General features: G+C 61.7%; 50 protein-coding genes and 3 pseudogenes (2 of these 53 running past the window's edge). 26 read left to right on the forward strand and 27 right to left on the reverse strand.

Annotation, left to right across the window (positions count from 1 at the left end):
* Positions 1–1,024 carry the 3' portion of a nitrilase-related carbon-nitrogen hydrolase gene (locus tag A3AC_RS0102345; RefSeq protein ID WP_025596922.1) on the forward strand. The gene continues 2 nt to the left of window position 1, outside the view, so only the last 1,024 of its 1,026 coding nucleotides appear in the window; its start codon straddles the left edge of the window (only 1 of its three bases is visible, at position 1); it ends in the stop codon at positions 1,022–1,024.
* A 38-nt stretch (positions 1,025–1,062) separates the two neighbouring features.
* On the opposite strand, the gene A3AC_RS30595 is transcribed toward A3AC_RS0102345, so the two are convergent.
* Complete coding sequence (locus A3AC_RS30595; RefSeq protein WP_198017959.1) at positions 1,063–1,206, reverse strand: hypothetical protein; 144 nt, start codon at positions 1,204–1,206, stop codon at positions 1,063–1,065.
* Positions 1,207–1,265: 59 nt separating this feature from the next.
* The gene (locus A3AC_RS0102355) at positions 1,266–1,556 is read right to left on the reverse strand and encodes a hypothetical protein (RefSeq protein WP_025596924.1); all 291 of its coding nucleotides are present in this window, start codon (positions 1,554–1,556) and stop codon (positions 1,266–1,268) included.
* 355 nt (positions 1,557–1,911) lie between these two features.
* Here A3AC_RS0102355 and A3AC_RS0102360 point away from each other — a divergent pair, with 355 nt between their 5' ends.
* Positions 1,912–3,024 (forward strand): 4-oxalomesaconate tautomerase, encoded by a 1,113-nt coding sequence (locus tag A3AC_RS0102360; protein ID WP_025596926.1) that lies wholly within the window; start codon positions 1,912–1,914, stop codon positions 3,022–3,024.
* Positions 3,025–3,031: 7 nt separating this feature from the next.
* On the opposite strand, the gene A3AC_RS0102365 is transcribed toward A3AC_RS0102360, so the two are convergent.
* Both A3AC_RS0102365 and A3AC_RS0102370 read right to left on the reverse strand, forming a co-directional pair.
* Positions 3,032–4,402 carry a LysR family transcriptional regulator gene (locus A3AC_RS0102365; protein ID WP_025596928.1) on the reverse strand — a complete coding sequence of 457 codons (1,371 nt, stop codon included), beginning with the start codon at positions 4,400–4,402 and terminating at the stop codon, positions 3,032–3,034.
* Positions 4,399–5,100: a GntR family transcriptional regulator gene (locus A3AC_RS0102370; RefSeq protein ID WP_025596930.1), complete on the reverse strand. Its 702-nt coding sequence runs from the start codon at positions 5,098–5,100 to the stop codon at positions 4,399–4,401. Before A3AC_RS0102370 ends, A3AC_RS0102365 begins: the two co-directional genes overlap by 4 nt.
* A gap of 399 nt (positions 5,101–5,499) precedes the next feature.
* Here A3AC_RS0102370 and A3AC_RS0102375 point away from each other — a divergent pair, with 399 nt between their 5' ends.
* From A3AC_RS0102375 to A3AC_RS0102400, 6 genes are all read left to right on the forward strand, one after another.
* Positions 5,500–6,345, forward strand: coding sequence for a gallate dioxygenase (locus tag A3AC_RS0102375; RefSeq protein ID WP_025596932.1), 846 nt, complete (start codon positions 5,500–5,502; stop codon positions 6,343–6,345).
* On the forward strand, positions 6,342–6,701 hold the full coding sequence (locus A3AC_RS0102380; protein WP_025596934.1) for a protocatechuate 3,4-dioxygenase: 360 nt from the start codon (positions 6,342–6,344) through the stop codon (positions 6,699–6,701). The genes A3AC_RS0102375 and A3AC_RS0102380 overlap by 4 nt, the downstream gene beginning before the upstream one ends.
* A gap of 106 nt (positions 6,702–6,807) precedes the next feature.
* Entirely contained in the window at positions 6,808–8,151 is a 1,344-nt protein-coding gene (locus tag A3AC_RS0102385) for an MFS transporter (RefSeq protein ID WP_025596936.1), read from the forward strand.
* Positions 8,152–8,263: 112 nt separating this feature from the next.
* Positions 8,264–8,806 carry a hypothetical protein gene (locus A3AC_RS0102390; protein ID WP_025596938.1) on the forward strand — a complete coding sequence of 181 codons (543 nt, stop codon included), beginning with the start codon at positions 8,264–8,266 and terminating at the stop codon, positions 8,804–8,806.
* An 82-nt stretch (positions 8,807–8,888) separates the two neighbouring features.
* Positions 8,889–10,112, forward strand: coding sequence for a porin (locus tag A3AC_RS0102395; protein ID WP_025596940.1), 1,224 nt, complete (start codon positions 8,889–8,891; stop codon positions 10,110–10,112).
* Positions 10,113–10,284: 172 nt separating this feature from the next.
* Entirely contained in the window at positions 10,285–11,772 is a 1,488-nt protein-coding gene (locus tag A3AC_RS0102400) for an alkaline phosphatase family protein (protein WP_025596942.1), read from the forward strand.
* Positions 11,773–11,815: 43 nt separating this feature from the next.
* Here the strand turns inward: A3AC_RS0102400 and A3AC_RS0102405 are convergent, their stop codons facing one another.
* Positions 11,816–14,182 (reverse strand): DNA polymerase II, encoded by a 2,367-nt coding sequence (locus A3AC_RS0102405; protein ID WP_025596944.1) that lies wholly within the window; start codon positions 14,180–14,182, stop codon positions 11,816–11,818.
* 193 nt (positions 14,183–14,375) lie between these two features.
* On the opposite strand from A3AC_RS0102405, the gene A3AC_RS0102415 reads away from it, so the two are divergent.
* A complete protein-coding gene (locus A3AC_RS0102415) occupies positions 14,376–14,801 on the forward strand; it encodes a PRC-barrel domain-containing protein (protein WP_025596946.1) in 426 nt (141 codons plus the stop codon).
* A gap of 50 nt (positions 14,802–14,851) precedes the next feature.
* Here A3AC_RS0102415 and A3AC_RS0102420 read toward each other — a convergent pair whose 3' ends face one another.
* Positions 14,852–15,862, reverse strand: a complete 1,011-nt coding sequence (locus tag A3AC_RS0102420; protein ID WP_025596949.1) for a DUF2891 domain-containing protein — start codon at positions 15,860–15,862, stop codon at positions 14,852–14,854.
* A 345-nt stretch (positions 15,863–16,207) separates the two neighbouring features.
* Here A3AC_RS0102420 and A3AC_RS0102425 point away from each other — a divergent pair, with 345 nt between their 5' ends.
* On the forward strand, positions 16,208–16,411 hold the full coding sequence (locus A3AC_RS0102425; RefSeq protein WP_025596951.1) for a hypothetical protein: 204 nt from the start codon (positions 16,208–16,210) through the stop codon (positions 16,409–16,411).
* Positions 16,412–16,432: 21 nt separating this feature from the next.
* Here the strand turns inward: A3AC_RS0102425 and A3AC_RS0102430 are convergent, their stop codons facing one another.
* Positions 16,433–17,161 (reverse strand): OmpW/AlkL family protein, encoded by a 729-nt coding sequence (locus tag A3AC_RS0102430; RefSeq protein ID WP_025596952.1) that lies wholly within the window; start codon positions 17,159–17,161, stop codon positions 16,433–16,435.
* Between the two features lie 307 nt (positions 17,162–17,468).
* The gene (locus A3AC_RS0102435; RefSeq protein WP_025596954.1) at positions 17,469–18,398 is read right to left on the reverse strand and encodes a LysR family transcriptional regulator; all 930 of its coding nucleotides are present in this window, start codon (positions 18,396–18,398) and stop codon (positions 17,469–17,471) included.
* A gap of 140 nt (positions 18,399–18,538) precedes the next feature.
* Here A3AC_RS0102435 and A3AC_RS0102440 point away from each other — a divergent pair, with 140 nt between their 5' ends.
* The 3 genes from A3AC_RS0102440 (at position 18,539) to A3AC_RS0102450 (ending at position 22,106) form a co-directional block, all read left to right on the forward strand.
* Positions 18,539–19,408: an amidohydrolase family protein gene (locus A3AC_RS0102440; protein ID WP_025596956.1), complete on the forward strand. Its 870-nt coding sequence runs from the start codon at positions 18,539–18,541 to the stop codon at positions 19,406–19,408.
* A 146-nt stretch (positions 19,409–19,554) separates the two neighbouring features.
* A complete protein-coding gene (locus A3AC_RS0102445) occupies positions 19,555–20,868 on the forward strand; it encodes a dicarboxylate/amino acid:cation symporter (protein WP_025596958.1) in 1,314 nt (437 codons plus the stop codon).
* 152 nt (positions 20,869–21,020) lie between these two features.
* Positions 21,021–22,106 (forward strand): porin, encoded by a 1,086-nt coding sequence (locus tag A3AC_RS0102450; protein ID WP_025596960.1) that lies wholly within the window; start codon positions 21,021–21,023, stop codon positions 22,104–22,106.
* A gap of 19 nt (positions 22,107–22,125) precedes the next feature.
* On the opposite strand, the gene A3AC_RS0102455 is transcribed toward A3AC_RS0102450, so the two are convergent.
* Entirely contained in the window at positions 22,126–23,277 is a 1,152-nt protein-coding gene (locus tag A3AC_RS0102455; RefSeq protein ID WP_025596962.1) for an MBL fold metallo-hydrolase, read from the reverse strand.
* A gap of 83 nt (positions 23,278–23,360) precedes the next feature.
* Here A3AC_RS0102455 and A3AC_RS0102460 point away from each other — a divergent pair, with 83 nt between their 5' ends.
* Positions 23,361–23,984 (forward strand): TetR/AcrR family transcriptional regulator, encoded by a 624-nt coding sequence (locus tag A3AC_RS0102460; RefSeq protein WP_025596964.1) that lies wholly within the window; start codon positions 23,361–23,363, stop codon positions 23,982–23,984.
* A gap of 12 nt (positions 23,985–23,996) precedes the next feature.
* Here the strand turns inward: A3AC_RS0102460 and A3AC_RS0102465 are convergent, their stop codons facing one another.
* A complete protein-coding gene (locus A3AC_RS0102465; protein ID WP_025596966.1) occupies positions 23,997–25,766 on the reverse strand; it encodes a SulP family inorganic anion transporter in 1,770 nt (589 codons plus the stop codon).
* A 729-nt stretch (positions 25,767–26,495) separates the two neighbouring features.
* On the opposite strand from A3AC_RS0102465, the gene A3AC_RS0102475 reads away from it, so the two are divergent.
* Together A3AC_RS0102475 and A3AC_RS28955 are read left to right on the forward strand one after the other, a co-directional pair.
* On the forward strand, positions 26,496–27,482 hold the full coding sequence (locus A3AC_RS0102475; RefSeq protein WP_025596970.1) for a zinc-dependent alcohol dehydrogenase family protein: 987 nt from the start codon (positions 26,496–26,498) through the stop codon (positions 27,480–27,482).
* 224 nt (positions 27,483–27,706) lie between these two features.
* Positions 27,707–28,306: a peroxidase-related enzyme gene (locus A3AC_RS28955; RefSeq protein WP_035474484.1), complete on the forward strand. Its 600-nt coding sequence runs from the start codon at positions 27,707–27,709 to the stop codon at positions 28,304–28,306.
* A gap of 26 nt (positions 28,307–28,332) precedes the next feature.
* Here the strand turns inward: A3AC_RS28955 and A3AC_RS0102485 are convergent, their stop codons facing one another.
* Complete coding sequence (locus tag A3AC_RS0102485) at positions 28,333–29,583, reverse strand: MFS transporter (RefSeq protein WP_025596972.1); 1,251 nt, start codon at positions 29,581–29,583, stop codon at positions 28,333–28,335.
* A gap of 116 nt (positions 29,584–29,699) precedes the next feature.
* Positions 29,700–30,626, reverse strand: coding sequence for a LysR substrate-binding domain-containing protein (locus A3AC_RS0102490; RefSeq protein ID WP_025596973.1), 927 nt, complete (start codon positions 30,624–30,626; stop codon positions 29,700–29,702).
* 248 nt (positions 30,627–30,874) lie between these two features.
* Between A3AC_RS0102490 and A3AC_RS0102495 the strand changes: the two genes are divergently transcribed.
* The gene (locus tag A3AC_RS0102495; RefSeq protein WP_025596975.1) at positions 30,875–31,603 is read left to right on the forward strand and encodes a DUF899 family protein; all 729 of its coding nucleotides are present in this window, start codon (positions 30,875–30,877) and stop codon (positions 31,601–31,603) included.
* A gap of 19 nt (positions 31,604–31,622) precedes the next feature.
* Here the strand turns inward: A3AC_RS0102495 and A3AC_RS0102500 are convergent, their stop codons facing one another.
* Both A3AC_RS0102500 and A3AC_RS0102505 read right to left on the reverse strand, forming a co-directional pair.
* A complete protein-coding gene (locus A3AC_RS0102500; protein WP_025596977.1) occupies positions 31,623–33,596 on the reverse strand; it encodes a putative bifunctional diguanylate cyclase/phosphodiesterase in 1,974 nt (657 codons plus the stop codon).
* A 173-nt stretch (positions 33,597–33,769) separates the two neighbouring features.
* Positions 33,770–34,153, reverse strand: a complete 384-nt coding sequence (locus tag A3AC_RS0102505) for a hypothetical protein (RefSeq protein ID WP_025596979.1) — start codon at positions 34,151–34,153, stop codon at positions 33,770–33,772.
* Between the two features lie 350 nt (positions 34,154–34,503).
* On the opposite strand from A3AC_RS0102505, the gene A3AC_RS0102510 reads away from it, so the two are divergent.
* On the forward strand, positions 34,504–34,782 hold the full coding sequence (locus tag A3AC_RS0102510) for an HU family DNA-binding protein (protein ID WP_006049832.1): 279 nt from the start codon (positions 34,504–34,506) through the stop codon (positions 34,780–34,782).
* 179 nt (positions 34,783–34,961) lie between these two features.
* Here A3AC_RS0102510 and A3AC_RS0102515 read toward each other — a convergent pair whose 3' ends face one another.
* From A3AC_RS0102515 to A3AC_RS0102555, 9 genes and pseudogenes are all read right to left on the reverse strand, one after another.
* The gene (locus A3AC_RS0102515) at positions 34,962–36,080 is read right to left on the reverse strand and encodes a 3-deoxy-7-phosphoheptulonate synthase (protein ID WP_025596990.1); all 1,119 of its coding nucleotides are present in this window, start codon (positions 36,078–36,080) and stop codon (positions 34,962–34,964) included.
* Positions 36,081–36,545: 465 nt separating this feature from the next.
* A complete protein-coding gene (locus A3AC_RS0102520; protein WP_025596991.1) occupies positions 36,546–37,136 on the reverse strand; it encodes a c-type cytochrome in 591 nt (196 codons plus the stop codon).
* A 134-nt stretch (positions 37,137–37,270) separates the two neighbouring features.
* A pseudogene (locus tag A3AC_RS29765) lies at positions 37,271–37,402 on the reverse strand (DUF2000 family protein); the annotation flags it as partial.
* A 74-nt stretch (positions 37,403–37,476) separates the two neighbouring features.
* A pseudogene (locus A3AC_RS29770) lies at positions 37,477–37,786 on the reverse strand (helix-turn-helix domain-containing protein); the annotation flags it as partial.
* Positions 37,787–37,822: 36 nt separating this feature from the next.
* Positions 37,823–38,779, reverse strand: coding sequence for an ABC transporter permease (locus tag A3AC_RS0102535; RefSeq protein WP_025596994.1), 957 nt, complete (start codon positions 38,777–38,779; stop codon positions 37,823–37,825).
* Positions 38,780–38,784: 5 nt separating this feature from the next.
* Positions 38,785–39,765 (reverse strand): ABC transporter permease, encoded by a 981-nt coding sequence (locus A3AC_RS0102540; RefSeq protein ID WP_025596996.1) that lies wholly within the window; start codon positions 39,763–39,765, stop codon positions 38,785–38,787.
* A complete protein-coding gene (locus tag A3AC_RS0102545; protein ID WP_025596998.1) occupies positions 39,755–41,317 on the reverse strand; it encodes a sugar ABC transporter ATP-binding protein in 1,563 nt (520 codons plus the stop codon). The genes A3AC_RS0102540 and A3AC_RS0102545 overlap by 11 nt, the downstream gene beginning before the upstream one ends.
* An 81-nt stretch (positions 41,318–41,398) precedes the next feature.
* Positions 41,399–42,409 carry an ABC transporter substrate-binding protein gene (locus A3AC_RS0102550; RefSeq protein WP_025597000.1) on the reverse strand — a complete coding sequence of 337 codons (1,011 nt, stop codon included), beginning with the start codon at positions 42,407–42,409 and terminating at the stop codon, positions 41,399–41,401.
* A 94-nt stretch (positions 42,410–42,503) separates the two neighbouring features.
* Entirely contained in the window at positions 42,504–43,601 is a 1,098-nt protein-coding gene (locus A3AC_RS0102555) for a LacI family DNA-binding transcriptional regulator (protein WP_232231880.1), read from the reverse strand.
* Positions 43,602–43,765: 164 nt separating this feature from the next.
* On the opposite strand from A3AC_RS0102555, the gene A3AC_RS0102560 reads away from it, so the two are divergent.
* Positions 43,766–44,554, forward strand: a complete 789-nt coding sequence (locus tag A3AC_RS0102560; protein WP_025597003.1) for a phytanoyl-CoA dioxygenase family protein — start codon at positions 43,766–43,768, stop codon at positions 44,552–44,554.
* A 406-nt stretch (positions 44,555–44,960) separates the two neighbouring features.
* The gene (locus A3AC_RS0102565) at positions 44,961–45,893 is read left to right on the forward strand and encodes an MBL fold metallo-hydrolase (RefSeq protein WP_025597005.1); all 933 of its coding nucleotides are present in this window, start codon (positions 44,961–44,963) and stop codon (positions 45,891–45,893) included.
* A 118-nt stretch (positions 45,894–46,011) separates the two neighbouring features.
* Here the strand turns inward: A3AC_RS0102565 and A3AC_RS29775 are convergent.
* Positions 46,012–46,158, reverse strand: a pseudogene (locus A3AC_RS29775) (LysR family transcriptional regulator); the annotation flags it as partial.
* Positions 46,159–46,281: 123 nt separating this feature from the next.
* On the opposite strand from A3AC_RS29775, the gene A3AC_RS0102570 reads away from it, so the two are divergent.
* Positions 46,282–47,175, forward strand: a complete 894-nt coding sequence (locus A3AC_RS0102570; RefSeq protein WP_025597007.1) for an alpha/beta fold hydrolase — start codon at positions 46,282–46,284, stop codon at positions 47,173–47,175.
* Between the two features lie 58 nt (positions 47,176–47,233).
* Positions 47,234–47,995 (forward strand): glucose 1-dehydrogenase, encoded by a 762-nt coding sequence (locus tag A3AC_RS0102575; RefSeq protein ID WP_025597009.1) that lies wholly within the window; start codon positions 47,234–47,236, stop codon positions 47,993–47,995.
* 330 nt (positions 47,996–48,325) lie between these two features.
* Here the strand turns inward: A3AC_RS0102575 and A3AC_RS0102580 are convergent, their stop codons facing one another.
* On the reverse strand, positions 48,326–49,183 hold the full coding sequence (locus tag A3AC_RS0102580; protein WP_025597011.1) for a DUF72 domain-containing protein: 858 nt from the start codon (positions 49,181–49,183) through the stop codon (positions 48,326–48,328).
* A 101-nt stretch (positions 49,184–49,284) separates the two neighbouring features.
* On the reverse strand, positions 49,285–50,040 hold the full coding sequence (locus A3AC_RS0102585) for a TetR/AcrR family transcriptional regulator (RefSeq protein ID WP_025597013.1): 756 nt from the start codon (positions 50,038–50,040) through the stop codon (positions 49,285–49,287).
* 296 nt (positions 50,041–50,336) lie between these two features.
* Here A3AC_RS0102585 and A3AC_RS0102590 point away from each other — a divergent pair, with 296 nt between their 5' ends.
* The 4 genes from A3AC_RS0102590 to A3AC_RS0102605 all read left to right on the forward strand — a co-directional run bounded on the left by A3AC_RS0102590 (position 50,337) and on the right by A3AC_RS0102605 (position 56,068).
* Positions 50,337–51,518: an isovaleryl-CoA dehydrogenase gene (locus tag A3AC_RS0102590; RefSeq protein WP_025597015.1), complete on the forward strand. Its 1,182-nt coding sequence runs from the start codon at positions 50,337–50,339 to the stop codon at positions 51,516–51,518.
* 28 nt (positions 51,519–51,546) lie between these two features.
* Entirely contained in the window at positions 51,547–53,154 is a 1,608-nt protein-coding gene (locus A3AC_RS0102595) for a carboxyl transferase domain-containing protein (RefSeq protein WP_025597017.1), read from the forward strand.
* Positions 53,155–53,182: 28 nt separating this feature from the next.
* Entirely contained in the window at positions 53,183–53,968 is a 786-nt protein-coding gene (locus A3AC_RS0102600) for an enoyl-CoA hydratase/isomerase family protein (RefSeq protein WP_025597019.1), read from the forward strand.
* A gap of 72 nt (positions 53,969–54,040) precedes the next feature.
* Positions 54,041–56,068, forward strand: a complete 2,028-nt coding sequence (locus A3AC_RS0102605) for an acetyl/propionyl/methylcrotonyl-CoA carboxylase subunit alpha (protein ID WP_025597021.1) — start codon at positions 54,041–54,043, stop codon at positions 56,066–56,068.
* A 53-nt stretch (positions 56,069–56,121) separates the two neighbouring features.
* On the opposite strand, the gene A3AC_RS0102610 is transcribed toward A3AC_RS0102605, so the two are convergent.
* Positions 56,122–56,538, reverse strand: the 3' portion of a protein-coding gene (locus A3AC_RS0102610) for a phosphate/phosphite/phosphonate ABC transporter substrate-binding protein (RefSeq protein ID WP_025597023.1). It continues 375 nt past the right edge of the window; 417 of the gene's 792 nt are visible here — the last part of the coding sequence; its start codon lies beyond the right edge, outside the window; its stop codon occupies positions 56,122–56,124.

Genomic DNA, 56,538 nt, shown 5'->3' on the forward strand with positions numbered 1-56,538 from the left:
GCGGTCTTCGACTGCTTCATCGTTTTGCGTTGCGTCTGTTCCGCTCGTGTCGCGCCGCGATGAAGCCGCACGCAATGTCGCGCGTGTTGCCGACTGGCTCGCGCTGGCGGCCTCGCGGAACATCGATCTCGTGGTCTTTCCGGAGGCTTGTATCAGCGGCTACGGGAGCATGGCGAAATTGGGCCGTGCCGAACTGAATGCGCTTGCTGAAGCACTCGACGGTCCTTCTGTGCGAGCCGTTGCAGATGCTGTCGAGCGTACTGGCGTCGCGGCTGGTGTGGGGTTCGTCGAGCGCGCAACGGACGGGCAGTTCTTCAACAGCTATGTGGTATGTCTACCGGGCGGCGTGCGCTATTGCCACAGAAAGCTGCATGCGTTCGAGCATCCGCGCATAGTCAGCGGCGATCGCTTCACTGTGTTTGATGCGTCGAGGGGCATTCGCATCGGTGTCCTGATTGGTGCGGATAACTATGTAGTCGAGAATGTGCGCATGACTGCGCTGATGGGCGCGACGGTGCTGCTTGCGCCGCATCGCAGCTATGGTTCAAGCGATGAAAGCAGTGAGTGGACGCAGCCTGTGTCGATGCAGCAGGCGCTTCGCCTTGCATCGAGCGCAAATGCGGCGCGTCGCGAAGAGGCGGACAACGGCGGAAAGTGGCTGCGCCGCTGGCTGCCTGCGCGTGCTGTCGACAATGGAATGTTCGTTGTTTTCAGCGACGGCGCGGAGATTACAGGGAAGAACCAGGCGGCCGGCGCAGCGATGATCGTCGACCCATTCGGCCGCACCTTGGTGGACACGTCAGGCGACGAGGCGCCTGGTGGTCTGATCTGCGCCGGACTCGAGGCCGGACTAATAGGGGTTAGCCCTGGCCGTGAATGGCTCGGCGCGCGCAGACCCGATCTTTATGGAGTGCTGAGCCGCGTCGGCTCCAATCGGACCGGATTCGAAGCGCAAGGCGTGTCGGCAAGAGGCGCGGTTGCACTATCGTTCGCGCAGGTCAGGCGCAACCGCGTCGTGGATTGATGCAACCCGCGCTTGCGTCCTTTTGCCTCCTTGAACCCTTATTCCGCGATTGAAAAGCGCGCCGGACGGCTCGCGGTCGATTTCGTGGGGCGCTCGACGCGCGCGGTGGCGCCGCGAATAAACAGTACCGCGCAGAACGCGACCATCGCCCAGATGCAGAGAATTACCGTCAAAGCGCTCATTTCGTGTCTCGAAGATTGAAAAACCGCTGTTGTTATAGTTGGCCGTACTCAGTGGCCGGTCAGTGCATCGTGGCTTGGTGCGTGCCGCCGGACAGAAGCTCGTCGATCAGACGCGTGGCCAGTCCAAGCTGCTGTTCCAGCGACGTGCGCGCTGCATGCGCCGCTCTGTCGTCGCCGCGCGCCGCTGCATTGTACGTCTGTGTCGCGAGGCGCAACACATTCTGCGAAGCGACATGCAGGCTCTGCATCGTCTGAGAGTCGCCGAAAGGCGCGGCGGCATCCAATTCGGCCGGTGCCGGCTCGGGCAGGTGTTCGTCGAACTGGCGATTCTGGCGATGACGGGAAGACATGTGAACTCCTGGCGCGATTTGCGGGCGATCCTGTGCGTGGGATGCGATCAACAGGAGTCAGTGTGCTCCGCGTAGGTGAACTTCAATTCGTCGAATAGAGGGCGTTTCTGGAGGCAATCGCGGGTATCGGCGACAAGGCGTTTCGTCTGGAGAAAGCGTTGCCTCTCGCGCTTTCGCGCCAGCGCATTGTGTCAACCACCAGCGAAGCCATTTGCGGGCCGGTTGCAAGGTCCAAAACTCGTGATCCAAACCTTACCGATAAATAGATTAGATAGACACGCAGGCTGCTTTAGGTGATTGATCCACGTGTGCCAAACCTACAATGAGAGCCGCACATTAGCGTTGGAGACCCGCGATGTCCGGTCGCACACAAACCCGCATTCCCTGCATGATGATTCGTGGCGGCACTTCGAAAGGCGCGTTTTTCATGGCGTCCGACTTGCCCGCCGACCCAGCCGAGCGCGACCGTGTTTTGCTTGCCGTGATGGGTTCCCCCGACCCGCGGCAGATCGACGGTATCGGCGGCGCCGATCCGCTCACCAGCAAAGTGGCGATAATTTCCCGCTCGTCGCGCGATGATGCGGACGTCGATTATCTGTTTGCTCAGGTCGTCGTTAACGAGGCGCGTGTCGATTTCGGCCAGAACTGCGGCAACATTCTGGCGGGCGTCGGTCCTTATGCGATCGAGCGCGGACTGGTCAAAGCGCAAGACGGCAGCACGCGCGTGGCCATCCACATGGTGAACACCGGTCAGATCGCGGTGGCGACGGTTAGGACCCCAGACTTTCAGGTGACGTATGAAGGCGACGCGCGCATCGACGGCGTGCCAGGCCGCGCTGCACCGATTCCGCTCGAGTTCAGGGACACGGCCGGCTCGACATGCGGCGCGCTTCTGCCGACGGGTCAACTGAAGAACACGGTTGAAGGCGTGGAAGTGACGTGCATCGACAACGGCATGCCGCTCGTGCTGATGCGGGCGCGCGACCTGCAGCGCACCGGTTACGAAACGCGCGAGGAACTCGATGCTGACGAGGAACTGAAGGCGCGCATCGAGAAAATCCGCCTGGCCGTGGGCCCGATGATGAATCTGGGCGACGTCAGCGCACGCACCGTGCCGAAGATGTGCCTCGTCGCCGAACCACGCGACGGCGGAACCATTTCGACGCGCAGCTTCATTCCGCACCGCTGCCACGCATCCATTGGCGTGCTTGGCGCGGTCAGCGTGGCGACTGCTGCGGTCTTGCCCGGCACCGTATGCGACGGGCTCGCGAAGGTCGATTCAGAAGGCGCGCGCAAACGCGTGTCCGTCGAACATCCTACCGGCGAGTTCACTGTCGAACTCACGCTCGGCGGCGAGCGCAATCATCCTGAAGTGTTGAGTGCGGCGCTGCTGCGCACTGCGCGCTGGCTGTTCGACGGCGTGGTCGCCATTCCTGCTTCGGTATGGGAAGCACGCGCCTCTGCGTGAGCGGCGGCTAGTTCGCGGCCGCGCTGACCGTTCGCGTGACGTCCACCACGGACAGACGAATCGCGTCGATCAGCGCGCGCGCGGCCGGCGAAGGCGTGCCCGCCGCGCGCAATGTCAGGCCGATGTCGCGGCGCGTGTTGTGCAGCGGTACGTTCAGCACCGCGAGTTGGCCCGCTTGCACCTCGTAGTGCAACTGCTGCGCCGACAGCGCGGCGACCATGTTGGTGCCCAGCAGCAGGCCGCGAATCACAGCGAGGTCGGCGGTTTCGACCGTCGGCAGGGGCGGCTTGACCTTCATCCGTTTGAACTGCGCTTCGAACAGCGCGCGAGCCGGCGCGTGGCTGCGCGGCAGAATCCATTGCACGTCGCGCAGGTCCATGATGCCCGGCTCACGCACACGCGTAAGCGGATGATCGCGACGCACCAGAAGCACCAGGTCTTCGGACATCAGGCGCTCGTTTTTCAGCCCGCTGGTTGCGTCGTTCTCACGCAGTGCGCCGAGAATGAAATCGATGTCGCCCGCTCGCAGACCCGCCACCAGCGCTTCATACGCGCTTTCGTCGGTGACGACGCGCACGCCCGGGTTTTCCGCGCTCATCTTCGCGATGGCTTTGGGCAGTATTAGCGTGCGTCCGAGCGGCAGCGCGCCGACCGTTACCGCGCCCTGAATGTTGCCGCGTAGCGCAGCGATATCGTCGGGTACGTGGCGCAGTTCGTTCAATGCGCGCCGCACGTGCAGCACGAACGTTTCACCTTCGGCGGTGAGCAGGATGCCACGCGGGCTGCGGTGAAAAAGACTCAGACCCGAGCCGCTTTCCAACACGCGAATCGCGGTGCTCACGGCGGGCTGACTGATGCCGAAGGTCTTCGCGGCGCTCGGCATATGACGATGCCGCGCCAGTGCGACGAAGATTTGCAGCCGCCGCGTGTTCAGCAAATAAGCGGGTAATGCGCCTTCAGCGGCGGGGCGCCGGCGTGTCTGGCGCGCGGCGCACCATTGCGCGAGTTCTTCCAGTTCCGCAAAAATTCTTTCGCAGCGAAGCAGCACGGCGCGGCCAACGGGCGTGGGCAGCATGCCTGAAGGACCACGATCGAATAGCGGTTCGCCCAGCGCCGACTCCAGCTCCTGCACCGATCGGGTAACCGCCGATTGCGCGCGAAACAGCGCTGCCGCGGCGCGCGTCGCGCTGCCTAGATCGGCGACGAGGCGGAACGCGCGCAGTTGCGCGAGGTTGAGAAGCGCTTTCGTGCTTGCCGGCGCTGTGGGTTTGGCGGGCGCGTTGCTGAGGGCGTCGGCGCTTGCCTGCGCGGTTTCCTGCGCGCCTGTTTGCGCAGTCCCTTGATTCCCGATGCGACTGAGCGATGCGTTGTGTGTCATGCCGCGCCCGCGATCATATGCAATGCCGGCAGCGACAGGTTCAGGCTTTCCTTCGATATGTGCGTGTGTTCCTTCATCAGCGCCTCCACGCGTGCGCCTTCGCCTTTCTTCAGCGCGTCCGTGATCGCGTGATGTTGCCGGTGTGCGTACATCAGCATCATGAACTGGCGCTCGCGCGCCGCTTCGTCGAATGCAATCGTAAAGGGCGAGACGAACGGTATCTTGTCGTTCAGACTGAGCGCGGCGCTCACCGCGGTGTTGTGCGCAGCCTCGATGATGAGCGAGTGAAAGCGCCCGTTCATGGCGGCATAGCGCACGTCGTCGCCTGGTTTCAGCTGACCGTTGCTGAAGATATCGTCGCCTTCGCGCAGGCAGTCGTCGAGCGCGGCGGCGAGTGCGGCGCCCACACCGCTTTCCGCAACCGAGCGCGCGGCGAGACCCTCGAGCACGCCGCGCACGTCGATGGCGTTCAGCACGTCGCGCACGCTGAACCGGCGCACCACGTAACCGCGCGCACCGGAACGGTCGAGCAATCCTTCGGAAGACAGTACGCTCAACGCATAACGCAGCGGCGTGCGCGATACGCCGAGCCATTGCGCGATCTGCGCTTCTACGAGACGTTGCCCCGGCGACAGTTCGCCTGCCAGAATTTTTTCGCGTAAGGTCTGAACAATGGCCTGCTGAGTGGTTTCGTTCATCATGGTCAACTCGTTGGACGCCGTTCAGTATAGCCACGCAAACCGTGTCGCACCACGCGAGAAATGCGGCTTGCGAGTTGCTTTGCAGTACATCTGTTTTGTTTATGGGTGGGGGAATCCGAAATGGGGTGGCTCGTAGTTGGCGACTCGATTCGGGATACCAAAGCGGCCCGGCCCGATGCGGGTTACAGGCGGGCCCAACAGGAGGAAAGCGCCAATGCAGCGCACACGAAGCGCTAATTTTCCGTCAATCACAGGTTTACCCGTACTTTCGCGAAAACCGCAAAATCCCTAACTTTGTATCCCAAGGTGGTTGTGCGGGCAATCTGTAGCGCTCCGGCAACCTATCCGATTGACGCGCCAGGATGGCGCAGCACGAAGTAACGGACGGCACACGAAATGGCAAGGATCATTGGCGGCATCGGCACATCGCATGTGCCGACTATCGGCATGGCGTACGACAAGGGCAAGCAGAACGATCCCGCGTGGGCGCCGCTTTTCAAGGGCTACGAACCGGTGGCGAGCTGGCTCGCCGAGCGCAAGCCGGACGCGATGGTGATGTTCTACAACGACCACGCGAACAGTTTCTTCTTTGACTGCTATCCGACGTTTGCGCTCGGCGTATCGGCCAACCATGAATTCGCGGACGAAGGCGCGGGCAAGCGTCCGCTGCCCGACATTGCGGGCCATCCGGAACTTGCCATTCACATCGCCGAGCAGCTCGTCAACGACGAATTCGACCTCACGATCTTCCAGGACCGTCCGCTCGATCACGGCTGTAATTCGCCACTATCGCTGATGTTGCCGCACGCCGGCGGCTGGCCGCTCGCGCTCGTGCCGATAGAGGTCAACGTCCTGCAGTATCCGCTGCCGACCGCCAACCGCTGCTATCGCCTCGGGCAGGCGCTGCGCCGCGCTATCGAATCCTATGATGAGGACCTCGACGTCGTGGTGGTCGGCACAGGTGGTCTGTCACACCAGGTGCACGGCGAGCGCAGCGGCTTTAATAACACCGAGTGGGACATGGAGTTTCTGGACCTGATCGTTCGCGACCCGCAGCGTCTTGCTGCGATGAAGCATGTCGACTACGTGAGGCTCGGCGGCGCGGAAAGCGTCGAAACGATCATGTGGCTCGCCATGCGCGGCGCATTGGGCCCCAAGGTGCGCGAGCTGCATCGCAACTATTACCTGGCGACCAGCACGGCAATGGCGGTCACGATCTATGAAGACGAGGTGGCGCAATGAATCCGCAACTGATCGGCGTCGAGGAACTGACCGGTACTTATCCATTCGACATTCGTCAGAGCATGAAGGCTATGCGCTTGAACCGCTTCTTCTGGCAAATGCGCGAAGCGCCGGCGCGCACGCTGTGGCTCGAGAACCGCGAGGCCGCATACGACGCGGCACGCCTGACGCCACAAGAGCGCACGCTTGTCGATAACGCCGACTGGATCGGTCTGATCCGCTACGGCGTCTGTTTCTTCGTGCTCGAGAAATTCGCGCGCGTCGTGAAGATCACCAATCTGGGTATGTACGCAAGCATGCGGGGCGAAACGCTCGACGCGTTTCTGAAAACGCGCAAGGTGCCGGAAGCGGTGTAGGGCGCGGCTCTGCGCCGCCCGCCGGCGGCATTTGATTCGGATACCAGAACAAAACCCGGCTTCTACCGAAAGCCGGGACGGGAAACCATTTTCTTCGGAGACACGCATGAAACCTGCAGATTCGGTCGACATCAAGGCGTTTATCGACGCGCGCAAAATGTCGTCCTACCAATGGCTTGTCCTTATTCTCTGCTTTGTGATCGTCATGATGGACGGCCTCGATACGGCCGTGATGGGCTTCGTTGCGCCCGTCATCATGCATGACTGGAATGTGAGCCGTGCCGCGTTTGGTCCTGTCATGAGCGCTGCAATGGTCGGCCTCGCGGTCGGCGCATTGGCGGCGGGTCCGATTGCCGATCGCATCGGACGCAAGAAGGTGCTCATCGCTTCGGTGCTCTGCTTCGGTTTGTTCAGCCTGATCTGCGCGTTCGCCGAATCGCCTGTGCAGCTCGTCGTATTGCGCTTTCTGACGGGGCTCGGCCTCGGCGCCGCCATGCCCAATTCGACGACGTTGCTCTCCGAATATGTGCCCTCGCGCAGCCGTTCGCTTCTGCTGACCATCATGTTTACCGGCTTTAACTTCGGGTCGGGCGCGGGCGGCTTCGTCGCCGCGTCGCTGATTCCACAGTTCGGCTGGCGCGCGGTGTTCATGTTCGGCGGCATCCTGCCGCTCGTGAGCGTGCCGCTGCTTTGGTGGCTCTTGCCGGAGTCCGCGCGTCTGATGCTCGTGCGCAAGCTGCCGACCGAACGGATTGCGGCGACGCTTGGGCGCGTCTGCGCACACGCATTCGACAAGGACGTTCGCTTTACGGCGCCGGAGCCCGTGGTTGCCGCGAAGGCGCCGGTACGCATGCTGTTCGCGGACGGTTACGCGTTCAGCACGCTGATGCTGTGGCTCACGTACTTCATGGGTCTTTTGATCATTTATCTGCTGACCGGCTGGCTGCCGACCCTGATCAAGGACGCGGGCCTGCCCGTCGAACGCGCAGCCGCGATTACCGGCATGTTCCAGTTGGGCGGCACGATCGGCGCGGTGGCGGTGGGCTTCGCAATGGACCGTCTCGATCGCAACGGAGTGATCGGCGCGGCGTATCTGCTTGGCGGCGTATTCATTTTCGCGCTTGGCATGGGCACGCTGAAGTCGAGCCTGCTGCCGGTTCTCGTCACGTGTGCGGGCTTTTTCATGAGCGGCGCGCAGACGGGGCTGAACGCATTGGCGCCGACCTGCTATCCGACCCGAGCACGCGCGACGGGGGTGAGCTGGATGCTCGGCTTCGGCCGCCTCGGCGGCATTCTGGGTTCGCTCGTTGGCGGCGCGTTGCTGTCGCTCGGATTCAGCTTCCAGGTCGTGTTTTCCGTGCTGGCGGTTCCCGCCCTCATCGCGGCCGTGGCGATTGTGATGAACCGGCTTGCTCTGCGTTTCATTACGAGCCCGGTTGCAGACGCATAACCCGGTTTTTGCGGTGTTGTGCGAGAGCCCGCGGCTTTCCTCTTGTGCCGCAACTCTCGCTCGCATCCGATGACAGCGCGCGCTCAGTCGAGCACGTTTATAAGGAGCAGACATGGACGGCAACATGAGTGCAAGCAGAAGCGATCTGGGCAGAACGGGTTTGCCGTCCGCGTGGACATGGCCGAGCCGCCGCGCGATGATTCGCGCCGGCGTGGCCGGCGGACTGCTCGGCGCGGTGATCATCTGGGTTTATGAGGCGTTGATCTGGGTGGGCGCGCAGCATCTGATGCCGCTCGCCGGCATTCCGCGCAACGCTACGGGCCTCGTATTCGGCAAAGCGGTGCAGGAGTCGATTGGTATATGGGCCTACGTGGTGGGCACGGGTATTCACTTCGTGTTCGCGATTGCATGGGGTGTGCTGTTCGCCGCCATCTGGCCGTACTTCCGCCGACGCGGCATTGAAGCGACGCTCGTCGCGCTCTTCTATGCAGTGTTGGCGTGGATCGTGATGCACGTGGCCATCATGATCGCCTCCGACAATCACCCTAACTACTACGACCCCGCAGTGATCATTGGCGGGTTCATGTCGCACATCTTCTTTACCGTGCCGCTTGCGTTGACGGTAAAGCGCCGGTTCGAAAGAGAAGTGCAATAAGCGGCGGTTCTGATCTGATCGCCGCAAGCATCGCTGCAAAGAAAGTATTTCAACAAAGACGTAGCAATTGGAGATCTGGAGAATGAAAAAAAGCCTCAGGCGAATCGACGCGGTGCTGTTTGGCGCAGCGGTAGCGGCTTCTGTGCCGGCCTTCGCGCAAAGCAGCGTGACGTTGTACGGTATTGTCGATAACGGCCTTTCCTACACCAGCAATCAGACTTCCACGCTGGGCTCGACGAGCGGTGGCAAATCCGCCGTGAAGTTCACGCCGGGCGTATGGGCCGGCAGCCGCTTCGGCCTGAAAGGCGGCGAAGATCTGGGCGGCAATACCAAGGTCATTTTCCAGCTGGAATCAGGTTTCAACTCGGGGACGGGCGCACAGCAGTACAGCAATGCAATGTTCGGTCGCCAGGCATGGGTCGGTGTGACCAACCCGGCGTACGGTACCTTCACGGCGGGCCGCCAATATGCGTCCTACTATCAGATGCTTTCACCCTACAGCCCGACCACGTGGCTCACCGGCTATTACGGCGCACATCCTGGCGACGTGGACGGTCTCGATACGATCTATCGCGCGAATAACACGCTCGAATACACGTCGCCCAAACTTTACGGTCTGACGGTGAGCGGTTCATATTCGCTCGGCGGCGTGGCAGGCAGCACCAATCGCGGCTCGACCTGGTCCACGGCGGCGCAATATGCGCTGGGCCCTGTCGGCTTGGCGGTCGGCTTCTCGCGGATCAACAACTCGACGCTCGGCGGCGGCGCGTGGGGCGCCGATTCGACCACCACGAACGGCGGCTCGCAGATCGGCGTGTCGGCGTTGACGAACGGCTATCAGACTGCTCAGGCGCAGCAGCGGTTCGCGGTGGGCGGCGGTTATACATTCAACAGCGCGTGGGACGTCACCGCGACTTATACGAACGTGCAGTACATTCCGGGCACAGGCTCGAAATTCCACGACACGGCGATCTTCAACACCGGAGGCCTCGTGTTGCACTGGAAACCGCTGATTGCGTGGGATTTCGGCGCGGGCTACAGCTACACGCGCGCCACGCGCGCGAACGGCATCGAGGACAGTGCGCAGTATCACCAGTTCAATCTGTCCCAGTACTACTCGCTGTCCAAGCGCACTGGCCTCTATGCGCTGGAAGCCTATCAGCACGCAAAGGGCAAGACGCTCGGCACCAACGGCGCTGGGCAGATCATCAACGCCACCGCGACGCTCGGCGACGGCTACAACAGCGCGCCGTCAACCACTGGTAATCAGTTTGCGTTCGGCATGGGCATTATTCACCGCTTCTAATGATGGTGTGAGTTGGTCGTTGTATGAAAGCCGGGCTGCAAGGGCAGCCCGGCTTTTTTTGTTTTGGCGGAACAGTAATTGCTCCCTTGTTGCACGAATTCGCCTGGCGGCAGAAGACAGCCGCGCGGATTCTGCCGCGAAAACAGCAAGCAATTAACAAAGGGAGACGATCATGACGAACAAGCCCACGACCCCCGCGACTCCGGCCGACCCAACCGATCCAGGCCGCCGCAAGATTCTTGCCGCCCTTGCAGGGTCCATTGCACTGTCGGCTTGCGGAGGAGGTGGAGGAGGCGGCAGTGGCGGCTCGGGTTCGGGAGGATCGCAGGCTGTTGGCACGATTCCGCCTGACCGAGCTAATCTCCCGCGTCCCGCGTTGCCCGATCCGGTTACCTCCGGCATCGATCATGTCGTGCTGGTCACGATGGAAAACCGCTCGTTCGACCATCTGCTGGGCTGGGTCCCGAACGCGGAAACTGCAATCGCCGGCCGAACCTTCAAAGACGCATTCGGCGAAATGCACGCGCCGTTCGCGCTCGCCACGAACCCCGCATATGGCTACCAGGCATGCTCGTTCGCGGACCCCAATCATTCATACGATGCAGGCCGCGTTAATCTCGCCAATGGCGCCGTGAACGGCTTTCTGCTCACGCCTGCCACGAGCCTCACGCGTGGCGATCTGCTGCCTATCGGCTACTTTCAGTCCGCGGACCTCGACTTCTATCGCGGCGCGGTCACGCAGTACACAGTGTGCGACTACTACATGAGCGGCATTCTCGCCGACACCTATCCAAACCGCTTGTATCTGCATAGCGGAGAAACGGACCGCCTGTCGGACACGCTCGACAACTCGTCGCTGCCGACCATCTGGGACCGCCTCGACGCGAAGAACATCTCTTCCACGTACTATTTCCACGACGTGCCCTTTACAGCGTTGTACGGCACGCGGTACGTGGCCCGTTCAAAGCTCTTCGCGGAGTTTCTCGCCGACGCAGCAGCGGGCACGTTGCCTTCGTTCTGCATGGTCGACCCGAGCTTTGGCGGAGAAGCACAGGGCACCTCGAACGACGACCATCCTCATGCCGACGTGCGCAACGGTCAAGTTCTGCTCGGCCAGATCTACGACGCGTTGCGCACGAGCCCCAACTGGAGCAAGACGCTCGTGATCATCGTGTATGACGAGTGGGGCGGTTTCATGGAACATGTCGCGCCGCCCGTCAAGCCGGTGTCCAGTGCCGAGGCTTCGCTCGGCAATGATGGACGGCTCGGTTTCCGGGTGCCCTGCATGTTGCTCGGACCGCGCGTGCGCGCGAACTACGTATCGCGGTATCCGTTCGATCCCAGTTCGATCCATCAACTGCTCGCATGGCGTTTCGGTCTCGATCCGCTTGGCGTGCGAGCGAGCGCCTCGACCACCTTCAACATGGCCTACGCGCTCGACTTCGCCACCGCGCGCACCGACGCGCCGGCCATCGCCGTTACGCAAGGCACGTTCGGCTCGGCATGCTCGAACATCTCGACGGCGACCTCGGGCGCGAGCGGCATCGCGCAACTGGACAAGAGCCAGCTCGTGCCAAATACCGCAACCAGTGCGCCAGGCGGCCGCTTCGCAGAGCTTCGCACTAAAGCGGACGCGCTTGGTTTTCCCGCGCCGAAGTAATTAGTTGCAGTTGAGAGGACCTGCTTGCCGTTGCCGCGCTGCGTCAGAACAACTGTTTCTGGCCGGACACCAGCCGTGTGAAGTCGTCGCGCAGCAGCGGCAAGATTGCGTCCGCAACGGGTTGCAATTGACGCGTGAGGTAGTGTTCGTAGTCGATCGCGGAACGCAGCGTTTCCAGCGGCTCCGGTCCGGCAATCGTCATGACATAGCTGATCCAGCCGCCGTTCTGGTATTGCAGCGGACGCCCTTGCCGGCGGTTGTATTCGTCGGCCACGCGCGCGGCGCGCACGTGGGGCGGCACGTTGCGTTCGTACTCGCCAAGCGGTCTGCGCAGGCGCTTGCGATACACGAGCTGATCGTCGAGCTTGCCGGCGAGCGTATCGCGTACATAGTCGCACACGTAGTCCTGATAGGGCTGCTGTGTGAAGATGCGCCTGTAAAGCTCCTGCTGGAATTGTTGCGCGAGCGGAGTCCAGTCCGTGCGCACGGTTTCGAGCCCTTTATAGACGATCTCTTCAGTGCCCTCCGGCGAAACGCTGAGCCCGGCGTAGCGTTTCTTGCTGCCTTCTTCAGCGCCGCGAATCGTCGGCATGAAGAAACGCCGGTAATGTCGCTCGAATTGCAATTCGAGCGCGCTCTCAAGCCCGAAGCGCCGATGTAAATCTTGCCGCCACCACGCATTGATATGTTCGACGAGTGCGCGTCCGATGCGGCCCGCTTCGTCTTCGTCGCGCGCGTGCCTGAGCCAGACGAAGGTAGAGTCCGTGTCGCCGTAGATCACTTCATAACCTTCTGCCTGAATCAGCTCGCGCGTGCGGTGCATGATTTCGTGGCCGCGCATCGTAATCGATGAGGCAAGTCGCGGATCGAAAAAGCGGCAACCGGTCGAACCCAGCACGCCGTAAAACGCATTCATGATAATTTTCAGCGCCTGGGAAAGCGGCTTGTTGTGTTCGCGTTTGGCTGTTTCGCGGCCTTGCCAGACCTGGCCCACGATTGAGGGCAGACAGTGGCGCGTGCGTGAGAAACGCGCGCCGAGAAAACCGGGCACGGACTGATCGTCGCCAGGATTCAGCATGCCTTCAACCAGCCCGACGGGGTCGATCAGAAACGTGCGAATGATCGACGGATACAGGCTCTTGTAATCGAGTACCAGCACGGAATCGTAAAGGCCCGGGCGCGAGTCCATCACGAACCCGCCGGGGCTCGCGGCGCCGGCCACGTCGCCCACGTTGGGCGCGACATAGCCTTGCCGATGCATTCGCGGCATGTACAGATGCGTGAACGCCGCGACCGAACCGCCGCTGCGATCCGCGGGCAAGCCGGTTACAGTGGCGCGTTCCAGCAGAAACGGCAGTAGTTCCGTCTTCGCGAAGATGCGCGTGACGAGCTCGCAGTCCTTCAGGTTGTATTGAGCGAGTGCCGGCTTGTCTTCGTCAAAGCGGCGCTGGATTTCATCCATGCGCTGATACGGATTGTCGATGGACTTGCCTTCGCCCAGCACGGCTTGCGACACATGCTCGAGGCTAAACGACGGGAAGCTCCACGTGGCTGAACGTAGCGCCTCGATGCCGTCGATAATCAGCCGTCCCGCGGCGCCCGCAAAATAATGGTTCTGCTTCAGGCCGTGTTCGCGCCACTCCATTGCCGCGCCGCCGCGACCAAGCCGCAACGGCACGCGGTATTGTTCGGCATGCTGCTGCAGCACGCGCAAATCGAACTGCACGAGATTCCATCCGATGATCGCATCCGGATCGTGCCGCTCCATCCACGTATTCAGTTTTTCGAGCAACTGGGCGCGTGTTTCGCAGTATTCGAGGTCGAAGTCGAGTTTGCTGGCATCGCCATTCGGCGGTCCGAGCATATACACCTGGCGTTGGCCGCAACCTTCCAGTGCAATCGAATAGAGCTCCGCGTGAGCACTCGTTTCTATATCGAGCGATACCAGTTTCAATGAAGGGCGATAGTCCGCGGCGGGTTTCAGTTCGCCGTTGACGAGCGTGCCGTCGCTCTGCCGCTCGCCGCCGAACCACACTGGCGCGGTGATGAAACGCTCCATCATGTAGCGCTCGGGTGGAAAGATGTCGGCTTCATACACTTCCACGCCGCCTTGCTTCAGGCGTTTCTCGAAGCCGGTCAATTGACGGTATTGCGGGCAATAGAGTCCGAGCACCGGCCGATGATGGAAGTCGCGCAATTCGAGTGGACGCAGATCGAGCGGCACCTCACGGCGCAAAATGGTTTCGGCGCGTTCACGCTGTTCCGCCGGAATGAATGCAACCGATGTTTGATGGCGCAAACGGATGTGACGGGGCCCGGCTTCCGTTGCCAGCCAGAAATCGACTTCAGTACCGGCAGGAGTGTCCCGCCAATGCCGCGTCAAGATGAAACCCTGCTCGAGCTCTGTCAAACCACCACCTTGGATCCTGGAAAAGGCGTGTCGCCGCCTGAAGCGATTTTACCGCCCTGCGCATGCAGCAGTGCGCGGTGCTTATGTCACCGGGCATGCAGCCGCGCGGCGTAGCCGGTATGATGATTTGGCAGCGCCTGTTTCGGCGCGCTCATGCGCCGGTCAGTCTTTTAATAAAAGAGGAGTAAATCAAATGACGTTAGGCAAACTTCTCGTGGCGGCCGCAGTGGCAGCAGCGAGTTTCGGCGCGCACGCGCAAGTCGCGGGCACGCAACCTCTTAGCGTGACGGTCGAGCAATCCAATGCGTTGCTAAACGGCTGGAGCGTCAAGAAGAGCATTCTCGGCAAGGCCGTGTACAACGATCAGAACGAGAAGATCGGTTCGATTCGCGATCTGGTGGTTGCACCGGACGGTTCGCTGTCGGCAGCAATCGTCGCTGCGGGCGGGTTTCTCGGTGTTGCGTCGCATGATGTAGCGGTGCCGATCGCGGCGCTCGACATTCGTTCGGGCAATTTCTATCTGGCCGGCGCGACCAAGGCGGCGTTGAAGGCCACGCCCGAGTTCCAGTACAACAAGGTGCAAACGCCGGCTAAGCCCAAGAAGCTGTCGGCGCAGTGATCCAGCGAGGCTTGCGGGCAGGCCGATAGATGAACCGGCCTGAACCTGCTTCACGCCTCCAGGGCGAGCGTGGCGAAGGTCGCAAGCCAATGCTCGCCCATGTAATCTCCGGCCACATGAGGCAACGCACTTTGCAGATGGCGCTCGGCTGACTCGAGCAGCACGGTGCGGCGTATGTCACCGGCCGGCAGCGTGCGGGCCAGCGAGCGTTGGCACCAGGCGCGGCTCAGGTTGAGACCGTCGAGGTGGGCAATCTTGCCGTCGCTGCGGTCCGTCACAGTAACCGGCTCAAAGAGCGTAGCGGGTTTTTTCGCGCCCAGGTCGGGCAGAAAGCGCCCGAACCAGTCGACGAATTGCGCCGGCGGCAACACGCGACGCATCAATTCGGCTTCCATCAGCGAAGGCGAGAGGAATTCGTCACCGGCGGGCTCCCATGCCTGGCACCCCACGTCGTGCAAAAACCAGCGCTCCGCGGTGCTGACAACCAGCGCCTCCAGCGAGCCGTGCGACGTTTGCCGCGCGAAATCCAGCGTGAGCGCAAGCGCGAATGCCATGTTGAAATGCGTGCCCACGCGCAGCGGATAAGTGGCTTTGGGCAAAAACGTCTCGAAGCGTTCGACGAAGACCTCGGTAAGCGGCGCGAATGTTCTGGACCAGCGCGCGGCGTCCGAGAGCTTTAACGAATGCAGTTGGGCGCCAAGCGCGAGCAGCCACGCCCAGCCGTAGGGCCGCTCGAAGCCCAGGTTGTGCGGCAGGTCGAGATACGCTCGCTCGCCGGCGACGTTTGCCGCCGTGAAATGTTCGTCGACCACCGCGACAATACGCGCAGCTTCCGGCAAGTCGGGAAAGCGCTCAATAAGATGCAGAACCAGCCAGTAACCATGCACGCACGAGTGCCAGTCATAGCTGCCGTAAAAGATCGGATGCAATGCGCGGGGGCTTTGCACATCTTCCGGACCCGCCAGCGAATGCGTGAGTTTGTTCGGGTATTCGCGCGTGAGGTGAGCGAGCGCGAGATTGGCGAATTTCGAACCGAATTCGCGAGTGAGTAGGGCGGTCATTGGCGGTTCCTCGAAAGCGGAATACGAACAGGCCATTAGTATCGTATTGGCGGCCGGCAATAGCAAAGCGCAGAGCGCTGTACGCGGGTTGATGCGCTATTCGTATTCTAGTCGCAGCAGCGGGAATGCCGCGATGTCGGCGCTTGCGGACGTGAACGGCGCGCAATTGCGGCTAAAGCTGCCGTTAAGGTTTTCTGCAGGTTGGCAGACAGGAAGCGTCGGGCACGCCGCGTTTCTTTCCGGTTCTTTGCAGGGTCGCGGCGGCCGATTTGTACGTGCTATGTTCGTGCTCCGCCACAAGCAATGCGTCTTTGCACTGACAACACCAGGATGGAGCAGTTCTTTATGCGGCGTGCCAGCGCCGTCAATTTCCTGCTGGCGCGGCGGCGTGTGTGCCTCGACAAGATTGCGTCTGCAACGAATGCCGACTGGGAGCACCAGCGCGAAGTCGAATTGATCGAGCGTCTGGTACTCGACGTTCGTGCGGGCCGGCTCAGTACATTCGAATTGATGCACGCAAAAGCCGTTGCGGTGGTGGTCACCGATTAGGGCTTCGGCATATTGCCGGCATCAGAAGCGATAGCCGACCGAGGCAAACGAAATGATCGGGTTCAGCTTCAGCTTCGTGGTGCTCGTTACTGTGCCGACTGAGGACTTCGTGGTCAGCGTGGCACGCGTGGAGAGCCACATATACGACAGCGACAGGTCGACCGACCAGTGTTTGTCAATGTTATACGCAAAGCCCGCATTGATCACCGGCGCAAACGAACTGCCGAGTTTGGCGGTGGTGGTTCCTTGCAGCGCCGTGCCATACGTGGATGAATAGAGGAAGCTACCGCTCGAGACGGCCGGACTCAATTTCACTCCGCTATACCAGACATACGACGCACCCGCGCCAAGATAGGGGCGGAAACGGCTCTGCGGATCGTTGAAGTAGTACTTCATCAGCAGTGTGGGACTCCATTCATAGGCGGAGCCGATCTGTCCCAACGCCGCCAGCGAACCTGTACCGGTCAGATTGAATTTCGGCGGAATGCCGAACACGGCAGTGGTTGCAATATGATCGGTAAAGAAATACGTGGCTGTGAGACCGAACGTATCTGAATCGTCGACACTTGCGCCGGTGCCGGTTTTCGTGACGCTCGTGCCTAACGCATTGACCGTCAGCGGCTTGCTCGAGTCTTGCGGCGCGAGATGGAACCAGCCGGCGCTCAGCACGAAGTCTCCGGCGCTTTGCGCGTGCGCGGCTGTAGCTGTGAATAATGCAGCGGCCAAAGCGAGTACACGTGGATGCTTCATTTTCGTCTCCTTCTCTTGTCTGTTATGGGTGATTCGTCAGGGACGATTCTATGCGTACGGTCGTTCGGTTTGTCGTATGCTCTATTGAGTTTTACCTCTGTAATCTGGTAAGGATTCCAGGCTGGCCATTGCGAGCCCAAAGCCAAAAGCCCACTGGTTAGAGTGGGCTTCCGGTTGCCTTTTCGAAAGAGAGAATCGCGCCGTCGTATGGAATGAATCGCGATGACGCTGGCCTATTTAACCCCGCCGCGAGCTCGCTGCGCAAGCATTAAGGCGAAGTACTGCGGTTCTATTGCCTTCTCTTTTCTTACTTGCGGCGCACCGCGCTATACAGAGGCAACGCCCGCTCCTCGAGCATCGCAATGGCCTGAACCGCAAGTTGCGAGAGCGTGTGTTTGCTGCTCGTGGCAATGGCAAGCCGGCTGAACAAAGTCGGCTCGGTAATGCGGATTACGCGAAAACGCCGCTTGAGCGCGTCGCTCACGGTAGCGTTCAGGGGCAATACCGCGTAGCCGATGCCCTCGCTGACCAGGTCGAGAATCGACGGCACGGCATCCACTTCCAGTTCGATGTTGAGCCGCACGCCTTGTTCGGCTGCTACGGATTCGAGCATGCGGCGAATCGCATGCATGCGGCCGGGAATCACAAGGGGATAGCGTGGAATGTCGCGCAGCGCGATTGCTCCTGCCGGTTCACGCGCAACCTTTTCGTGTGTCTTGCCATCGTCCGCGCCGATCAGAAAGAGTTCTTCCGTAAACACCGTGCGCTTGTCGATGAGTGGTGTATCGAACGTGTCATAAAGAACCGCGACGTCGACGCGGCCCATCATCAGCCATTCGATCAGGTAGGTTGACAGCCCCTCGGCAACGGAAATCGTCGCGCCCGGAAACGACGTGCGGAAACTGCGCACGAGTTCATTGGTCGCGACTTTCGCGAAGCTCGGCGTAATGCCAATGCAAAAATGGCCGCCTATGGTGCCACGCAATTCGTCGAGATCTTGCGACGCGCGCTGCACCTGCGAGAGGATCCCTTTGGAATGAGCCAGCATTCGCTGCCCAGCGGGCGTGAGGGTGACGCCGCGGCCATTGCGCTCAAGCAGTGTGTGGCGCAATTCCACTTCCAGTTGCCGCACGAGTCTGCTGAGCGCTGGCTGATTGGTGTCGAGCGCGATTGCCGCGCGCGTGAAGCTGCCAAGTTCGGCAACATGCACAAACGCTTCCAACTGCTTCAGGTCCATGGGCGAGCTATGTGTAAATCACATATCAGCTAGTTTGGTATAGCGATTGTATCGAGCGATGCCCGCCGCCACAATCTGCTTACTCCAGCTTACATAGACAGCCGCGCCACGCGGCCTCCAAGATAAGAGACGGAGCTCTGATGAAATCCTGTTTGCCGCCCGATCCCCATCCCGTTCGCCCCGCGCAGCCATTGCCCGCAGGTGCTTGCGACGCGCATTGCCATGTGTTCGGTCCCGCCGACGCATTTCCGTATGCGCCGGATCGCAGCTATACGCCGCCCGACGCGCCTTTCGAACAACTCACCGCACTGCATGATTTTCTCGGCGTGAGCCGCGGCGTGATCGTGCAGGCGAGCTGTCATGGCACCGATAATAGCGCGATGCTTGACGCCATTGCGCGCAGTAACGGCCGCTACCGCGGCGTCGCGATAGTCGACGGCGATGTGACCGACTCGCAACTTGCCCATCTCGATGCACGGGGTGTACGCGGAGTGCGCTTCAACTTCGTCGCGCATCTGGGCGGTGCGCCGGATCTCGACGTCTTCGACCGGGTACTCGAGCGTATCGAGCAGCTTGGCTGGCACGTGGTGCTGCATCTGGACGCGCAGGACATTCTGCAATACGCGCAGCGGATTGCGCGGATCAAGGTGCCGTTCGTGATTGATCATATGGGCCGTGTGCGCGCCGAGGGCGGACTCAATCAACAGCCGTTTCGCCAACTGCTGGAGCTCATGCGTAATCCGCTCGCATGGGTCAAGGTATGCGGTTCGGAGCGCGTTTCGGCGGGCCGCCGGCCTTTTGACGATGCGATACCGTTCGCTCAGGCGCTGATCGAAGCCGCGCCCGACCGCGTGTTGTGGGGCACGGACTGGCCTCATCCGAACATCAGCCAGGACATGCCGAACGACGGCGAACTCGTCGACCTGTTGTTCCGCTTCTGCCCGGACGAAGCACTCCGCGAAAAGCTGCTGGTGACAAATCCCGCACGGCTTTACGGCTTTCACGCGTAGTTGTGCCTGCAATCGTGTTTTGAACTGCCGCATAAGATGGCAGGTGTGCGGAAAGCTAAGCATTTAGCGACTTTCCGCTCACTATTTTTAACGGAGACAAAGATGATCGGAAATGTTCACCGTGTGAATCGGCCGGGAGCGGCTTTATGAGCGAGAGTGCCGTCATGACCTCGCCCGCGTCCGGCGCAAGGAAGCCATTTTATCGAACGCTGTATTTCCACGTATTCGTGGCGATCATTATCGGCGTGCTGCTGGGGCATTTTGCGCCGTCGCTCGCCGTGAAGATGAAGCCGCTTGGCGACGCGTTCATCAAGCTGATCAAGATGGTGATTGGCCCGATCATCTTTTGTACCGTCGTGACCGGCATTGCCGGAATGGGCGACATGAAGAAGGTCGGGCGAGTGGGCGGCAAGGCGCTGCTGTACTTCGAAATCGTGTCGACGCTTTCGCTTGTCATCGGTCTGGTGGCAGGGCACATTTTTCACCCGGGCAGCGGCTTCAATCTGAATCCGGCCACCATCGACACGAAAGCACTGGCGGGTTACACGAATGCCGCGCAGCATCAGAATACAGTCGAGTTTCTGATGCATATCATTCCGGACACCGTCACAGGCGCGTTTGCATCGGGCAATGTACTGCAGATCCTGCTTGTGTCCGTGCTGTTCGGCGCCGCCCTCGCCGCGACCGGAGAGCGCGGCCGCCCGCTTATCGCGATGATCGACTACTTTGCGCATACGTTTTTCGGCATCGTGCACATCATCATGAAGGTGGCGGCAATCGGTGCTTTCGGCTCTATTGCGTTCACGATCGGTACTTACGGAATAGGCGCGGTGGTGCCGTTGCTGAAACTGATCGGGGCGTTCTATGCGACGCTGCTGGTGTTCGTGATCGTCGTGCTCGGTGCCATTGCGCGACTGCTCGGCTTCAGCATTTTGCGCTTCATGAGCTATATCCGCGAAGAGATTCTGATTGTGCTGGGTACGAGTTCTTCAGAGGCCGCACTTCCGCAGATGCTCGAAAAACTGGAGCGCCTCGGCTGCTCCAAATCGGTTGTGGGACTCGTCATTCCGGCGGGCTACTCATTCAATCTCGACGGCACGAACATCTATCTGACAATGGCCGTGCTATTCATCGCTCAGGCATTCAATATCGATCTCAGTCTCACGCAGCAACTTACGCTGGTCGGCGTCGCGATGCTTACGTCGAAGGGCGCGAGCGGTGTTGCCGGCGCAGCGTTCGTGATGCTGACTTCTACCTTGCTGGTTTTTCCGCTGATTCCGGTGTCGGGCATGGTGCTGATCCTCGGCATTCACCGTTTTATGGGTACAGGTCTCGCGATTGTGAATACGATTGGCAACGGCGTCGCGACGCTCGTCGTCTCCGCGTGGGAGCATGAACTCGACAGATCCAGGTTGAATGAGGGTATGGGCCGCCGACGCGCGGATTTACCGCGTGCCTAGTCGCGGGTTTGGTCGCGTGAATTGACGGCGCACAAGTTGACGGTCTAGCCGTTGTAGCTACCCAGGTGTCTTTCTGACTACGTGCGCATTCGCGCACGCAGCAGGGGACGCTTGCACTCAAAAAAATCGAAACTGGTCTGGAGACACTAGTGATGTCGATAAAAATAAATGGTATACGCTGCGCGACGCGCTTCAACGCAGCATGCATTGCGACGGCTCTTTTGGCGGCCGCGAGCGGCACAGCGCGCGCCGATTCCTCGCAGGCTGCGGCGGGCGCGGCTTCTATATCCTCTTCTTCGGTGCAGATGTACGGCCTGATCGGCATGTACGTTGACAGCGCGAAACTCAGCACGACGCGCGCAAGCACCGTGCAGATGGGCGGTGGCGGAATGACCACGTCGTTCTGGGGGATTCGCGGCCGCGAGGATATTGGCGGCGGCAATGCGGTGATTTTCAGCCTCGAAAGTTTTTTTCGGCCGAATACCGGGCAGATGGGGCGCAACACGACCGACGGGTTTTTTTCCCGTAACGCCTATGTGGGACTCACTGGTGCATACGGCACCTTCAAGTTCGGTGAGCAAACCAATCCGACGTATATCAACCAGCAACTCGTTAATCCATTCGGATCTTCCGTGGTCTTCTCGCCATTGATCGTGCAGTCATACACGGCGAGCTACAGCAACACGGTGATTGGCGATACCGTCTGGCAAAACGCAATCGAGTATGTATCGCCAAATTACGGCGGACTCACCGGCACCGCGATTTACAGCGTGAGCAGCACGACAGGGCATCAGGGACGCGACAACGTCGGGCTGCATTTGACCTATGCGAACGGGCCGCTGACCGCCGTTTTTTCCGCGCAACGCGTGCGCACGGCGGCGGTTGCGCCGTCAAGCGGGCAGTACGTCTATCTCGCCGGCGCCGCGTATGATGCCAGGTTCATGAAGGTGTACGGCGCCGCGCAAATGACCAGCAACAACAACGTCGAAACGGGCTCGCACACTTATGAACTGGGCGTTTCAGTACCGCTCACGCCGTCGAATGTGATTCTCGCCGAGTGGGCGCGCACCAGACACAGCGCGCCGCTCGATCGCAGCAACGTGCGAAATACCGCGAGCCTTGCCTACCAGTACATTCTGTCTAAACGCACTTTCGTGTACACCGTGTATTCCTACGACAAGCTCACGGCCAACCCATCGGGCAGCACATATGGCGTGGGAATGCAGCATACGTTCTAGGCGAACAGCGCGCGCCGCGTCACGCGTTGTTTTCGGAATTGGCCCGCGCCGCCCCGTTGCATGAGAAAAGGCGAGCCAACAAGCCTCGCGATACTTGTGGTGCCTCGACCGCCTCCATTACATTGCGCCACCACCGCTCGCCACGATGCGGCGCGGCGAGGTTAAGCCGCTCGCCCATGCGCGGCGTAGAAAGCGCGACACCGCGCGCCGCAGCGAGTCCCAGCACGCGCTCGAAAGGCTCGTTCCACCTGTGCATCGCGAGATCGAACGTGCCGTTGTGAATCGGCACCAGCCAGCGGCCGCGCAGATCGACATGTGCCTGCACGGTTTCTTCGGGGTGCATATGAACGTATGGCCATTGCGCGTCGTACGCGCCGGTTTCGACGAGTGCCACGTCGAAGGGGCCCAAGCGTTCGCCGATCGTCCTGAAGCCGTCGAAGTAGCCCGTGTCGCCGCTAAAGAAAACTCGAAGGTCTTCGTCGACTATCACCCACGATGCCCACAGCGTGCTGTTGCCGTCGAACAGACTGCGCCCCGAGAAATGCTGCGCGGGCGTCGCCGTGAATGTGATGCCTCCGAGCTCCACGCTTTGCCACCAGTCGAGCTGCCGCACGCTTCTTGCCTCGATACCCCACTCGATCAGGCGATCGCCGACGCCTAGCGGCGTGACAAAAAGCTTTGTCGTGGCCGCGAGCGCGAGCACTGTTTCGCGGTCCAGGTGATCGTAGTGATCGTGCGAAAGAATCACGCCGGCAAGCGGCGGCAGATTCGCGAGGGCAATGGGCGGCGCATGAAAGCGCCTCGGACCGAGGCGCCGGAACGGCGAAGCGCGTTCTGCGAACACGGGATCGGTCAGCCAGAACTGGCCGCGCAACTTGAGCAGCACCGTGGAATGTCCGAGGCGGTAAAGGCTTCTATCCGGCGCCGCAGCGAGATCGTCGCGGGTCAGCGCGTCCACGGGCAACGTGCCCGCCGGCACAGTGCCCGACGGCTTGTTGAGCAACACATTCCACGCAATGCGCAAGGTCTTGCCGAACGGTTCGACGGGGCGCGGCTTCACGTTGCGAAAGCGCTCGCCGTCGTGCTGTGCCGACAGGCCGGACAGTTCACGCCCGCGCCTCGCGGCAGTGAAACCCAACGCACGGCCAATGGAGTCGATAAACGATGTCATGTGCGACGTCCCGAGTTCGAAAGTAGACCAGGCAGTGTACTTTATAATCTCAAAAAGTAAACTGCCCGGTGTAAAATTTCCGAATGGACCCGATCGTCACTCCCGTCACTCATCAACGCCTGACCGACCGCAAGCGCGTGGCCGTGGTTTCAGCAGCCATCGAAGAATTCCTTGATGCCGGTTTCGACGGCACCAGCATGGACCGCATCGCCGCGCGCGCGAACGTCTCGAAGCGCACCGTCTACAACCATTTCCCGAGCAAAGAGGCATTGTTCGCCGAAATATTGCGGCAGTTATGGGACGCGAGCCATGCCGGCGAGACCCTCGCTTACCGGGCGGCGATACCGTTGCGCGAGCAACTAATCGAACTCTTGATGCGCAAGCTGCGGCTTCTCAACGACGAGGCGTTTCTGGCACTGGCGCGCGTTGCGATCGCGGCGGGCATTCATTCGCCCGAGCGCGCCCGTGACATGGTCGCGCGTCTCGGCGAACGCGAGGAAGACCTGACCGTGTGGATACGCGCGGCCGCGGCCGACAAACGTCTGCGGATTTCCGATCCTGTGTTCGCGGCGCATCAGTTACAGGGGCTCGTGAAGGCGTTTGCGTTCTGGCCGCAGGTGACGATGGGACAGCCGCCGCTCAGCGAGACAGAGCAGCAGACAATCGCCGATTCTGCAGCGGATATGTTTCTGGCGCGCTATGCGTGAGGTTCTGCGTGCTTACCCCTCGTCTTGCCAATCGTGCCACTCGACGCGATACGTTTGCACATAATCGCTGACCGCCCGTCCCACGGTCGGCATGAAAGACTGCTCGCCGATACGCTCGAAAATGCCATAACGTTTGAGGCTGTCTTTTACCGGTCCCTTCAATTCCGCAAAGCAGAGCTGGATGTGCATTTCGTCAAGTTGTTCGATGAGTTCTGCCAGCATGTCGGCGGCGGTAGTGTCGATGTCGGTCACCGGCTCAGCGGCAATCACGATCCGGCGTGTGGGCGCTGGGGCCGTGTCGATTGCCTGTTGTACGCGCTCGCGAAAGATCTGCGCGTTCGCGAAGAAGAGCGGCGCATCCCAGCGCAACAGCACGAGGCCAGGAACGCGCCGCGCGTCAGGATGCCGGGAGATGTCGTGATAGCCCTTGACGCCCTCGACGCGCCCCAGCACCGCCGCATAGGGCCGCCACGCGCGCCATAGAAACATCAGCACGGCCAGCGCCAGCGCGATGCCGACGCCTGCCACCACGCCGGACAGCACGACGCCCAGAAAACAAACGAGCGCCTGCACGAATTCGCTGCGCCGCAGCCGATAAAGCCGCAGCACGCCGCGCATCTCCAGCAGGCCCAGCGAAGCGGCGATCACGACGGCGGCAAGCGCGGCCTGCGGCGTGTCATGCAGCGCCTGTGGTGCGAACAGCAGAAGGATCGCGACAATCGCGGCGGCCACGAGTCCCGTGAGTTGCGTCTTGGCGCCTGCGGCCTCCGCGACCGGCGTGCGTGATCCGCTTGCGCTCACAGGAAAGCCCTGAAACAGCGCCGCGGCCACATTCGCAATGCCAATGGCGAAACATTCCTGATTGCGATCGATGTGCCGGCCGCCGCGCAGTCCATAAGTTTGCGACAACATGCTGACGTCGGTGAGCGTGACGAGCGCGATGGCCAATGCTGTCGCACCGAGCGCGAGCCATTGGCTCAGTGCGAGCATCGGAAATTCTGGCGCGGGCAGACCGCGTGGCACGTTACCGACAACCGCGACTCCCGCATTCGCCGCAAGATCGGCCCACGATACAGCGAGAGTCGCCGCCGCGACCGCGATGAGGACGCCCGGCACTCTTGGCGCCCAGCGTCGACAGGCCAGAATGACGACAAGCGAGCCCGCGCCGATGGCGAGCGCCGCGCCGTTGATCCGGCCCGCGAGTACGCCGCGCACCAGTTCCTGCACCTGTGTCACGAACGATTCCCCCTGCACAGGAAAACCAAATAGTTTGGGTAACTGATTAATTATGATGGTCAGCATGATGCCGTTGAGATAGCCATAGCGTATCGGCGTGGAAAGAAGATCCGCAATAAAGCCGAGTTTGAGTAGGCCGACGGCGGCGCAGAGCAGGCCGGAAAGCAGCGCGAGCGCGCCCGCCAGCATGACTGCCTGCGGGCCGCCATGCGGAGCGAGCGGTATCGCGGCAGCGAGAATCAGCGCGACCAATGCGGAATCCGGTCCCACCACGAGTATGCGGCTCGGCCCGAACAATGCATAGGCAACGAGCGCCGCAAGCGACGCATAGAGGCCCGCGACAGACGGCATGCCCGCAGCTTCCGCGTAGGCCATTCCGGCCGGCACGAGAACCGCGCTTAGCGTGACGCCCGCCATAGCGTCGTGAGTCAGCCAGGCGAGCCGATAGTCGCGCATCCACGTCAGGGCTGGAATCCGGCGCGCGAGCCGGCCAGCCACGCTCGCGTGATGCGGCGTGGCCCGCGTGTCTGCGTGAGATTTGCCGATTTGCACCTTCAATGACCTCGCATGACGGACATTCGTTCATCTATTGTGTGACTGCGTGGCCCCAAGGTCAAAACGGGCGCAAGTCATGCATGCGTTACTCACATGCGTTGCCGTCCTTGCTCTGCAATGCAGGTTGCCAGCATTGAACATCTACGCGACGTTGCATTGGTGAGCTTGCGTTGCATGAAGCAATTGCGGGCAGAGTGCGTGCGGCGTGCATGCAGCGTACAGGCTGCGCTTTTTACATAGGATTGCAACTTGTACAGGGACAGAAGGCTCGCGTATTGCGAAGCCGTGTCGCGTCGGCATGCCGGTGATGCGTCGAGTTCCAGGCGCTGTTGCAGGCAATGGCCGACGTCGCACGATTTGTCGAAGCAGTCGCGCCTCGCCGAAGGCGAACAGTGTGACGTTCGACGCTCACGACCCAAGAGGGGATTATGATGAAAGCAGTTCTAAGGAAGGCGATGGTCGCCGTACTGTTTGCGGCGCTGGCAGGCGGCACAGTGGGGTGCAAACGTTCCGGCACGAACGATACGGCAGGAACGGCGGGCATGAGCGGGCCGGCTGCCACGAGCAATAGCGTGGCGCCGCCTATGGGCGGTGCATCGGCCGCGAGTCAGTAAGCTGCAAACGCGGGGCTTTTGCCTCGGGTCACGCGGCGCGAAGGCCGCGAAGGCCGTAAGTGCAAGGAGCGACGCCACGCCATCCGCCACGCATTAGGGGAATGACATGCGCGCAATGGTGTTCGACGGAACCGCTCCGGTGCTGCGTGAGAGGCAAATGCCCGAGCCGCGGCCGGCGGCTGGTCAGTTGTTGATCGACGTTCACGCATGCGGTGTGTGCCGCACCGACTTGCATGTGATCGACGGAGAACTCGCGCATCCAAAGCGGCCGGTCATTCCCGGACATGAAATCGTGGGTACAGTCGCTGCGCTGGGCGAAGGTGTCGTCGGCTTCGAGGTGGGCGATCGCGTCGGCGTACCGTGGACCGGCCATACCTGCGGCCACTGCCGCTATTGCGCGAGCGGCCGCGAGAATCTCTGCGACGAACCGGGCTTTACTGGCTATACGATCGATGGCGGCTACACCGAGCGCACCGTGGCCGATAGCCGCTACTGCCTGCATCTGCCCGAGCGTTATTCCGATGTCGAAGCGGCACCGCTTCTGTGCGCCGGCCTGATCGGCTACCGCACGCTCAGCATGGCTGGCGATGCAGGCGCAATCGGCATCTATGGCTTCGGCGCGGCGGCGCATATCGTCGCGCAAGTGGCGCTGCACCAGGCGCGCAGGGTGTTCGCGCTGACGCGTCCCGGCGCCACCGCCGCACAGCAGTTTGCATTGCGGCTCGGGGTGCAGTGGGCCGGCGGCAGCGACGAGGCGCCTCCGGAAGAACTCGACGCAGCGCTGATTTTCGCGCCTGCGGGTCGCCTTGTGCCCGCTGCGTTAAGGGCGGTCGTGAAGGGCGGCGTTGTGGTGTGCGGCGGCATCCATATGAGCGACATTCCATCGTTCCCGTACGAGCTGTTATGGGGCGAGCGGCGCGTGTGTTCGGTGGCTAACCTCACGCGCGCCGATGGTCACGCCTTCATGCAACTCGCGGCGCAAGTGCCGTTGCAGATCGAAACCACGCGCTACGCGCTCGCAGATGCGAACCGCGCGCTGAACGATCTGCGCGACGGACGAGTCAACGGCGCGGCGGTGTTGTGCATGCGATAAGGCGAGCAAATGCAGTGCGGATTGCGCGTGCCGCCTGATACGACAGCGCGTTGGTCAGGCCGACGCCGGCGATAGCGGCATCCATCGCCGCCTCTGCGGTGTTCGCCGACAGGCGCGCGTGAGCCGAACGCACGCATTCGCATTGAACCGCACCGGCTACCCCCGGCCAATGGCCACGAGCGCTACAATCATCATGACATATCGCGCTATAACGGAGACACAGCATGGCAACTCTTCAGCCGATCAGCCGCTATCCGGTGCCCGACCCGAGCGAATGGCCCGACGACATCAGCGCACGTATCCTCGAAGTACAGCAGAAAGCCGGCTTCGTGCCAAATGTGTTTCTGACGCTCGCACATCGGCCGGATGAGTTTCGCGCGTTCTTTGCCTACCACGACGCGTTGATGCTCAAAGAGGGCGGCCTCACGAAGGGCGAACGCGAGATGATCGTCGTGGCAACGAGCGCAGTAAACGATTGCCTCTATTGCGTAGTGGCGCACGGCGCGATCCTGCGTATCTACGAAAAGGCGCCGCTACTGGCGGATCAGGTCGCCGTCAATCACCGCAAGGCCGACATCACGGCCCGGCAAAAAGCGATGCTCGACTTCGCATTGAAGGTCTGCCGCGAATCGGGCAACGTCGACGAAGCCGACTTCCAGGGCTTGCGCGAACATGGCTTTTCTGACGAAGACATCTGGGACATTGCTGCAATCACAGCATTTTTCGGCTTGTCGAATCGCATGGCCAATGTGATTTCAATGCGTCCCAACGACGAGTTCTATTTGATGGGGCGCGTACCCAAGGCCGCATCCGATACCCCGTAAAAATAGGCATATTTTCGCGGTGCGGTTCACGCACCCGCAGGTTCGGACAGCAATGCAGGCGCATGCAAGGTGCTGTCATCAATTGGAAAGTGCAGTAGCGCCGCGATAAGTCCACTCGCCACGGTTGCCTGCCACAGCAGCGAATACGATCCCGTCAGATCGAATACCACGCCGCCTAGCCACGCGCCGAGAAAAGAACCGATCTGATGGCTCAGAAAGCAGACGCCGAACAGGCTGCCAAGATGCCGCGTGCCGAATACTTTCGCAACGAGCCCGCTTGTCAGAGGAACAGTGCCGAGCCACGTCAGACCCATTACGGCGGCAAATATAACCACCGTCACCGCGCTTTTCGGCAGGAGAAAGAAGGCGCCAATCGTCACGCTGCGAATCAGATACAGCCAGCCAAGCACGTAATGCTGCCGGAAGCGGCCGCCCAACCAGCCGCAAGCCCAACTGCCCACCATGTTGAACAGGCCGATCAACGCGAGTGCAGTTGCGCCGAGCCCGACCGGCATATGGCACAGCGACAGATAACCCGGCAGATGCGTAGCGATGAATGCAAGCTGAAACCCGCAGGTAAAAAAGCCGAGCGTGAGTAGCCGGTAACCGCGATGCCGCGCGGCTTGCGCGAGCACCGCACGCAACGGTGCAACGGGCGGTTCATGCCGTGGCGTTGCCGTATGCGCGCGCCGGTCCAGCACCATGCCGAGCGGTGCCACCATCAGCATCACGAAAGCAAGTACGAAGAGCGACGTCGCAATGCCCGCATTGAGCCTGATTCCTTGCACGAGCGGGACCATCAATACCTGCCCGGCGGAGCCGCCGGCGCTGACAAGGCCCATCGCCATACTGCGCTTTTCCGGCGACGCCACGCGGCCAACCGCCGGCAATACGACGCCGAATGTGGTGCAGCTCACGCCGATGCCTACCAGCAAGCCCATACCGACTATCAGGAAGGGGCCGCTCGGCGCGGTCGCGGAGAGCGTGAGGCCCGCCGCAAACGTAGTGGCGCCGAACGCGACCACCGGCGCCGAGCCGTAGCGGTCCGCAGCCGCGCCCGCGAACGGTTGCGCGAAGCCCCACACGAGATTGTGCAGTGCAATTGCGAATGCGATGAGCGTGACAGGCAAACCTCGATCGAATGAAAACGGCCCGATGAAGAGCCCGAAGGTTTGCCGGATTCCCATTGCTGCGCTGAGAATGAGTGCGGCAGCGAGAATGACGAGTGTCGTGTGATTGAAGGCGGGCGCAAAGCGCTTGCTGCTGGTGGTCGACATGGTTCTGATCTCCTTGCGCACAATGGTCGCAGCGAGTATCAGAAGCGGCAAAAGAAAAGTTTTCGACGACAGGTGAGCGCGGCTCACCTGTTCAATGATTGACGTGCCGATGGCGGCTATTGCGGTGCGTCTGTATTGGCGCTCGTATCGCAAGAAACTTGCGCGGCCTCGGCGAGTATCCATTGCCTGAAGCCGACCAATTCCGGGCGGCGCTCAGCATCCTCTGCGCTGACGAGCCAATATGCGGTAGCCGAGTCGACCGTGTCGAAAGCCGCTGCGACGAGCGCACCGCTTTCGAGGTCGCGATTCACCAGCGGTCTGCGGCCGAGTGCAACGCCGAGTCCCATGCTGGCGGCTTCGAATGCGAGCTGGATCGTGTCGACACGCAAGCCGTCGTGCGGATTCACCTTGTCAGTGCCGGTCGCTTCGAGCCACGCCTGCCAGTCTTCGCTCGCGGCGTTCACGTGAATCAGCGTCGCGTTGTGCAGTAACGGCGTGCCGTGCTCGTCACGCAGCGACTCCAGATAAGCCGGACTGCATACCGGTACGAGCTCTTCTCCAAAGAGCCGCGTCCATGCCGTGCCCGCAACCGGCGCGCGGCTCAGTCGAATGGCGAAATCGAATCCATCCACTGGAAAACCGACCTGCCGATGCGAAGTGTCGACGCTCACATCGACATTGGGCCAACGCGCCCTGAAACCCTGCAAACGCGGCAGCAACCAGCGCGATGCGAACGTGGGCGCACAACTGAGCGCAATCGGGCGGTTCGCACGATGATTCGGCAGACGCTGCGTGCCGATAGCGATCAGCGAGAACGCTTCTGAAACATACGACAGATAGTCGGCGCCGGTCGCGGTCAATGAAATGCCGCGCGGCTCGCGTACGAAGAGTTCGACGCCCAGCGCTTCTTCCAGACCGACAATACCGTGACTCACGGCACTCGGCGTGACATTCAGTTCCGCGGCGGCGAGCTTGAAACTTTGATGCCTGCCCGCTGCTTCGAAAAAACGGAGCGCGGGCAAAGGCGGCAGACGTAGCGGCATGTTGCATCCTCGTATGACGGCGCCGCGCGCGCGAAGCACCGTGCGTGCGGTTTCGCGACAGCATACCGCGACGTACCGCTCATTTGCCGGCGGTTTTCATTGCAGTGCGCAAAGGCTGAATCGGACGACATGCGAGAAACTGCTCGCTGTAGATGTCGATTCACCGCGGGCTCGATCGTCGTATGCATAGGCGGCTTCGAGCATGCTCGAAGCGCCCACTTGTCCTTCTCGTCGACAGGAGATAGTAAATGACCCAACTGAACCAGGACGCATCGACACTCAAGCCGGCTCGCGAACTAGCCGATTTGCCGCGCCGTTTTCCCGGCGAAAGCGCCGAATATCGCCGGGCACGCAACGACTTGCTGGCTGAAGAAATCGAATTGCGCCGCCATATCGAATGCGTCGCCGCACAGCGCCGCGCGTTGCCGCCGGGTGGCGTAGTGCCGGAGGATTATCGTTTCGAAGGAGAGGAGGGGCCCGTGACATTGACGGACATGTTCGGGACTCACGACACGCTCGTCACCTATAACTGGATGTTCGGTCCAACGCGCGAGCGGCCTTGCCCCATGTGTACTTCGCTGCTGAGTGCCTACGACGGCGAAATGCCCGACATGCTGCAGCGCGTCGCATTCGCGGTGATCGCCCGTTCGCCGATAGAGAAGCTCGCCGCCTTCGCGAAAGAGCGCGGCTGGCGGTATTTGCGGCTCTATTCGTCGGCAGGAAACACCTTCAATCGCGACTATGCGGGCGAAGATCCGGACGGAGACGACGTTCCTGCGCTCAACGTGTTCACGCGATCCGGCGGCACGGTGCGTCACTTCTGGGCCGCGGAAATGGGCGCGTGGACAGCCGACCCTGGCCAGGATCCGCGCGGCGCACCTGACCTGATGCCGCTGTGGACCGTGCTCGATATGACGCCGGGCGGTCGCGGGACCGACTGGTATCCGAAGCTCGAGTACGACGCTGCGCCGCGTTAGCCCGCTCGCTGCGCCGCGCTCAGCGCGGTGTGTCGTTCGCCTGACTTTGCTCGAACGCGGCTTGCAAATAGCCGCAGACGGCGCCCGAACGCATGGGCGGGCTGAACAGATAGCCCTGCACCGCGCGAGCTCCCAATGCCTTCACCACTTCAGCTTGCGACGAGGTCTCGAGCCCCTCGACCACGCATTCGAGCCCGAGGTTTCTGCACAGATCCAGCACCGATTTGACGATCTTCTTCGACGCGCTGTTTGAATCCACATCAGTCATGAAACTGCGGTCGATCTTGATCGAATCGAACGGCAGGCGGTGCACGTAACTGAGGCTCGAATAACCGGTGCCGAAATCGTCGAGCGACACGCGGCAGCCTGCCTCCTTGATCATGGTGAGCGCAGAGCGGGCCTGCTCGAAATCGCGCGTGAGCGCGGTCTCCGTGATTTCGAACGACACGCGATGCGGCGGCACGCCGCTCGCAGCGACAATGTCGATCAGGCGGCGCGCGCGTGCCGACGTAGAAATGTCGATGGCGGAGAGGTTGAACGACAGATAGAGTTCCGCCGGCCAGTGTGGGACTTCGGTGAGTGCCTTGTGCAACAGTACTTCAGTAATCCGAAGAATGATCTCGGTGCGCTCCGCAATGCGAATGAATTCTTCGGGCTTGACTGCGCCGAGCCGCGGACTATGCCATCGCCCAAGTGCTTCAAGGCCGATTGTTCGTCGGGTCACGACGTCCGAAATAGGTTGGAACTCGAGAAATAGCTCGGATTCGAGATCGGCGTGGCGTAGTTCCTGCGTGACGAGGCTCGAGCGGCGAATGCGCGTTTCGTGTTCGGTCGAGAAGATCACTGCCGTGCCGCGGCGGCTTTCCTTGCCGACATACATTGCGGCGTCCGCGCGTTCGAACACCTGAGTGACGGTCTTGCCCGCATCGGGGAACGCGGCCCATCCGATCGTCCCCGACAGTTCCGCGATATTGCCCGCAAGGCGATACGGCTGACTGAGCGAATCGCAAATGCGCTGGCCCAATTCGAGCAGTGCGTCTCTGGATTGACGGTCTTGCGCGAGCACGCCGAACTCGTCGCCGCCGAGCCGCGCGAAGAAGATTCCGGGCTCCGCGAGCGCCAGCAGCCGCGCGCCGACTTCTTGCAGCACGAGGTCGCCGCTCGCATGGCCGTAAATATCGTTGACCTGTTTGAAGCCGTCCAGATCGATGAGGCCCACATTGAAGCCGCCGCCCGTAGCGAGGGCCTGCTCGGACAGCGCCCGCAGCGAGGCGAAAAAGCTGCGGCGGTTGGGTAGATCCGTCAGGCTGTCGATGCTGGCAAGGCGAAAGTTCTCGTCGCTGAGCCTTTGGGTTTTCTCCTGACTCGCTCGCAGATCGCGCTGCGTATGCACGACGCCGGCAAACGACCGGTAATACAGTTCGATGATGAACGCGAGCGCGAGTCCGACGAGCGACATATCGACGGCCATCGCGATGAAAACCGGCGATCCTGTGAAGACAAGAAACGTCGAAAAGCTAAGGATAACGATGGATAGCAGAAGCAACGCGGCCACGCGCAGATGCATGAGGCAAAATACGCAGCCCACGACGGTCGTCGCCATATAGAACGTTACCTGCGCCTGTTCGTACGGCGTGCCGTAGGGCAGCAGCATCAGCGACCAGGCGGTGAACGCCACGCCGAAAATGCCGGCCACCCAGATCAGTTTGCGCAGCTCGGGTACCGCTTTCTCGTGAGTCAGCACGCGATTACGGCCGCGCCACCAGTGTACGCATCGAACCACGCACAACGTGCAAAGCGTGGCGGGAAGGTAGACCGACATCCACGCCGGCGCGCTATGCAGATGCGTGGCCATGACGGCCATCGTATTGACGATCAGGATGAAGTAGAGAAGAGGAATCTGGCGGCCGAACGCCTGGACCTGCGAACGCACGAGTTCGGGGTCTCCTTCGGCAACAGACAACGCTTCCCTGAATCTGGCTATCGCAACCATTCCTGTCCTTTAACGTTTGCGCTGCATACGCAGCCAGATATATCGGCAGGACGGCTCGGACCTTGAGCGCATTAGACGCGGCGCTCGCACCGCGCGGTAATAACGACCGGTATTGAGCGGCGGCAACGCTCTTTCGCGCTCGTTTTCAGTAACTTTGACGTTTGGACGGGCGCTCAGAGCTTGGGACAGGACAGCACGCGCAACGGGCCGAGCGTCGTTCCCGGTTCGCCATGAGCAGCGGGGTTGCCTTGCGGCGGAGTGGAAACGAGCCGCACGGCATTGTCCCCGGCACTCGCGAGAACATATTTTTCCGCGCTGTCTTCTGCTTGCCAGTACACGCGAAACATGCCGTTTTCGCCGAATACAAGCAGCTTGCCGTGCACCGTTTTTGCCCCGCTTATCAGGTCGACCGGCTCGCCGTCGCGTACCTGAAAAGCCTGCGGCGTGCCCGGATTGCCGGCGCCCGCGAGCGTCGCACAAGCGCTTTCATCGGCCGAAACACTCGCGCAGAAGAGCCCGCCGAGCAGCGCACCTGTTGCAATATGGCGAAATTTCATTTTTTCTTTCTCCAACTTGCTGGCTTATTCCGCGCGCCGCAAGGCGAATGCCGCGGGGCGCTGGTGGCGCGATGACATTGTCAAAAAGTGCGGCGAGAGCGCTTGAGCCCGCGCTAAAGCCCTGAAATTGCAACGGATTGTGATGCGAGGTCTGCGCAGCTCCAGCGGCAGAAACGCGTAAGCGCGCGATTCTTATGGCACTTTGCCGCAAAAAATCGTCAAATCCCCGGTGGGCGGGTGAAACAAGGCTTACACGCGGGGTTTGCGCGAATGCGCGCGGATGCGTTAGTGTGTCGGTCCCGGCGCGACAGATGTAGCGCCGGTTCCATGATTACCATACGGGAAGTGCTATGAACAAACAGGAACTGATTGATGCAGTCGCCGCAGCGACGGGCGAAAGCAAAGCGGCCACTGGCCAAACCATCGACGCTATCGTTGAAGCGGTAACCAAAGCCGTGGTCGGTGGCGATACGGTGCAACTGGTCGGTTTCGGTTCTTTCTCGACCGGCGCGCGCGCAGCACGCGTGGGCCGCAATCCGTCGACGGGCGCCGAAATCCAGATCGCCGCAGCCAAGACGGTGAAGTTCACCGCAGGCAAGGCGTTCAAGGAAGCGGTCAACGCGTCGTAATGCAACGCGCTTCACGCCGGAGCGTCCGCACTGCGCCGTGATGGCGCTGCGAGCGATGCCTCGGGTGTGAAGAATCACGCGCTGCCCAGCCCCGATAAGAAGTACTCATCGGCGGATGGCGCGGCGCGTGTGCCGGCTTCACGCGAGCCTCGCCTGGCGCAACGAAGCCGCGTCCGCAATCAGCCTGCGCGGCGTTTGCGGGTTGCCTCGGCGAGTGTCTCCAGCACCGGTTCGGTTTGCGCCCAGCTTACGCAGGCGTCGGTAATGGACACGCCGTAACGCAGCGGCTCCCCGGCCTTCAGATCCTGACGGCCTTCTTCCAGATGACTTTCAAGCATCACGCCAATAATGCGGCGCTCGCGCGCGGACAGTTGCTGCGCGAGATCCTGAACCACCTCCAGTTGACGCAGATGTGATTTGCCCGAGTTCGCGTGCGAGCAGTCGATCATCACCTGTTCGCGCAACCCCGCTGCTTTGAGCGCAGCACAGGTTGCCGCCACGGAAGCGCTGTCGTAGTTCGGCCCTTTCTTGCCGCCGCGCAGAATCACGTGGGCGTCGTCGTTGCCGCGCGTTTCGAAGATCGCGGCCATGCCCATTTTCGTCATGCCCATGAACGCATGGCTCGCGCGCGCCGCGACGATCGCGTCTGCGGCGATCTGCACGCCGCCGTCGGTGCCGTTCTTGAAACCGATCGGACAACTGAGGCCCGAAGCCAGTTGCCGGTGACTCTGGCTTTCGGTTGTGCGCGCACCGATCGCGCCCCAGGCAATGAGATCCGCGATGTATTGGGGGCTCAGCAGGTCGAGAAATTCCGTCGCGGTGGGCAGGCCGAGTCCGTTGATGTCGAGCAGCAATTGCCGTGCGAGACGCAAGCCCTCGTTGATGCGGAAGCTGCCGTCCAGACGCGGATCGTTGATATAGCCTTTCCAGCCCACCGTGGTGCGCGGCTTTTCGAAGTACACGCGCATGATGATCAGCAGATCGTCTTTGTACGCGTCCGCGGCGGCTTTCAGTTTGTGCGCGTAGTCGATTGCCTGGTCGTGGTCGTGAATCGAGCAGGGCCCGACGATCATCACGAGCCGGTCGTCGCGCTCGTGCAGAATGTCCGCGATTTCCACGCGGGTTTGTTCCACCAGCGATTGCACCGCAGGCGGCACCGGCAGTTCGTCCTGCAGCAGGGCAGGGGAAATCAGCGGGCGCACTGCGCCGATGCGCACGTCGTCGATGCGCGTGGTGTCCTGGGTGGCGTCGGCCGAGCCGACTTCCTGGTCGTGCAGAGGATTGTCGATGGCGCTCAAGGTATTCTCCCGGACTTGTCGATGTGAGCTGGCCTCGCGGCCTGAATGTGGGTGTCGTTGCGTGCGATGCGCTGCCGGGATTATGACATTCGCGCGCCGCAACGCGGAAACGGGGGGCTGAGGCCATGGCTGGTTACGCCTGAGGCCTTTCCACATGCGCTTTGGACTGGCCGTGTGAGCTTTGTTCTACCCGGCTTGCGAGCGTTCCGTGGCCATTTGCGTGATCTCGCGAGGAAAAAGGCATAGGGGCATCTTTACATGCATGCTTTGATTGCCGCATACGTGGCCCGCGTAATCGACGATCTCACTGCTCGTAGTCGGCTCGACCGACACTGAATGGGTTGATGGTGCTGTTGAACAGGCGGTCAACTGCACTGCAAACTGCAGAGCGATGACAACGCGCATCATGGAGTGGACCGAGGAGAGACATTCAGCCAGGCGGGTGTGCATTTCGGAGCAGCTTCGTCAGTGTTTATCAGGCGCTGGTATCAGGCTCTTCAGAGATGCGGCCGTGCTGTCAGTTTGAGCGTTGCCATGTACGAGCAGGTCGTATTTATCACCCGATATCCCGCGTGCGGCGTAAATGAACGCTGCAACTTGCCAGATCGCGTCGTCCGACTGCGTCTTGCCGAACGAAGGCATAGCGGTCATATTCACGCCATGCTTGATCGTCCAGAACATCAGCTCGGGCTTATTCCGACGGCTCTCGGACAGGAGCGAGGGCGCAGCGGGCTGGATGCCCTGTCCAACGGCACTTGGTGGCCGGTCAGGCGCACCGTGGCAGAGGGCACAGCTGGCGTCATACATTCGCGCACCTGAACGAATGTTTTCGAACGACAGCAAGTCGCCAGGCGCGACGTCGGATCCTGCATGCCGATGCAACGAGGCCTCGTATGTTCCATGCAGCAGCTTCGCTACGATCGGGTTGTCTCTGGAGCTTGCCGAGACGTCATACACCCCGGAGTATATGAAGGCCAAACCTGCGGCGCCGAGCACAACGAAGAGCGCCACAACGGTCGCGACAACAGTCGCGATTCTGGTACGAAGAAACATCATGATGTTTGTACCGCGCAGCGTTTGTGGAACTTGAATTCTCCACGGCCCTGCTTGCCGGGAAGTGACGCGTGGATTACCGATTCGTCATCTGCCGACAAGCGGCAGGCGCCCCGACGTGCACGAACGACGATCGCTCAGCCATGCAGTGGCAAACCTTTCACGGCCTTGTCCACGGCTTTTTTCTGGCCAAGCACGGCGAGCCCCACGAGGTCGGGATTGTCTACGTTCTCAGCACGGAAGACCTCGCGATTTGCCGCGTCGTGCCCGTCGAAGACATCGCACTCTCGTCTCGAACATGATTGCTCCTTTAGAAACGCTCATGATCGACGACGCGCAGCAATCAGTCTGGAACGTTTGTGCATATACGCCGGTAGGCCGCCGGCGTCATCCGGTAAGCGCGGCGGAACCAGCGGCCGAGATGGCTCTGGTCCGCAAATCCGACTTCCGCCGCGACCAGCAGGCGCGCGGCCGGTGGCCAGCAACTTGCGCGCGGCGCGCAGGCGCAGGCGCAGGCGCACCAGGTACGCGTGCGGCGACGCCCCGAACGCTCGCTGGAAGCGACGCGTCAGCTAAAAACGGTCGATCCCGGCAAGATCGGCGAGTTCGTCCCGTCCGATGTCGTGGTCCATGCGCTCGAAGAGCAGATGACGGCCGCATTGAGACAGTCGACGTTGCGCTAAAGATTGTCAGTGCGCGAGTTTCACCGCGCCGCGATTGCGGTTCAGAACCCGCGCCTGCAGCACAATGACAAGCAGCAGGAACATCCCCCGAATCACCGACTGCCAGTAAGCCGACAAGCTGATATACCCCAGCCCGTTCTCGAAGTTGAGCAGATTCAACACAAGCGCGAGCAGCGCGACGCCCGCGATGGTCATGGCAATCGAACCTTCGCCGCCCGTCAGTCGCGTGCCGCCCAGCACAACCGCCGAGATGGCGAACAGCTCCCAACCGACACCTTCGTTAGGCTGCCCCGCACCGAACTGTGCGGCGAGAATGCTGCCGGCAATGCCTGCAAGCAAACCGCTTACCGCATAGACCGCAACCAGCGTGCGGTCGACGTTGAGCCCCATGAGCCGCGACGCTTCCTCGCTGCCGCCGATAGCCAGCGCATGTCGTCCGAAGCGCGCCGAGCGCAGCGCGATCCAGCCGAGGACCGCGGCGATCGCCGACACGATGCCCGGAATCGGCAAGCCGAACAGATCGCCTTGTCCGAAGCCCGCGAAGCTCGAATCCGAGGCGATGCCGACAGCATCGTTGTGACCGAGCAGCAGCGCGAGGCCATGCGCGCCGAGGCTCGTCGCAAGTGTCACGATGAACGGCAGAATGCGCATGCGTGTAATGACAAGCCCGTTCAACAGGCCGACAGCAAGCCCGGCGAACGAACCTGCCAGCACCGCCGCCACGCCGCCATGCGGACTCGCCAACGCCGACACCACGCTTGCGAGCGCCGCAACCGTGCCGACCGAAAGATCGATCCCGCCCGTGATAATGACGAACGCCATGCCGATCGAAATCAGCAGGAACATGGAGTTGTATCGCCAGAAAGAAAGGACGTTGTAGGCGTCGGCGAAGTGGTCGTAGCGCGTGACGCCGAGCACGAGCAGGGCAGCGAGTGCGATGACGATGGGCAAATTCTTTTTCATGTACATCAGCCTCGCTTACGTTGCACATACACCGCGACGATGATGATCGCCGCCTTCAGCACTAATGCCGCCGCGTCAGGAATGCCGTGCGCAAGCAACGTATAGCGCAGCAACTGGATGATGAGCGCACCGATCAACGTGCCGGTGATGTACGCCTTGCCACCCGTCAGCGCGGTGCCGCCGACGGCCACCGCCGCAATCGCGTCCAGCTCGACGCCGAGACCGATCACGTTCGCATCCGACGAGGAATTCACCGAAATCGAAATCAGACCGGCGAGCCCCGCGAGCGCCGCACAGACGGTGTAGGCGATCATCTTCACGCGCGCGGTCGGAATGCCGGAGAGATACGCCGCATCCTCGTTGCCGCCTGTCACCAGCAGATATTTGCCGAACAGCGTCTTGCGCACGATCCACGCGAAGACGGCGACGAGCGCGAGCATCAAGAGAATCTGGAAGGGCACGCCCGCAACCTTGCCGAGCGCGATCCATTGAAACGCCGGGTTGGTGAATGCCTGCAGGCTGCCGTCCGTGACGACCTGCGCGATGCCGCGCCCAGCGATGAACAGCACCAGCGTAGCGACAATGGGCTGTACGCGAAGCCGCGTGACCAGCAGGCCATTGAATACGCCGCACAGCGCGGCCGCGATGACCGGCAGCGTGAAGGCGAGCGCGATGCCGAGCGGGCCCGCGATGTTCATGAAGAGCATGGGCGCGAGCGCGCCGGCAATCGCCATCGACGCGCCCACGGACAGATCGATGCCGCCTGTCGCCACCACCAGTGTCATGCCGATGCCGACGATGACGATCGTCACGACCTGCGTGAGATTGACGTTGAAGGTCTGCAGCGACACGAAGTGCTGCGTGAAAAGCAGATTGAACACAATCATCGCGACGAGCACGACGATTTCGCGCTGGATCGCGACGCCGCGTTTTCGCTTCATCGGCGTGTGGACGATGGGCGCGGCGCGTTGCGTGTCATCGATCATGTTTCGCTTCCTCCACCGCTTCAGCGAGCGTCGACTGCTCGCCTGCGCCGTAGGCGATTGCATCCATGATCGAGGCTTCGTTCATCTGCGCGCCGTCAAGCTGTGCGACGGTCTGTCCATCGCGGATGACCACCGCACGGTCCGCGACGGCAGTCAGTTCTTCGAGTTCCGACGCCGACAGCAGCACCGCCAGTCCCGCATCGCGCAGTTCGCGCACGATCTTCGCGACGTCCGCCTTCGCGCCCACATCGATGCCGCGCGTCGGCTCATCGAGCAATAGCAGACGTGGATGCGTGGCCAGCCACCTCGCTAGCAGCACCTTCTGCTGATTGCCGCCCGAGAGTTCGCGGATCGGCTGATCGGCCGAGCGCAGCTTGATGCCGAGCGACTCGATGAACCCATCGACGATTTCTTTCTGTCGCGCGACATCCACCACGCCGCGTTTCGTGAGCGCCGGCAGGCACACGAGCGTGAGGTTGTCACGCACGGACAGCTCCGGCACGATGCCCTCGGCCTTGCGGTCTTCCGTCAGATACGCGATGCCATGCGCGATCGCATCTTTCGGCGACTTCCATGCGACGGTCTCGCCATTCATCGAAAGTTTGCCCTGGACCGGACGGTCCGCGCCGAAGAGCAGCCGCATTGTTTCCGTGCGGCCAGAGCCGAGCAGCCCCGCGAGACCAACGGCTTCGCCTGCGTGAACATCGAGCGAAACGTCCGCGACTTTGGCGCCTGCCGCCAGTCCTTGCGCACTCAGAGCGAGGGCGCCGCGCTTCTCCAGGTTCGCTTCCTTGACCGCGCTGTCTTCATGTACGACCGCGGCGAGTGTGCGCCCGAGCATAGTGGTGACGAGCCTGAGCTTGTCCATCTCCTGCATCGCGCTTTCGGCGACGGTTTGCCCGTCGCGCATCACGGTGACCCGATCGCACAGCGCATACAGTTCGTCCAGCCGATGCGAGACGAAGATCACCGCGCGTCCGTCATCGCGAAGACGGCGCACCACGCTGAACAGCAACTCGACTTCGCGCTCGTCGAGCGACGACGTCGATTCATCCATGATCACCATCTTCGCATCCGCCGACACGGCGCGCGCCAGCGCGACCATCTGCTGAATCGCGGTCGAATACTCGCGCACGGGCTTCTTCACGTCGATCTTCAGGCCGAACGATTCGAGCAGCTCGGCTGCGCGACGCTGCACGGTTTTCCAGTCGATCAGGCCGAAACGGCGCGGCTCGCGTCCGAGAAATATGTTCTCCGCGACCGAGCGAAACGGCACCAGATTGATTTCCTGATAGATCGTGCTGATGCCTGCCTCGCGCGCTTCCTTCGGCGTGCGGAAATCGACTTCGCGTCCGTCAAAGCGAATAGTGCCGGCGCTCTTTCGATACGCACCGGTGAAAATCTTGATGAGCGTCGATTTGCCCGCGCCATTCTGACCGATCAGCGCGTGCACTTCGCCCGCGTTCACGGTCAGCCGTGCGCGTTTTAACGCGGCGACACCGCCGAAGGAGATGTCGATGTCCTGCATATCGAGCAACGGAGCCTGAGCCATCGTGTGTCGTCCAGCGTCGAAAGAGTCGAAATGACAACGCGGGCGCTTCGAGCAAAGCGCCCGCAAAGGCATACACGTCGGTCAGTATCCGTACTGCATGCTCGCGTCGACGTTGCTCTTGTCATAGAAGCGATCGGACACCTTGACCCACGGCGGAACAGTTTCGCCTTTCGCGTACTTCTGCGCGACATCGCATGCGAGCGGGCCGAAGAACGGGCTCGATTGCACGCTCGCGCCGAGTTCGCCTGCCTTGATGGCCTCGAGGCCGCCCTTGGTGCCGTCGATGGTCACGATCTGAATGTCCTTGCCCGGCTGTTTGCCCGCGGCCTTGATCGCGGCGATGGCGCCGAGCGCCATTTCGTCGTTGTGCGCATAGACGGCGGTCGCGTCGGGATGCGCCTGCAACAGCGTCTCCATCACCTGACGGCCCTTGTCGCGCGCGAAATCGCCGCTCTGCGAGGCAACGATCTTCATGCCGGGATTCTTTGCAATGACCTCGTCGAAGCCTTTCTTGCGATCATTCGCGGCGGACGCGCCCGTCGAGCCTTCCAGCTCGATGATGGTCGCCTTGCCGTTGGTCGCCTTCACGAGCCAGTTCGCAGCGCGCTGCCCCTGGTCGATGAAGTCCGAACCGATGAAGGTGATGTAGTCCTTGCCGGCTTTCGCCATCGACTGGTCGACGTTGCGGTCGACGAGAATCACGGGAATGCCCGCCTTCTTCGCCTGCATGATGACAGGGACGAGCGGCTTTTCTTCACGCGGGGGAAACACGAGCAGATCGACGTGCTGCGCAATCATGCTTTGAATATCCGCGACCTGCTTGGCAGCGGAACTGTTGGCATCGGTCATGACCATCTGCCAGCCGCATTTGGATGCGATTTCCTTGAAGCTTCTCGTCTCCGCAAGCCGCCAGGGGTTATTGCTTTCCGTCTGCGCGAAGCCGACCTTGAGCGGCTTCTTGTTAGGGATTTTCGGCAGGGCGTCGTCGGCGGCATGCGCGACGCCGAAGCCGGCGGAGAGGGTCAGCGCAGCGAGTGCGAGAAACGATGCAGCAATCGGGCGCAGGCCCGCTTTCTTCTTGAGCGACAGCATGTCTTCCTCCGATAAGGATGGTTTGCCTGTTTTCTGTCAATGCCGATGCTTGTGATGCCCGGTCTTCTTCCTGCTGCGAGAGTCGTGCTACCTGCTAGTCGTTAATATTATTAATTGCCAGTTGCTTCGTTTCAGCGATGACCTTGACCGAGCCGCGCTCGATCAACGGCCCGTCCAGCTTGACCGTCCGGCGCCGCACCGGCGCGCCCGCCGCGCGGTTGTGTTCTTCCTGCAAGAGCGTTTCGACAGCCCATTTGCCGAGCTCATAGTTCGGCAGCACGACGGTGGACAGCGGCGGATGCGTGTGCCGGGCGATTTCCTGATCGTCGTAGCCGAGCACGGAAACATCGTCGGGGACTCGCAGGCCGAGTTGCTTGAGCGCTTCTATTGCGCCGAGCGCCATCAGATCGTTAGCGCAGAAAATGGCCGTTGGCGGGTTCGGCTCGCGCATTAGCGAGAGCGTTTCCTCGAAGCCCGTCGCCGGGCCCCAATCGCCTTCACGCACGAGTTCTGGCGCAAACGGCAGGTCAGCCGTCGCCAAAGCCGTGCGATAACCCTTCAGACGATCGCGCGCCGCATCCTGCCACGGCTCGCCGTTGATATAGCCGATCCGCCGATGTCCCGCCGCGAGCAGATAGTCCGTTGCCGTGTGGCCGCCCGCGACTTCGGCGGGCACGACCGACGACAGATTAGCGTCGCTGCAATAGCAGTTGAGCAGCACGGTCGGCACGCGGGCGAGCGCCGCGGGCACCGTCACGCGCCGCGTGTACACGGCCGCGTAGACCACGCCGAGCACGTTGGGATTGCCGAGCGTCGCGTCGAGCACGCGCGCTTCGATCTCGGCGTTGCCGTGCGTCGAATACACCGCGAGCATGCGGCCGTTCGCGAATGCGGCATCGCGCGCGCCGTCGATGCTGACGACCGGGTGCGGGCTCGTCGAGATTTCGTCGGCGAGATAAACGATCAGATTACGTTCGCCCTGCGCCGTATCGAACGACGGCAGCGCACTCGGTTCGCGCTGCGTCATCCGGTAGCCGAGTTCCTGAGCCGCGCGCAGCACCTTGTCGCGAGTCGCGTCGGAGAACTTCGCGCCGCTCGCGTTGTTGAGCACGAGCGAAACCGTCGATTGCGAAACTCCAGTGAGCTTCGCGATGTCGGTCATGGTGGGGCGGCGTTGGGTCGTCTTTTTCATAGGCTTGCGGCAGGAGTGCAGCAAACTTACCACTAATATTAGCGATCAACAACGCGCGCCGGCACCAATGGGATCGGGGTTTCCACCGACTATTACTAATAATATTGACGACTCGATCACGCCCATGCGATTCTTTTTTGCAAATCGACACGGAGGATGCGCGCATGGGCCGTTACGACGAAAGCACGAGGGACGCACTGGCGGATGCGTTCAATCGCGACGGCCTCGTGCTGTTGCGCGGCCACTTCCCGCGCGCGACGATAGAGGCCTGGCGCGACGCATTTCTGCCGCTGCTCCAGCCCCATGTCGAGGCGGACGCGAACGGCAATCGCGGCCCTGGCCGCTATTACGTGACGCTCCCGTTCGAGGGCCTTTTTGCAGATCCGGCCATCATCTGCGATGAAGACATTGTCGGCATCGTGGAGCGCGTGGCGGGCTTCGATCCGGTGATGTGCCAGCTCGCCACGGACACGCCGGTGCTCGGTTCCGAGTTCCAGGACTGGCATCGCGATACGCCGCCGCTTTTCGACGACGCGCCCGAAACGCCGTCCTTTCAGCTCGCGGTGAACTTTCCGCTCGTCGATGTCGACGATCGCAATGGCCCGCTGGAGACAACGCGCGGGACACACCGTATATCGCGAGAAGAAGCACTGGGAGGTCTGAAGGCGGAGCGGTTTCCGGCCGAGCGCGTGGCCATGCAAGTCGGCGACGTGATGATCCGCGATGTGCGCGGGCTGCATCGCGGCACCCCGAACCTTACCGGCGATCCGCGTCCGATGGTTGTCATCGGCTATAGCCGCGCGTGGTATTTCCGGCCAGAAGTGCATATCGACGTACCGCGCAAGGTGCTCGCCGAACTTCCTGCGCGCGCTCGCCGTCTGTTGCGCTTCAATCCGGTGGTCGAACAAACCGCGCGCACTTTCGACGAAAACTACCGGCAATTCGCCTATTGAGCGTCGATCGGTTTTGTCTTCGGGCGCCCGCAGACTAACCGCTGGTCGAATCGCGTCACCGCGCGCGGCGCCTGCTGCTCGCGGCCTCTACATATGAATTGGCGTGTTAGCGCCGCATAAAGGCGTTCGTGGGATGGGTGCTCCACGGACGAAAACGAACTGCTCATCAACACGCCCGTCACTCCGGTTTCCTCTCCTCGTCTGTCTGTCGCCGATTGTTGTCACCCGGACAACATGGTGTGGGCGTTCGCGATGCTACTGGTGTTCGCCCCCGCTAACTACACTCTGTGACGCGCTGGGTCGAAACGCGAACAAGAACGAAGCGCGCGCAATTCGTGGCCGTGGTCGTGCTCCTGAACCGCGCGCGCAGTGCGGCTTACTCCACCTGATCAAGAGGACTATTTAGATGAGCGAAACAATCCGCAATGTGCAGCCCGTTACTGCCAACCTCGGCAAAGAGGGCTCAGGAGAACTCGTGCCTTCGCGCTACGCCGTGCGCGTGGGTGACGTCGACGTCGTGCTGATCAGCGATGGCGTTCTGCCGTTGCCGACCTCCACCATGTCCACTAACGTGAGCGAAGCGGACCGCAACGAATGGTTCGATGGTCGCTTCCTGCAACGTGACATGTTCGACTGGGCGCTGAATATCGCGCTCGTGCGCAGCGGCGAACGCCTGATCCTGATCGACTCCGGCGTAGGCGACGGTTTCGAATACTTCGCGCGCGCCGGTCAGTCGGTGAGGCGCCTGGAATCGGCCGGCATCGACCTGGCTGCGATTACCGACATCGTCATTACGCATATGCACATGGATCACGTCGGCGGGCTGAACGTCGATGGCGTCAGGGCCAGGCTGCGCCCGGACGTGCGCATTCACGTGTCGGCCGCGGAAGTGGAGTTCTGGAAGAATCCCGACTTCAGCAAGACGGTAATGCCGGAAACGGTTCCTCCCGCGCTGCGCAAGGCTGCTGCAAAGTTCGTGAAGCTCTACAACGAAAACATCGTGCAGTTCGATCAGACCGTGGAAGTCGCCGCGGGTGTGTCGGCGCGCGTGACGGGTGGCCACACGCCGGGGCACTGCGTCGTGGACGTCGCATCAAACGGCGAGAAGCTGACGTTCGTGGGCGACGCCATCTTCGAAGTCAACTTCGACAATCCCGACTGGCAAAATGGCTTCGAGCACGATCCCGAGAAGGCTATGGATGTGCGTGTGGCGCTGCTCAACGAAGCCGCTCAAACCGGCGCTCTGCTGGCCGCAGCGCATGTCGCGTTTCCCTCTATCGGCCACATTGCAAAGAGCGGTGACGGCTTCCGTTTCGTGCCGGTGGTGTGGGACTACTGATTGATGCGGGAGTATCAATCATCGTCGTATAGATTGCACTGACGATTGATGGCCGGAAGACCGCCGTGGGTGCACAACACTGACAGCCAGTCCGGTCACAGTCGCGGGAAGGCTCGCCGCCAAGCCACTGTTCGAGCAAGCGTACCTGCTGGCTCACGGCTCCATGAGTGGCGTGAAGCTCAGCGGCAGCGTCCTTGATGCTGCCTGGTCGGCCTGCTGCCTCAAAGGCCCGTAAGGCGTTAAGCGGCGGCAACACACATGTCATATGCGAGAGCTTTTCTAACGCGACCCGACAATTTGTCTGGCTTGCCGGTACGCGACAAGATAGATATCCTTCTTCATGCGTCGCAAACAAGTCGCGGCGACTTGTGCCAGGTAAGAGGGCTTAATGCTTAAACATATTGAAAGCAGCCTGCTCGACATCGCCTATGACGAACAAGGCGATGCAGATGGATGGGTCGTCGTTCTGCTACACGGGTTTCCTTACGACATCCACGCATACGAAGAAGTGACACCACGCCTGACTTCACGAGGCGCACGCGTGATCGCTCCTTACCTGCGAGGATTCGGACCGACCCGTTTTCTCGCGCCGACAACACTTCGTTCGGGCCAGCAGGCGGCGCTTGGGGCAGATCTTTTGGCTCTCCTTAACGCTCTGAACATAAGCCACGCCGTGCTTGGCGGATACGACTGGGGCGGACGCGCCGCATGCATCGTCGCGGCGCTGTATCCGTCGAGGGCGCGGGGGCTGGTTTCGGTGAACGGCTACAACATCCAGCAGATCTCCACTGCGTTGCAGCCAGCCGCTCCCGAGAAGGAATACCGGTTGTGGTATCAGTACTATCTGCACAGCGAGCGCGGCCGGGCCGGACTGACTCAAAACCGTCGCGAATTCTGTCGTCTCTTGTGGTCCTTATGGTCACCGACCTGGCGCGTGGACGAGGACACTTTTGCGCGCTCCGCAGCGGCGTTCGACAATCCGGATTTTGTCGAGGTGGTCGTTCACTCGTACCGGCACCGTTTCGGACTGGTTGCTGGCGATCCTCAGTTTGACGACATCGAGCGCCGTTTGGCGAACATGCCGTCGATAACGGTGCCAACAATTACGCTGGAAGGCGACGCCGATGGTGTTTCGCCCCCAGGAGGACGACGGGCCGACTTGCAGCGTTTTACTGGCTCGCATCAGAACCGGACCGTTCCGAACGCCGGCCACAATCTCCCACAGGAGGCACCGGAGGCCTTTGCCGATGCGATCCTGGACATCCACGAATTGGCCGCTTGACCTGCTTGGGAAGCCAAGTCTCAGCTGGAACCGTGCGCCCACCCAATGAGGAATCCGGATGAATAGTGTTTCGCAGGCCCCCTTGATTCTCGTCACCGGCGGAAGCCGCGGCGTCGGCGCGGCGACCGCGCGCCTGGCTGCCAGGCAAGGGTACAACGTCGCGATCAGCTTTATCGCAAACGAGTCCGCCGCTGGTGCCGTTGCAGCCGATGTGGAAGCCGCCGGCCGCCAGGCCCTGGCGGTGCGCGCCGATGTCGCGGACCCGCAGCAGGTTGCGCAGCTATTCGCCGCCATCGACAGGAAGTTCGGGCGCATCGATGTGCTGGTGAACAACGCCGCAATCATCGCCCGACAAGCGCGCGTTGAGGACCTCCACTTCGAGCGGATGCAGCGCATTTTCGCGGTGAATGCGATCGGCCCGATCCTGTGCGCGCAACAGGCGGCGAGGCGCATGTCGCATAGGCACAATGGGCGCGGCGGCGTCGTGATCAACGTGTCGTCCGCATCGGCGCGGCTTGGGAGTCCAAACGAATACGTCGATTACGCTGCATCGAAAGGCGCTATCGAAACGTTTACGACCGGCTTCGCGAAGGAAGTCGCGCGGGACGGCATTCGCGTCAATTGCATTCGCCCGGGTCACATCTACACGGAGATGCACGCAAGCGGCGGGGAACCGGGGCGCGTGGATCGTGTCAAGGAGTCCATTCCCATGGGACGGGGCGGTCAGCCCGAGGAAGTCGCCCGGGCGATCCTGTGGCTCGCCAGCGATGAGGCGTCGTTCGTTACGGGCACCTTCCTCGATGTTACTGGCGGCAAGTAAGTAGGCGGCGGGCGAATGACCGGCGCCACCTCGAGCACATAAGGATTGCAGCTTTCGTCACGGCTCAAGCCACTTTGCGGACCGCGGACAAAGGGCGTTGCTCATGCCACCGGATGCAATTGCCGGACTGGCGCGGTATCTCGCGCCAGGCGCGCAGGTCCACTCGCGGCGACATGGCATCCGGAACCAGCACAGGCGCGCCGTGTGCGCAGGAACATGAGCAGGCAAGCGGCTTTTGCGAGTTGCGCACTTGCCGCCCCTGCTGTTGCTGTCCTCCGCGCTGGCGCTGTTTCACCTTGGCAATGCGGCGGTGCCGCCGCTCAAGGTCGCTCAAAGCCGCTCGATCAATGCCATCGCGGCTGCGGGATTGCGTTCCTTGAAGCCGCTGATCACATACAGATAAACGTCGCGCACCGCTGGTTTCGCAGGCGCTTCGCCGCATGTTTCCAGGTCGCCTGGCGTCGTGCCCGCTGCCAGTTCCCGTGCACGAGCAGCCCATGCGTCGAGCGCTTTCGCTGAATAACCCTTGGTCTGTTTATCGGTGGTGCCCATGATGCGCGCATACACGAACGGCGCCGTAATGTCGGCGATTTGCGGGTAGGCGCTGTCTCCGGCCAGCACCACGGCAACCTTGTACTTGCGTGCCAGCGCAATGAATTCCGGCGTCCTGAAGCTGTCGTTGCGAACTTCGATTGCATGTCTAAGCTTGACGCCCTCGATACTCGCAGGCAGCAGCTTCAGAAAAGCCTCGAAATCTTCGCCGTCGAATTTCTTGGTCGGAGCGAACTGCCAGTTGATCGGCCCGAGTTTCTGTTTGAGCAGCAGCACGCCGCTCGCGAAAAAACGTTCGATAGTCTCGCCGGCGTCCGCCAGTACTTTCCGATTTGTCGCGTAACGCGGCGCCTTTAGCGAAAAGATGAAATCTTCCGGCGTTTCCTGATACCACTTTTCATAGCTCGCCGGTTTTTGCAAACCGTAGAAAGTGCCGTTGATTTCAATCGAACTGAGATGTCGGCTCGCATACTCGAGTTCGCGGCTTTGCGTGAGATCTTCCGGATAGAAAGTGCCGCGCCATGGCGCATAAGTCCAGCCGCCTATGCCGATCCTGATGTTGCCGGTCTTCGTGGTACTAGTGGTGTTCGCGCTGGTTGACGATTTCGCGGCTTTTGCGGGTTTGGTTTCTGCCACCTCGTGTCCTCCTTCTGGCTGCGCCTGAGCGACCGGTAGACCCGTAGATTAGCGTGTTTTCCCGCGCCGGACTGCGCCTACGAGAAGCATAACGAAGCGGGCTATTCGCCGCGCGCCGGTTCTGCGGCGCGCGTGGCCGCTTCACGCGTGGCTTGCTCGAAACGCCGGTTCGCCTCCGCCACTTCCGCCCGGAACTGTTGCAACGCATTAACTGCGGGATCGGGAGGCGTCAGCGCGGCCCAGAGTACTTCGATCAACTGATCAGCAGTTGCGTCGATGTCGGTATGCCGGTGGGCGAGTGTGGCGTCCCACAACACGTGCTCCATCGGGCCGAACACCATCGAGCGCAAGAGGCGCAACGGCATGTCCGCGCGAATCTGGCCGCTTTCCTGGCCTTGTGCCAGTACGCGCATCAACGGTGCGGTGTAGCGGCGCTGCAATTCGGTCAGCGCTTCGCTCAACTCGTGATGCCGCGCGCGTCCTTCTGAAAGCACGAGCGCGCAAAGATCGGTGCCGTTCACGAGCATGAGCCGCAAATGGGTTCGCACGATGAAGGCGAACTGCTGGCGTACGGTGCCGTCGCGTGGCAGCCCGGCTTCGATTGCGCCGATGATTTCGTCGTACCAGTCGCCGATCACCCGCGCGCAGAGCTCGCGCTTGCCGCGGAAATAGCTGAAGACGGTGGCCTCTGAAACGCCCAGGCGCTGAGCGATTTCCGCAGTCGTCGCGCGTTCGTAGCCCTTTTCCGAGAACACGTCGCGACCCGCCTGAAGGATCTCCTTCACGCGCTGCTGCGACTTGCGCCCGGCGGGCTGGCGGCGCGAGGCGGGCAGTTCGGGCTTGAGATCAGGCGTCATATGAGTCGGATTCAGATTTTATCGGTCGGCGACGTATTCGAGGAGTGCTCGCCGCGATGCTATCACAGTACAGGTATCAATTATCCGGCTTTGACCGGTTTCTGAGTGACACTCAGAAATACCTATTGACGCTTAGGTAAATCTGGCGTGAAATGCGCCTTGAACGTCGCGCGCCTCCTCTTGAGCCTGAGCACGCGGTCCTCGAGGCCGCCTCGCATGTTTCAGTCCATCTGGCCGCACAAGAAAATTCGCCGGCAGCCCGCTGCCGGCCGTCAATGAACCCTGGAGACACCGCAATGAGCAACCTGCCCGGCTTGCAATTCCCACTCGGCGAAGAAATCGAAATGCTGCGCGACAGCATTGCGGGGTTCGCTGCGAAAGAAATCGCGCCGCGTGCCGCCGAAGTCGATCGCACAGATCAGTTTCCCATGGACCTGTGGCGCAAATTCGGCGATCTGGGTGTGCTCGGCATGACGGTCTCCGAGGAATACGGCGGCGCGAACATGGGCTACACCGCGCATATGGTCGCGATGGAAGAAATCTCGCGCGCGTCGGCCTCGGTCGGTCTTTCGTACGGCGCACATTCGAATCTGTGCGTGAACCAGATTCATCGCAACGGCACGGAGGCGCAAAAGCAGAAGTACTTGCCGAAGCTGGTATCCGGCGAACATGTGGGCGCGCTCGCCATGAGCGAGCCGAACGCCGGCTCGGACGTGGTCAGCATGAAGCTGCGCGCGGACAAAAAGGGTGACCGCTACGTGCTGAACGGCACGAAGATGTGGATCACCAACGGTCCGGATTGCGACACGCTGGTGGTCTACGCGAAGACCGACCCCGAAGCGAATTCGCGCGGCATTACCGCGTTTATCGTCGAAAAAGGCATGAAGGGTTTTTCGGTCGCGCAGAAGCTCGACAAGCTCGGCATGCGTGGTTCGCATACGGGCGAACTCGTATTCGAAGACGTCGAAGTGCCGGAAGAAAACATTCTCGGGCAGTTGAACGGCGGCGTGAAGGTGCTGATGAGCGGGCTCGACTACGAACGCGCAGTGCTCGCGGGCGGCCCAACGGGCATCATGGTCGCGGTAATGGACGCGGTCGTGCCGTATATCCACGACCGCAAGCAGTTCGGCCAGTCGATCGGCGAATTCCAGCTGATTCAGGGCAAGGTCGCCGATCTGTACACAACGTTGCAGGCGTGCCGCGCGTATCTGTATGCAGTCGGCCGCCAGTTGGACACGCTCGGCAAGGAACACGTGCGCCAGGTTCGCAAGGACTGCGCGGGCGTGATTCTCTACACGGCCGAAAAAGCCACGTGGATGGCCGGCGAAGCAATCCAGATTCTCGGCGGCAATGGTTATATCAACGAGTATCCCGTTGGACGTCTGTGGCGCGACGCGAAGCTCTATGAAATCGGCGCAGGCACGAGCGAGATCCGCCGCATGCTGATTGGCCGCGAACTCTTTGCCGAAACGATGTAAGCCGAGCGACAAACAGGAGAACGACGCGATGCCCGTCATCGAATCCAGGCTGAATCCACGCTCCGACGACTTTCGCGCCAATGCCGCGGCGCTCGAAGCGTTGGTCGACGATCTTCGCGCGAAGGTCGAGAAACTCGCGCTGGGCGGCGGCGAGGCCGCGCGCGAGAAGCACACCGGGCGCGGCAAGCTGCTGCCGCGAGAGCGCATCGAGAAACTGCTCGATCCGGGCACACCGTTTCTCGAGTTCTCGCAACTCGCGGCCTACGGCATGTACAACGACGACGCGCCGGGCGCGGGCGTCATCACCGGCATCGGCCGTATCGCGGGGCACGAGTGCGTGATCGTCTGCAACGATGCGACGGTCAAGGGCGGAACCTACTATCCGATCACGGTCAAGAAGCATGTGCGCGCGCAGGAAATCGCCGCGGAAAACCGCTTGCCGTGCGTGTATCTCGTCGACTCGGGCGGCGCGAACCTGCCGAATCAGGACGACGTGTTTCCCGACCGCGATCACTTCGGCCGCATCTTCTACAACCAGGCGAATCTGTCGGCAGCGGGCATTCCGCAGATCGCCGTCGTGATGGGCTCGTGCACCGCGGGCGGCGCCTATGTGCCGGCCATGAGCGACGAGTCGATCATCGTAAAGAACCAGGGCACCATTTTTCTCGGCGGCCCGCCGCTCGTGAAAGCCGCAACCGGCGAAGTGGTGAGCGCTGAAGATCTTGGCGGCGGTGATGTGCACACGCGCCTCTCGGGCGTGGTGGATCACCTCGCGCAGAACGACGCACATGCATTGGCAATTGCGCGCAGCATCGTCGGCAATCTGAATCGCACAAAGCATGTGCCGGTCGTGTTGCAGGCGCCGAAGCCGCCGCGCTACGACGTAAAGAGCATGTACGGCGTGATTCCCGTGGATACGCGAAAGCCGTTCGACATTCGCGAGGTGATTGCACGCATCGTCGACGACTCTGCGTTCGACGAATTCAAGGCACGCTACGGCACCACGCTTGTGTGCGGCTTCGCGCATATCTGGGGCCATCCGGTCGGCATCATTGCAAACAACGGCATTCTGTTTTCGGAGTCCGCGCTCAAGGGCACGCATTTCATTGAACTGTGCTGCCAGCGCAAGATTCCGCTCGTCTTTCTGCAGAACATCACCGGCTTCATGGTGGGCCGCAAGTACGAAAACGAAGGCATCGCGCGTAACGGCGCGAAGATGGTGACGGCTGTGGCGACGGCAAAGGTGCCGAAGTTCACGGTGATCATCGGCGGGTCGTTCGGTGCGGGCAATTACGGCATGTGCGGCCGCGCGTATTCGCCGCGCTTCCTGTGGATGTGGCCGAATGCACGCATCTCGGTGATGGGCGGCGAGCAGGCGGCATCGGTGCTTGCCACCGTGAGGCGCGACGGCATCGAGAGCCGCGGCGGTTCATGGAGCGCGGAGGAAGAAGAGGCCTTCAAACAGCCGATTCGCGAGCAATACGAATATCAGGGGCATCCATACTATGCAAGCGCGCGTCTATGGGACGACGGCGTGATCGACCCGGCGCAAACGCGCGACGTGCTCGGCCTCGGTTTGTCGGCCGCGATGAATGCGCCGATTGAAGACACGCGCTTCGGCGTGTTCCGGATGTGACACAGCGCGACGCATGGGAGCCGCCACGATGCAATACGAAACAGTCAACGTAGAAATCGAGGGATATGTCGCGACGATCACGCTGAATCGCCCGGATGTGCGCAACGCATTCAACGAAACCATGATCGCCGAGGTCACGTCGGCCTTCACGGCGCTGAATACGCACGAGGGCGTCCGCGCGGTCGTGCTCGCCGCGAACGGCAAGGCGTTCTGCGCCGGCGCCGATCTGAACTGGATGAAGAAAATGGCCGGTTACTCGGACGACGAGAACCGCGCCGACGCGATGTTGCTCGCCAACATGCTGTCGTCCATCTATCGCTGCAACAAGCCGGTGATCGCACGCGTGAACGGCGATGCCTACGCGGGCGGCATGGGCCTGATTTCCGCTTGCGACATCGTGGTGGCGGTGGAAAGCGCGCGCTTCTGTCTTTCGGAGGCGCGCCTCGGCCTGATTCCGGCGACCATCGCGCCCTACGTGATACGCGCGCTGGGCGAGCAGGCGTCGCGCCGCTATTTCATCACCGCGGAGCAGTTCGATTGCGCCACCGCGTTGCGCCTCGGGCTCGTCAGCGAAGCGGTCAGCGCGGAGCAACTCGACGCCACCGTTCAGCAGATCGCGCAAACGCTGTGCGCGAACGGTCCACAGGCGGTGCGCGCGTGCAAGCAGCTCGTGCAGGACATGGCCGGGCGCGAGTTGAACCACGCATTGATAGAAGATACGGCAGCGCGCATCGCGCGTACGCGAGCGGGCGCGGAAGGCCGCGAAGGCGTCGCGTCGTTCCTCGAGAAACGTGCGCCGGCCTGGCGCGACTGAAGTGCGGCTCACTAACAACGCGAGGCGCCGGCGGGCGTTCACCAGAACAATATCCTGAGATCGAGACAACTCATGTTTAACAAGATCCTGATTGCCAACCGGGGCGAAATTGCGTGCCGCGTCGCGGCAACCTGCAAGCGGCTCGGCATTGCGAGCGTCGCTGTCTACTCGGACGCCGACGCCAATGCCAAGCACGTAAGCGCGTGCGATGAAGCGGTGCATATCGGCGGCGCGACCGCCGCGGAAAGTTACTTGCGTGTCGAACGCATTATCGAAGCGGCACGCGCGAGCGGCGCGCAGGCAGTGCATCCGGGCTACGGCTTTCTGTCGGAAAACGAAGACTTCGCGCGGGCATGTGAAGCGGCGGGCGTCGTGTTCATCGGACCGCCGGTCGAAGCGATCGCGGCAATGGGATCGAAAGCCGCCGCCAAAGCGCTGATGCATGCGGCTTCCGTGCCGCTCGTGCCCGGCTATCACGGCGACGATCAGAACCCCGAACTATTGCAGCGCGAGGCCGATGCGATCGGCTACCCGGTTCTTCTGAAGGCTAGCGCGGGCGGCGGCGGCAAGGGCATGCGTGTCGTTGAGCGCAGCGCGGACTTCGCTGCGGCGCTCGCCTCGTGCAAGCGCGAGGCGGCAAGCAGCTTCGGCAACGACCGCGTGCTGATCGAAAAATATCTGACGCGGCCGCGCCACGTCGAAGTGCAGGTTTTCGCGGATCGCCGCGGTGGCGCCGTTTATCTGTTCGACCGCGACTGCTCGGTGCAGCGTCGCCATCAGAAGGTGCTGGAAGAGGCGCCCGCGCCGGGATTGTCGGCGGAAATAAAGCGTGAAATGGGCGAGGCGGCGGTTGCCGCCGCGCGCGCGGTGAATTATGTCGGAGCCGGCACCGTCGAGTTCATCATGACGGCCACCGGCGAGTTCTATTTCATGGAGATGAACACGCGCCTGCAAGTCGAGCATCCCGTCACGGAGATGGTGACCGGTCAGGACCTGGTGGAATGGCAACTGCGTGTGGCCGCCGGCGAGCCGTTGCCGCTCACACAAGACCAACTCGCAATTGACGGCCACGCAATCGAGGCGCGCATTTATGCCGAGCATCCGGCGCGCGGCTTCTTGCCGTCGACGGGCACGCTCAAGCATTTGCGCATGCCTGAAGGCGTGGAATTCGTGATCGATGCCGCCGGTCTCGGTGAGCCGGGTCGCAAGGCGCCTGTACGTATCGACAGCGGCGTGCGCGAAGGCGACACCATCACGCCGTTCTACGATCCGATGATCGCCAAGCTGATCGTGCACGGCGCGACGCGAGAAGAAGCTTTGGCACGAATGAGCCGCGCGCTGCATGCATGCGAAGTGGTGGGGCCGCATACGAATGTGGAGTTTTTGCAGCGTATTGTCGAAAGCGAGCCGTTTGCGAGCGGCGATCTGGACACCGGTCTGATCGAACGGCATCACGACGCATTGTTCGCGCCGGTGAAAAAGCCCTTCAAGGAAGCGCTCGCGCTGGCGTGCGCGGCGCTGCTGACGCGCGAGGGCGGCACCGCGCACGGCGCATCGCCGTGGGACGCGCTGTCGCACTGGCGTCTGAACGGCGGCTACAAGCAGACGCTAGGCTGGCGCGATGTGGAAGACGACAGCGCATTCACAGTCACGTTCGCGCGCGACGGCGGCGTGCAAACTCTCGAACACGACGGCCTGCGTGAAGGCTTCACGTGGTCGGGCGGCTCGGGCTTGCACGAATACCGCGCGACGATCGGCGATGCGCGGGCCACGGGCCGCGTGTTTGTCGACGGCGACACATTTCATGTGTTCTGCCTCGGCCACGCGCTGGCCTTCGAGTGGCAGAACCTGCTTGCGCACGCGGCGGATGCCGAACATGGCGAAGGCCGCCTGACCGCGCCGATGCCGGGCAAGGTGATCGCGGTGCTGGTGGAGCCGGGCACGGTGGTGGAGAAGGGCGCGCCGCTCATCGTAATGGAAGCGATGAAGATGGAGCACACCATAGGCGCGCCGGCGGCCGGCACGGTTTCCGAAGTGCTGTATGCGGTCGGCGACCAGGTTGCCGACGGCGCGCAGCTGCTCGTGCTGGACGTGCAATAACGCTCGAACCAATGCGCGGATAACGCGCGCATAACGCGCGAATTGAGGCGCGCTCAACCGAGCCGCGTATAGCCGACCGCGCGCGCCTCGTTTTCGAGCTGAGCGATGCGCTCGTAGTCTGCCAGCGGCAACGCAGAAAACCCCTGCAAACGCAGGCGTTCTGCACGCTCTGGATGCTGCGCGAGCGCTGCGCTCAGCGCCTCGCGCAGTGCTTCCACTGTGGCAGCGGGCACCGTGCCCGAGGCGATCAAAGGCAAGCCCGGCGATGCCGCTGTCATGCCAATGCGGCGAACGCGCCGCGCAAGTTCCGGCATTTCATCGCACACAAAAGCGAACGTCACGCAATCTATCGCCGCGACGTCCGCGCGATTGTCCGCAACCGCCTGCAACGATCCGACATGCGAGCCGGTGCGCAGCGCGGCGCGGAAAAATGCGCCTTCACGCGCGTGCGGCGCGACCGCGTGGCGCAG

The organism is Burkholderia sp. WSM2230, from assembly GCF_000472445.1.
Classification (GTDB): Bacteria; Pseudomonadota; Gammaproteobacteria; order Burkholderiales; family Burkholderiaceae; genus Paraburkholderia.

What these genes read in the sequence shown, in the direction of transcription:
- A3AC_RS30595 (WP_198017959.1), bottom strand. Translation starts at nt 1,206, where the DNA reads ATGAGCGCTTTGACGGTAATTCTCTGCATCTGGGCGATGGTCGCGTTC.
- A3AC_RS0102355 (WP_025596924.1), bottom strand. Translation starts at nt 1,556, where the DNA reads ATGTCTTCCCGTCATCGCCAGAATCGCCAGTTCGACGAACACCTGCCC.
- A3AC_RS0102360 (WP_025596926.1), top strand. Translation starts at nt 1,912, where the DNA reads ATGTCCGGTCGCACACAAACCCGCATTCCCTGCATGATGATTCGTGGC.
- A3AC_RS0102365 (WP_025596928.1), bottom strand. Translation starts at nt 4,402, where the DNA reads ATGACACACAACGCATCGCTCAGTCGCATCGGGAATCAAGGGACTGCG.
- A3AC_RS0102370 (WP_025596930.1), bottom strand. Translation starts at nt 5,100, where the DNA reads ATGAACGAAACCACTCAGCAGGCCATTGTTCAGACCTTACGCGAAAAA.
- A3AC_RS0102375 (WP_025596932.1), top strand. Translation starts at nt 5,500, where the DNA reads ATGGCAAGGATCATTGGCGGCATCGGCACATCGCATGTGCCGACTATC.
- A3AC_RS0102380 (WP_025596934.1), top strand. Translation starts at nt 6,342, where the DNA reads ATGAATCCGCAACTGATCGGCGTCGAGGAACTGACCGGTACTTATCCA.
- A3AC_RS0102385 (WP_025596936.1), top strand. Translation starts at nt 6,808, where the DNA reads ATGAAACCTGCAGATTCGGTCGACATCAAGGCGTTTATCGACGCGCGC.
- A3AC_RS0102390 (WP_025596938.1), top strand. Translation starts at nt 8,264, where the DNA reads ATGGACGGCAACATGAGTGCAAGCAGAAGCGATCTGGGCAGAACGGGT.
- A3AC_RS0102395 (WP_025596940.1), top strand. Translation starts at nt 8,889, where the DNA reads ATGAAAAAAAGCCTCAGGCGAATCGACGCGGTGCTGTTTGGCGCAGCG.
- A3AC_RS0102400 (WP_025596942.1), top strand. Translation starts at nt 10,285, where the DNA reads ATGACGAACAAGCCCACGACCCCCGCGACTCCGGCCGACCCAACCGAT.
- A3AC_RS0102415 (WP_025596946.1), top strand. Translation starts at nt 14,376, where the DNA reads ATGACGTTAGGCAAACTTCTCGTGGCGGCCGCAGTGGCAGCAGCGAGT.
- A3AC_RS0102420 (WP_025596949.1), bottom strand. Translation starts at nt 15,862, where the DNA reads ATGACCGCCCTACTCACTCGCGAATTCGGTTCGAAATTCGCCAATCTC.
- A3AC_RS0102425 (WP_025596951.1), top strand. Translation starts at nt 16,208, where the DNA reads ATGCGGCGTGCCAGCGCCGTCAATTTCCTGCTGGCGCGGCGGCGTGTG.
- A3AC_RS0102430 (WP_025596952.1), bottom strand. Translation starts at nt 17,161, where the DNA reads ATGAAGCATCCACGTGTACTCGCTTTGGCCGCTGCATTATTCACAGCT.
- A3AC_RS0102435 (WP_025596954.1), bottom strand. Translation starts at nt 18,398, where the DNA reads ATGGACCTGAAGCAGTTGGAAGCGTTTGTGCATGTTGCCGAACTTGGC.
- A3AC_RS0102440 (WP_025596956.1), top strand. Translation starts at nt 18,539, where the DNA reads ATGAAATCCTGTTTGCCGCCCGATCCCCATCCCGTTCGCCCCGCGCAG.
- A3AC_RS0102445 (WP_025596958.1), top strand. Translation starts at nt 19,555, where the DNA reads ATGAGCGAGAGTGCCGTCATGACCTCGCCCGCGTCCGGCGCAAGGAAG.
- A3AC_RS0102450 (WP_025596960.1), top strand. Translation starts at nt 21,021, where the DNA reads ATGTCGATAAAAATAAATGGTATACGCTGCGCGACGCGCTTCAACGCA.
- A3AC_RS0102455 (WP_025596962.1), bottom strand. Translation starts at nt 23,277, where the DNA reads ATGACATCGTTTATCGACTCCATTGGCCGTGCGTTGGGTTTCACTGCC.
- A3AC_RS0102460 (WP_025596964.1), top strand. Translation starts at nt 23,361, where the DNA reads ATGGACCCGATCGTCACTCCCGTCACTCATCAACGCCTGACCGACCGC.
- A3AC_RS0102475 (WP_025596970.1), top strand. Translation starts at nt 26,496, where the DNA reads ATGCGCGCAATGGTGTTCGACGGAACCGCTCCGGTGCTGCGTGAGAGG.
- A3AC_RS28955 (WP_035474484.1), top strand. Translation starts at nt 27,707, where the DNA reads ATGGCAACTCTTCAGCCGATCAGCCGCTATCCGGTGCCCGACCCGAGC.
- A3AC_RS0102485 (WP_025596972.1), bottom strand. Translation starts at nt 29,583, where the DNA reads ATGTCGACCACCAGCAGCAAGCGCTTTGCGCCCGCCTTCAATCACACG.
- A3AC_RS0102490 (WP_025596973.1), bottom strand. Translation starts at nt 30,626, where the DNA reads ATGCCGCTACGTCTGCCGCCTTTGCCCGCGCTCCGTTTTTTCGAAGCA.
- A3AC_RS0102495 (WP_025596975.1), top strand. Translation starts at nt 30,875, where the DNA reads ATGACCCAACTGAACCAGGACGCATCGACACTCAAGCCGGCTCGCGAA.
- A3AC_RS0102500 (WP_025596977.1), bottom strand. Translation starts at nt 33,596, where the DNA reads ATGGTTGCGATAGCCAGATTCAGGGAAGCGTTGTCTGTTGCCGAAGGA.
- A3AC_RS0102505 (WP_025596979.1), bottom strand. Translation starts at nt 34,153, where the DNA reads ATGAAATTTCGCCATATTGCAACAGGTGCGCTGCTCGGCGGGCTCTTC.
- A3AC_RS0102510 (WP_006049832.1), top strand. Translation starts at nt 34,504, where the DNA reads ATGAACAAACAGGAACTGATTGATGCAGTCGCCGCAGCGACGGGCGAA.
- A3AC_RS0102520 (WP_025596991.1), bottom strand. Translation starts at nt 37,136, where the DNA reads ATGATGTTTCTTCGTACCAGAATCGCGACTGTTGTCGCGACCGTTGTG.
- A3AC_RS0102535 (WP_025596994.1), bottom strand. Translation starts at nt 38,779, where the DNA reads ATGAAAAAGAATTTGCCCATCGTCATCGCACTCGCTGCCCTGCTCGTG.
- A3AC_RS0102540 (WP_025596996.1), bottom strand. Translation starts at nt 39,765, where the DNA reads ATGATCGATGACACGCAACGCGCCGCGCCCATCGTCCACACGCCGATG.
- A3AC_RS0102545 (WP_025596998.1), bottom strand. Translation starts at nt 41,317, where the DNA reads ATGGCTCAGGCTCCGTTGCTCGATATGCAGGACATCGACATCTCCTTC.
- A3AC_RS0102550 (WP_025597000.1), bottom strand. Translation starts at nt 42,409, where the DNA reads ATGCTGTCGCTCAAGAAGAAAGCGGGCCTGCGCCCGATTGCTGCATCG.
- A3AC_RS0102555 (WP_232231880.1), bottom strand. Translation starts at nt 43,601, where the DNA reads ATGAAAAAGACGACCCAACGCCGCCCCACCATGACCGACATCGCGAAG.
- A3AC_RS0102560 (WP_025597003.1), top strand. Translation starts at nt 43,766, where the DNA reads ATGGGCCGTTACGACGAAAGCACGAGGGACGCACTGGCGGATGCGTTC.
- A3AC_RS0102565 (WP_025597005.1), top strand. Translation starts at nt 44,961, where the DNA reads ATGAGCGAAACAATCCGCAATGTGCAGCCCGTTACTGCCAACCTCGGC.
- A3AC_RS0102570 (WP_025597007.1), top strand. Translation starts at nt 46,282, where the DNA reads ATGCTTAAACATATTGAAAGCAGCCTGCTCGACATCGCCTATGACGAA.
- A3AC_RS0102575 (WP_025597009.1), top strand. Translation starts at nt 47,234, where the DNA reads ATGAATAGTGTTTCGCAGGCCCCCTTGATTCTCGTCACCGGCGGAAGC.
- A3AC_RS0102585 (WP_025597013.1), bottom strand. Translation starts at nt 50,040, where the DNA reads ATGACGCCTGATCTCAAGCCCGAACTGCCCGCCTCGCGCCGCCAGCCC.
- A3AC_RS0102590 (WP_025597015.1), top strand. Translation starts at nt 50,337, where the DNA reads ATGAGCAACCTGCCCGGCTTGCAATTCCCACTCGGCGAAGAAATCGAA.
- A3AC_RS0102595 (WP_025597017.1), top strand. Translation starts at nt 51,547, where the DNA reads ATGCCCGTCATCGAATCCAGGCTGAATCCACGCTCCGACGACTTTCGC.
- A3AC_RS0102600 (WP_025597019.1), top strand. Translation starts at nt 53,183, where the DNA reads ATGCAATACGAAACAGTCAACGTAGAAATCGAGGGATATGTCGCGACG.
- A3AC_RS0102605 (WP_025597021.1), top strand. Translation starts at nt 54,041, where the DNA reads ATGTTTAACAAGATCCTGATTGCCAACCGGGGCGAAATTGCGTGCCGC.